Consider the following 57,671-nt stretch of genomic DNA (forward strand, 5'->3'; position numbering starts at 1 on the left):
TATTTGAATACATTTGTCCCTCCGGAGCGGCTTTAACTGCTGATGCTGCTGCGTATAGGATGCTATGGATGTAACTGCCTTTAAAGAAAGTCTTTCTGCCGCCCAGCCACCAGCCGGCGTTTCGGTGTACATGCAGGCGCTTTGGTTCGATGCCAAAGGCAACTGGGAAAAAGCCCATGTGCTGATACAGGACCTCCCGGATAAAAACGCCGCCTGGATACATGCTTACCTGCACCGCAAAGAAGGCGATATCTGGAATGCCGACTACTGGTACCGCCGGGCTGCCAAAACAAGGCCAGCTGTTTCTTTAGAAGAAGAGTGGGAGGGGCTGGTGCAGGCGCTTGAGTAATATCCTGAGTTTATGCAGAAGAAAAGATTTAATATTAATGCGATTGTTTGTTTCATTTTAGCGTTGGAATTCCTAGGGGCGGGTATTTACATGCTTATAAACAATCTTGTTGCTTATGGTGTCCGTAGCAGAACGCTTTCTTTGTATGGCTTTGGTGGGAGCTTGTTAATCTTAGTAAGCATTGTGTTTTTTTATGTAGCATATCATTCTTTGTCTCCTTTTGGAAAAATTAGAACATTTTTAGAAGATAGTAACAAAATGCCGAGAAGAAGAAAAACCAACCACATTAAGAAAAGAATACAAACAAAGGAGTAGACCTATTAAAACACGAGTTACTTTGTTTGACAAGCTTACATAAGGATAATAAATCTACAATAATAGTGTCATTTGGCCTTGACGGTACCCTTACTACCTTCCAGATTGGAGATTTCTCTACAGATAAGAGAAATACTTTTTAATGGACAAAAGGAGTAGTATCGATCAGGAAGGGGACTACATTCTTATTCAAAGAACTAAGTCGTAGGGGACACAAAGTCGGAATTTACACAACATCTTATCGCAACATTACCTGGATCCATTTTCAGTTCCTGACCTATAGCATCAAAAACGACTTCATTATTAATGAAGCACTTAACCGTACAGAGTTACACAATAGAAGCCTTTGTTGCTCTAAAAATCCTCCAGCATTTAATATTGATTTACATTTAGACGATGCAGCAGGTGTTGCGGTAGAAGGGGAAAAATTAAATTTTAAAACCATCCTAATATTAAAGAATGATATTGATTAGTTGGATAAAATATTAAGTACATATAATGATGCCCTGAGTGCTTCAGTTTATGTTCACCTATTCATAAATTCTTAACAAATGCCTTCCCAATTTCCTTAGCAACTATAAATCTCAACATCGTATATTTAACCTCTAATGAGAGAGGAAACCAAAATCACGCCCAAGCCGGAGAAAAAGATTATCGGGAGACGCGAGCGCGTGTCGTTTCCGGAGCTGGACCTGGAGGAGATCGAGGCCAAGATAGATACGGGGGCCTACACCTCCGCCATCCATTGTTCCGACATACACGAAGAATCGCTGCCAGACGGATCCCGGGTTATTAGTTTTGACCTGCTGGACCCTTCGCACCCCCAGTACAATCACCGGCGGTTCACCTTTACCGACTATACCTTTCGCGACATCAAAAGCTCGAACGGAGAGGTGCAGCAGCGGTATGTGATCAGGACCCGTATCAAGTTTTTTGAGGAAGAAATAGAAGCGGAGTTTTCCCTCTCAGACCGTAGCGACATGAAATACCCCGTGCTCATAGGCCGGACATTGTTGCGAGGCCGGTTCATAGTAGATGTTTCCCGTAAAAACGTCGCCAGAAAAACGAACATCAAACAGAAAAAAAAACATTTATGAAAATAGCCATTCTCTCCCGCAACCCGAAACTGTACTCTACCAAGCGTCTGGTGGAGGCAGCAGAGCAGCGGGGGCACGAGGCCGTAGTGCTCGACCATTTGCGCTGCGACCTTATAGTGGAGCAGGGCAACCCGCATATCCTGTACAAAGGCGAGCGCCTGACTGGGTTCGATGCCGTTATTCCGCGCATCGGGGCCTCTGTTACTTTTTACGGCACGGCCGTGGTGCGCCAGTTCGAGATGATGAAAGTGAAAAGCATTGTGGCCTCGCAATCTATTGTGCGCTCCCGCGATAAATTGCGCAGCCTCCAGATTCTGGCCCGCGCCGGGCTGGGCATGCCCAAAACCGCCTTTACCAACTACTCCAAAGAAACCTCCGAGCTGGTGAAAGAGGTAGGAGGGGCGCCGCTCGTCATTAAACTCCTGGAAGGTACGCAAGGCCTGGGCGTAGTGCTGGCCGAAACTAAAAAAGCTGCCGAATCGGTGATTGAGGCTTTCCATAACCTGCAGGCGCGTATTATTGTGCAGGAGTTTGTGGCAGAGGCAGGCGGAGCCGACATACGGGCTTTTGTAGTGAACGGCGAGGTAGTGGGCGCCATGAAGCGACAGGGCAAGGAGGGCGAGTTTCGCTCTAACCTGCACCGTGGGGGCAAGGCAACCCTCATCAAACTCTCGCGCCAGGAGAAAGCCGCTGCCCTGCTTGCCGCCAAATCGCTTGGCCTGAATGTGGCCGGGGTAGATATGCTGCAGTCGAAGCGGGGGCCGCTGATACTGGAAGTAAACTCATCGCCGGGGCTGGAAGGCATCGAGAAGGCCACCCAAAAAGACATAGCTGGCAAAATCATAGAATTTACAGAAGTGCTGGTAAAGAAAAAGCTCACCAAAAAGAAAGACGTTAGCGAGTAGCATGCCAGAAACCATAACGATAAACGGAAGGTCTATAGACAGAGGTGAGAAAGTGCTCACCAAACTGGTGATTTCGAAGCTGCCGAGCGGCACCATTATAGAAATCCCGGTATATGTGTTCAGGTCGGTGCACGATGGGCCGGTGGTGCTGCTTATGGCCGGCATGCACGGCGACGAAGTAAACGGCATCGAGATCATCAGGCGCATGCTGGGCAAAAAAATGCTCTATCCACTAAAAGGCACCATTATAGCCGTGCCCATCCTGAACATCTATGGTTTCCTGAACTTCTCGCGCGATGTGCCCGATGGCAAAGACGTGAACCGCAGCTTTCCGGGGAGTAAAGACGGTTCCCTGGCCAGCCGTGTGGCGTACCGGTTTATGAAGGAGGTAATGCCGTATATAGACTATGGCATCGATTTCCACACCGGCGGTGCGAGCCGGTCCAACTATCCGCAGATACGCTGTGTGCTCGACCACCCGAAGAATGTGGAGCTGTCGCAGGCCTTTGGAGCGCCTTTTATTCTGGATGCCTCTTTCAGAACCGGCTCGCTCCGGAAGGAAGCCTGGAAACAGGGCAAGTCTATTTTGGTGTATGAGTCGGGCGAATCGCTGCGTTTTGATGAGGTGGGAATCTGTACCGGCATAGAGGGCACCTGCCGGCTGCTGCACCACCTCGGCATGATGGCCGGTGCCCCGGCGGCCGCACAGGAGCCTGTGGTATGCCGAAAGGATGTGTGGGTGCGGGCCAAGAACGCGGGGCTTTTCAGGAGCATCGTGAAGTCGGGCGAGTATGTGAAAAAGAACCAGGCACTGGGTACCATTACCGACCCTTACGGCGAAATGGAAGTAAAAATTGCAGCCTCCTCGGCAGGGTATATTATTGGCCTCAACAACATGCCGGTTGTAAACCAGGGCGATGCGCTGGTGCACATCGCGTTTTGACTTATCCTGTTCTTACCTGCTCCGCTTTGTGTACACCATTCATCACCTGAAGCTTTTTCGGACTGCTTATTGTTGTTTGGTAAATGGTTAATTGGGAGATATGAAGTGGAGAAGATGTGGATATGAGATACTTGACTTTCAACGCTTCACGAATCAAAAGTTTAGTATCTCACTGGAAGGCCTTTTTCATTCAAATAATTTGCTTCTGACCCAATAGGTTGGAGTTTATATTACATGATGTACTTACAGGATTTGGCGCAGCACCAGATGATCGCGTACCAGGATTTATTTCAGCTACAAAAGTTGCCAAGCAGTTCCTTCCGGGAACCTTCCGCCTCTGAGTTCTACCAGGTTTTGCTAATGGAAGGAAGCGGCAAAATCAGCATCGACTTTGTGGAGTATGAGTTTGCCGGAAAAATCGCTTTGTTTACCACACCCTACCAGCATCTAAGTATTACCGGAACCACTGACTTCCTCATCGAGCGGCTTGCCTTCCACGGCGATTTTTACTGCATTGAGTATCATAAAAAAGAAGTTGCCTGCAACGGCTTGCTGTTCAACAATATCTACAGACACCCTTTTATTCCGTTAGATGACGACGAACTGCATGCCATCTTCGAGAAGATCCGGGTTGAAATAGAGAAGGAGGAACCGCATTCGGAGCCTATTCTGCGCACCTACCTGCAACTGATCCTGGCTATCTCGAGCAAAATTAAAATAGTGGCGCAACAGGTGGTGGCACAGGGCACTCCAATACCGCTGGTAAAGTTTAAGGAGCTTTTGGAAGCAAATTTTCTGACGCAACGCAACATAACCTTCTATGCCGACGAGTTGGCCCTTTCGCCGAATACGCTCACCCGGAAATGTAAGCAGTACTTCGGGAAGTCGCCATCGCAACTGATACAGGAGAGGGTGGTGCTGGAGGCTAAAAAGCAACTTCACCTTACCTACAAAAGCATTAAGGAGGTGGCAGCCGCCCTGAATTTTGACGATGAACATTATTTCAGCCGCTTTTTTAAGAAGCACACAGGTGTGTCACCTACCAGTTACCGGGAGAAGGTCGGTATCTCTATTGTGGCAGATTTGTCCATGAAATAGAAATATCTGTCCATTTACCCGCGCCTGGTTTTGGATTAGTTTTGTAGCATGAAAGATACGATACAAAACCTGATCGAAATAGTAGCCAATTCACAGCGCTATTTTATTCATTTCACCAGGATAGCCATTTTTGTCGTGATGGCCTGGATCGGTGGATTGAAAGCCTTTCAGTATGAGGCAGACGGGATTGTGCCCTTTGTAGCCAACAGCCCTGTGATGAGCTTTTTTTACAGCAAGGAGGCACCGGAGTACATGCAATACAAAAACAGGGAAGGCGAGTTTATTCCTAAGAACATAGCCTGGCACCAGGAGAACAACACCTACACCTTCTCATACGCACTCGGCACTGTGATCGTAATTATCGGGCTGCTGACCTTAGCCGGTATTTTTAATGCCAGGGCCGGGCTGCTGGGCGGCCTGCTAACGGTGGGGATGTCGGTGGTGACGCTCTCGTTCCTGATCACAACCCCGGAAGTGTACGTGCCCGATCTGGGCGGGCCTGACCACGGGTTTCCTTACCTGTCCGGGGCTGGCAGGCTTGTTATAAAAGACATCATCATGATGGCTGCCGGGCTTGTGGTGGCATCAGATGCTGCCAAAACGCTGCTGAAAGGAAACACATCCCGGTCTGTAGCGGCTGAAAGCATCCGGTACCGGGAGTCCGCTTAGGCATTTGCCAGGATAGCCTGGGAAGCAACAAAAAAGGAGGGCTCTGGTGAGAGTCCTCCTTTTTTGTTGTCGTATTTAAGTGTGCTAAAACACGTAGCGCACATGCAGGGCAGAGTCCCAGAAGCCGCCGCCGCTTGGTATGTTGATATAAGGCTTTATGTCGGCACCGATCGTAAACGGAATATCGCGGATAAAGTATTCGAGGCCCAGGATACCATCTACGCCCAGGCCGAGCACGTGCTTGTCGTGGTAATGCTTGTGATGACGATCGTAGTAGTAGCTGCCCTCGTAGAAGCCCACGTGGCCTCCCAGGCCGTAGTACCATTGCAGGCCGCTCACGTTAAAGGCCTGTGCGTGTTTTTCGTATAGCAGTGTAAGGGTGGTGCCTCTGTGGCGGAACCTGGTGCTGATGATGCCCTCTATAGCGGCATCGCTTTTAATAAAGTGTTTAATAGTCAGGCCTGATGCTACCCCACCCCGGAAGCCGATACCGGTAGAATAGCCACTTTGTGCCTGTGCTCCCACTGCACAAGCGATTACAATCATAAAGGTGAATGATAATCTGATAATAGTTTTCATGTTTATTTTATAAATTTGACTAAAAGCGGCACCAAACTGGCCATGTGGCTGCAAAGTTAAAATTTCTGGCGTAGCAAAGGCCACAATTCATACCTGATAATTATTTTTTGGGCGAAGCTTTATAGGACTGGAGATAGGCAGTTTTTTGGGTGCGCCTGCCTATTAGCTTAAAAAAAGTGATAAAGCCTTCGTTATCAAGTTGTAAGGCTTTGGCGAAGGGGTCTGGCTTTTTTTCTTCGGCATAATCGCGGATGTACTCGTTGCGCACCAGGGCTGCCTCTGCCAGCTGGCAGGCTTCCTGTATCTGCACCAGGCCGGTTTTTTCCCACAGTTTCCGCCACCAGTCTATGGCATGAATAAAGTACCAATAGTTTTGGTAGTCTTCTTTCAGGAACTCCGGCACCTGCTCCAGCGTCTCGATCTCTTTTGTGAAGCAGACATCCACCAGCGCAATATGGCCGTCGGGCTTCAGGAAGCGGGCAATGTAAGGAAGGTACTTTTCGTCGGTGCCGAAGTAGGTGTAGGAGTCTACCACAATAATGGCATCAAAATACTCGTCGGCAAAAGGGAGCGACCGGGCGTCGGCCTCGATCGGGATTACCTTGTCTTCGCAGCCTTCCTGCAGAATGCGCTCGTAGTTGGCACTGGCCGAAATGGCTTCGTCTACGGCCCAGACGGTAACGCCGAATTCCTTAGCCAGGAAAATGGAACTGATGGCCTTGCCGCAGCCCAGGTCCAGCACGCGCATGCCGGGCTTCAGGTGGAGCGACTTGGTCAGGCTTTCGAGGTTGAGGAGCACGTTTTCGCCCATCGAGTGTTTCCGCACCCAGGCCGGGTCGTAGCGCGAGGCCTTCGGAAACACATGTTGCAAGTGTTTGTCTGTCATAGAAAATCTTAGGAATAATTTAAAACATTTGTTATAGTAGCCTCACCGACTTTTGTGGGCGGAAGCATTTTCTCGGAAAAGAATCCAGGGCAGGCGAAAAGTGCCCTGTGCAGGCACCCACATGAGCAGCAGCAGCAGAGTCTCCGGAGGGCTGTTTTTATTGGAATAATTGCTGGTTGATTGTTAGTTGTTGATTGCTAGTTGCTGATTGTTAAATTGTTGATCTGGGAATATATAGATGACCAGTTAAACACAATTCAGTTCATAACTCTTAATTCATAAAAAGTCTAGCATCTAACATCTAGCTTCTAGTATCTACATAGAAGGCCATTTTCATTCAAATAATTCAGGAAAGTGAGGGCCATGGCAGGCCAAGGAGGCTCAACCAGCAGATCTGGCTAAATCTTCGATGTCGTCGGATGGGTAGATGTGCACGCCTTTTTTATCTTGTGCGGCAGCATGCAGCATGGCTTTGGCAACCGTTTCGCCTTGAATAGGCTTGTACTTTTCGAGCGGGCCGATAAGCAGGTTGCTGAGGGGGCGCATCACCTTGCTGGCCAGTTCTTCGCCGGTACGCTGCTCTTCGCGCTCACCTAGCAGCAACGAGGGCCTGAATATGTGCACCGAATCGTACCCCATGCCGGTAACTTCCTTCTCCATAGTGCCTTTTACGCGGTTATAGAAAAACAGCGCCCTATCGTCGGCGCCCATGGCCGATACCACCAGAAACTGGCTCGCCCCTTGGCTGAGCGCCAGCTCTGCCAGCTGCTTCACATAGGCAAGGTCTACTTTCTGAAAGGCATCTTTTGAGCCCGCTTTGCGGATGGTGGTACCCAGGCAGCAATACACATCATCGGCTGCGAGGTTGGCTTTGTACTTTGGGAGCTCATCGAAGTCAATAACCTTCTGATCGAGCTTGGGGTGGATAACGGGTACATCGCGACGGCCAATAGACACAACCTGGTCGTAGCGATCGGAGTTCAGGAGCAGCTGCAGGCAGTGGCCCCCGACCAGCCCGCTGGTACCGGCAATAAGTGCGGTTCTTGTTTTTTGCATAGCATTAAGGCAGGCTTTTTAGCAGACCTTACGCGATGTACCGGTTTTTGGGGCGAAATGTTGTGCTCTAAACTACAAAGTTGGAGAAAGAAAAGAATTTACAGCACCAGCCTGATGTGATCTGGCTCTATCACAATACGCCCCGCCTTGTACAGGCTGCCAATGGCGCGTTTAAAATTCTTCTTGCTCATGGCCAGCTTCTCGTAAATCTCTTCGGGGCTACTTTTGTCAGATAGGTACAGCTGGCCGCCCTGCTGCCGGAGCAGTTCCAGAATCTGTTCTGTGGCATCGCTTACCTCGTTAAAGCCACCGCCGGTTCTGCGCAGCGTCACGTCTATTTTGTTGTCGGGCCGGATGGTTTTTACAAAGCCTGTGAGCTTGTCGCCAATCTCTACTGTCTGGAACACCTCGTTCTTATAGAGAATGCCCATGTACAGGTTGTCGATGAGCACTTTGTAGCCGATGTCGGTGGAGCCGATCACCATCAGGCTCACTTCCTGGTTTTCAACAAGCCGGATGTCGTCGTTTTGCAGGTACTTGCCGAGCTTGGCGGTGGCTACCACGCGGTCTGAGGTTTCGTCTACGTAGAGGTACACGCAGTATTTGCGGCCGGGCAGCATCTTCTCTTTCTGGTTGTGCAGCGGCACGAGCAGGTCTTTCTCCAGGCCCCAGTCCAAAAAAGCGCCGAAGGGCGTGCTGTCTTTCACGGTGAGGCAGGCAAACTCGCCCACCGTGGCCTTGGGCGTCAGGTTGGTGGCGATCACGCGGTCTTCGGAGTCGCGGTACACGAATACGTGCACCATGTCGCCAATCTTAGCGCCTTCCGGAATGTATTTGGTTGGCAGCAGGATATCGCCGTCTTCTGAGGTGAGGTACACTCCAAAATCTACTGCTCTGCTTATTTCTAAGGTATTATAGTTGCCAAGGTCTACCATCTTTTGTTCGCCGTTTAGTTCTAGCTGCGTATGCTGCTTTAGCGCAAAGCTACAGAAATACTGCCTGGTGTAAAAGCAGAATCTGCTGCACGCACCTGTTTTGCTACATACGCAGGTAATATAGTGGAGGCCAAACTCAAGCGAGCCAATATTTTGAATTATTTAAATGAAAATGGCCTTCCAGAGCCTGTTTAGACACAAGGCACAGGACTCTCCTAAAGTTATGAGTTATGAGTTAAGAGTTGAATGGTGTTTTGCTGGTCATCTTCAAAATTTAAATCAACCATTTAACAATTTAACCATTTAACAATCAACAACCAGCAACCGAATTATTCCAATAAAAACAGCCCTTCGGAGGCGAAGCACTGCCTTACCGGAACTCCGTAACGCCGGGTTGCGTGAAGCGGAAGTCGGCAAAGTCGTAGAAGGGGCGCGTGGAGTCGTAGATCCTGAAATTGTTGAAGTTCTGCAGCGGCGGTCCTTTCGGGTAATAGTTGAGCAGAATCTGGATGGTGCTGAAAGAGAGGTACTCGTTGCGGAACCTGAACCCGATGCCAAAACCCGTATACGGCTTTGATTTGAGCGGAGAGCTCTTGTTGCCGGTAGACAGCCAGGCCATATCGGCAAAGGCCACCGTAGCCAGTCTGAAGCCGAACAGCGAGAAAGGCGTGTACAGGTTTGCCTCATAATTGATGGCGATGCGCTTGCTGCCCCGCACAAAATCGGATCGGAAGCCTCTCAGGCCGTTTTCGTTGTTGATGGTCAGGAGCTCCTCCGGAAACCGGTTCACGCCAAACGTGCCCCGCCCGATAATATAGTGCCGCAGTTTCCAGTTGCCCCACTCCGACAGCCTGGTAAAGTACATGGTCTCCAGGTCCAGCACGCCCTGCTCCAGCTGGTTGTTCCTGACAAAAGACCCGTAGGCTGCTCTGGCAAAGATGTATCCGAAAGTGGGATTATATTTGGCAACAGAGCCTTCGGTGCTGAAGTAGGCCCTGTTTGCAAGGTCTCCTTTCTGATAACCGTAGGTAAAAGCGAAAAGGCTGCCCGCCGGAACGTCTTCTGTGCGGCCAAAACCAAACAGAAAGCGGTCTTTGTAGTAGCGCCGCACGCTGTAGCCGATACTGCCCAGCACCAGGGTGTTGCTCTGGAAGCTGGGAGAGGGGGAGGTGCTGTAGTCGGTGTTGATCAGGCGCATGGCCAGAATGGTGCGCGCCCTCGGCTCAAAGCCCAGGTTGTAAGTCTTAAATTTAAAGGCCCTGCCCAACCAGACATCGTGGCGGGTATACACCACATTTTTATGGTAAGGCAGCGAGTCGGCTGCCACGGGCGGAAACAGAACCAGCTCATCGGCCCATTTCGTGCCAATGGCCCCTGCATATTTGGTGTTGGTGGAGAAGAAGTCGCGCCGCAGGTAGGCGCTTCGCTCTTTAAAGTAATTCTCGTTGGCATAAATAATATCGGCCGAGATATAAGAGTTGCTGATGTTTTCGATCGTGTAGGCGGCGGTTGCTTCCCAGGGGCGGGGCCGGTCCATGTTAAAGCGGTAGGAGGTGCGCAGCTGATGGCCCAGGCCCAGAAAATTAAGCTCTCGCACAGCCACTCTGCCGGCTCCCGAAGAGGGCGAGTAGGAGCCGGAGCCCCCAAGGCTAAACACATCTTTTGTTATAACGAACACATCCACACTGTCTTCGGTGGTGGTAGCCTCGTTCACGATAATGCGGGCATCGAGCAGGTAGCTGGTCTGGCGCAGCAAACGTTCCGACTCCACGAGTGCCAGCGGCTCCAGGTACTCGAAGCTCCGGAAGAGCAGTTTGTTCCGGATCAGCCGCTGCCTGGTTTTCATGTGAAGCGAGTTACCTGCCTTCTCGAAGAAGTTCTGCGGTACCCGGGAAGTGTCGTTGATAGAATAGCCAAAGGCGTTCAGGTTCCTGATTTCGATGTTCCGCACCACCTTGTAATTGTGCCGCTCATACTCCCGCTCTATCAGTTCCGCGTCCAGGCCATACACTTCCTCCTCCCGGCGGTCGAACACGAGTATGGCCTTCAACAACTTGCCCATAATGGTTTTTCGCTGCGAAATCTGCCGGAGGTTGCTCATCATACGCTCGTCGAACTTGGGCTTCAGCGTGTCGGACTCAATTGTGCTCAAGCTATCTTTTTTACCGGCACCAACTTCCTGCCCATGGCATACTCCTGCCAGCAGCAAAATGCTGGTAAGGCATAAGAAAGTAGTCCGGGTTAAAAAGAAATGCAGTAAAAGCATGTTGGTGTCAGTGGTTATCCGGCTTTGGTTCAGCCTCCGAATTTAACGTTTTCTTTAGCGATATATGTTATAATACTAGGCAGTAATTAATCAGAATACATAACAAAGTTCTGGTAAAAATAGGTTTAGGCACAGGCAAAAATAATGGCGGGGCAGGAAAACTGCTTTATTGGCGCAGTGGATTTTTCCCGGCCATCGGAGGTTCTTGCAAATTATATAACCAGCAGGTTGGGTGCCGGCAGGTGTAGCACCAGGAGCCCCATTCCGATGGGGAAAATTACCTGCTGCGCAACGACACTTCTCCCCCTGGCGTGGCCAGGTTAGAGCCGATTTGGGAAATATGGATCCAGAATAGCACTTGTGTCAGGCTATGATCGTCTCTTCTTTCTAATACAATGCTATTTTTTGGGCTGATTATCAGGTGTTTATGAGGTATAAGGCAAGTGCGGTTTTTGTACGAGGCCTGGCACGGTTTTTTAGCATGTAGTTTACCAATCTGGCACAGCCCTACAATAAAAGAAGCTACAGGAAGGCACAAGACTTACAAGAGGAGGCTGGTCTATAAGTGATCCTATGAAGCTTTTAGCAGTAGCAGCAGGCAATATTATCTCCGGAGGGTCAATTTCATTTGAAAAATTGCTTTATCAGATTTTCAGGGCAGGAGGCCAGCTAAAGCTTCTTCTGTTGCTAAAAAAGTTAGTTTTGAGTGGTATGTGGAAAACATTGTTTATAACTTTTGCTAATTTTAATAGTTTAATCTGGCACATCCTGCTATCTTTAAAACATCAAAGCAGGAGATAAGCGCTAGATGGACAGTAAGATAACCGATAAACTAAGAATATTAGCAGACGCCGCCAAGTACGACGTTTCCTGCTCTTCGAGCGGTGGCAAGCGGAAGAACGAGAACAAGGGCTTAGGAAATGCGGAAGGCGTGGGCATCTGCCACAGCTATACCGAGGACGGCCGGTGTGTGTCGTTGCTCAAGATTCTGCTTACCAATTTCTGCATCTACGATTGCGCCTACTGTGTTACCCGAAAAAGCAACGACGTGCAGCGGGCAGCATTCACAGTGCAGGAGGTAGTGGACCTGACCATTAATTTTTACCGCCGCAACTACATAGAGGGGCTGTTCCTGAGCTCCGGCATTTTTAAAGATGCCGACTATACCATGGAGCGGCTGGTGCGGGTGGCCAGAAAGCTGCGGCAGGAGGAGAAGTTTAACGGCTACATCCACCTGAAGACCATACCGGGAGCCAGCGAGGAGCTTATAAAGGAGGCAGGCCGCTATGCCGACAGGCTGAGCGTGAACATAGAGCTGCCATCGGAGCAGAGCCTGCAGCAACTGGCACCCGAAAAGAGTTATGCAGAGGTGTTGGTGCCGATGGAATCCATCAGCAAGCAGTTGGTACAGGCAAAAGAGGAGCAGAAGCTCTTTAAGTCTGCCCCTTCGTTTGCGCCGGCCGGGCAGAGCACGCAGCTTATTGTGGGTGCCTCCGCCGAAAGCGACCGCCAGATTCTGCAGCTCTCAGACCAGCTCTACAAGGGCTATAACCTGAAGCGGGTGTACTACTCAGGCTATGTGCCGGTTAGCAGCGATGTGCGCCTGCCACTGGTGACAGAGCCGCCCATTATCCGCGAAAACCGCATCTACCAGGCCGATTGGCTGATGCGCTTTTATGGCTTTGATGTGCAGGAGATTGTAGATGAGCAGCACCCCGACCTGGACCTGGACATAGATCCGAAGCTGGCCTGGGCCTTGCGCAACAGGCATGCTTTTCCGGTGGAGCTCAACACAGCCGATTATGCGCTGATACTGCGGGTGCCGGGCATTGGTGTAAAGTCGGCGAAGAAGATCGTGTCGGCCAGGCGGTTTGCGCCGCTGCATTTCGACCATCTGCGGAAAATGGGGGTGGTGCTGAAGCGGGCAAAATATTTTATCACCTGCCAGACCAAAAGCCTGCAACGGCAGGAGTTTGACTCTCTCTACATTCGCCGCAAGATACTTTTCGGCGATGGCTCCGTGCGGAGCGCTTTACTGACACAGCAGCTCGACTTGTTTCAGCAGGCCAGTTAGAGCTGCCTCATAATGCAAGCAAGGCTTTAGCTGCTCTAAAAATGATTCGTGGTACAGACAGTTCAGAAACTAAAATTTGTAAAGTTCAAAAAGATAAGATCATGAGAAATAACACAAAAGTTGCCCGCGTTACCTGCTACTGCAAACTCAACATGTTGGTTCCTCACCTGCAACGCCTTACCTCCGGCCTGGCATCCGATCCTAAAAACCAGAAATCGAAGGCAAACTGAGCCCGCAGCTGCGCTCCTGCTTGCCGTTCGGGCAATTATTTACCTTAAAAGGTTGCCAGCTTGCCTTGTGCCAACGTGGCAGCAGACGGATAATGGACAGTGGCTGTCCTGTCTGCAATTGCTGTGGGGCCGGAACTGAGGCTTCGGCAGCGGTTGGCCGAATTATTCTAACCAAAATGCCCATCCGAAGACGGCGGGTTCTGTTGCTGCAGCTGTAGCCAGTTTCAGATAACAGCCTTTACTCACGGCAAAAGGATCTGGAGAGGGCTTTCAGTAGAAATTATTGGAATGAAAAACCCCCTCCAGACAGGTTCTTTCCTACAACTGCACTGGTTTGGCGCCGGTTCTGCCTGCTATAATATGATTTTATGGTGCTTTATACCTACGATGGCTCTTTTGAGGGGCTGCTTACCGTTGTATTCGAGGCGTATGAGCGCAAAGCGTGGCCACATGGCATCGCTCAGGAGCACCTGGCGCAGCCTTTACTCCTGGGCCAGACCGTTGCCGTAACAACAGACGAGGCAAAGGCAGCCAGGGTGTGGCAGGGGCTGGAGAAGCGCCTGTCGGCAGGGGCCTTGCGCTCGCTTTACCATACCTACCTGTGGGAGCAGCCGGGCTTCGAGATGCTGGTGTTCAACTATGCGCGCCTGGTATTCAGCAGCCCGGAGAACATAGAAGGCAACTTTACAGCCGACTGTGTGCTGCAGGTGCAGCAGGCCAGCAAGCAGGTGCACCGCGAAAAGCACCGTATGGAAGCATTTGTGCGGTTCCAGAAAACACAGGACAGTATGTTTTATGCCTCCATCACACCCGATTATAATGTACTGCCGCTTATCATCGACCACTTCCGGAGAAGGTACGCTGATCAGCAGTGGGTGATCTACGACCTGCGCCGCCGCTACGGAACCTTTTACAACCTCCAGACTGTTAACTTTATACGCTTGGAGAAAACGGATCTGCTTAGGCGTAGACAAGGAGTACTTCAAAAAAAATCGTTTGATGTCGAAGAAGCTAAGTACCAGCAGCTCTGGCAGGTTTACTTCGACCATGTAAATATTCCGGAGCGAAAAAACCTCAAACTGCACCTCCGGCATGTGCCAAAGCGCTACTGGAAATACTTGTCAGAAAAGCAACCAAGGCATATTTTTGACTAGAATAGAGCTTGCACAGGCGTCACCTGCACCGGCTAACAACAGTTATAGGATGGCACTATTGTATAACCAAAGCTGTAGCAGATGCGTATAAAGCTATATATGTTTTTTGAAATTTATAGCAGCCAGGCATCCTGCCCCCGTTTTGCACGCCTTAGTGCCTTCTGCTAAAACCTTAAACTTTTCAATATGAATAACCGCGTACGGAAGAAACTCATACAAGTAGCCCGTGGAAGAGCCCACCTGATGTCTTTTCAAAATTTAGTGATCGAAGCTGAGCTTGGCCTGAACCTGGATAACTCTTACGAGAAGTGTCAGCTGAACGAGGTGATCGATGAAATTTCTGAGGAAGAGTATGCAGCCGGAAGACCATTGTTAAGTGCCTTAGTACAAGTTAGAGGAAACCGCAACCAGGGAGACAGCTTTTTCAGGCTGTGCGAGCGCCTCGGCCTTGGCGACTGGAAGAGCCTGAAGAAGGACCGCGAGTTCCTGGAGCAACAACGAGAAGCCTGCCGGGATTTCTGGCAGAATAACACCAACTTTTCATCTTATTTATAACACAAGCCGGAGAAACCGCTTTTTTAGGCGGTAGGATTTTCTGCTATTCTACCCTTTTTCACCTTTACCATAAAAAAGGCCAGTGTGCACGTTAGCAGTGCACACTGGCCTTTTTTGATTTACTTTCTATGCAGGTTACGGGACTTAAAAACAGCGCCTTTGGCTACCGGGAAGCAGTATGGCTGTACTCAGCCAAGACAAGCGCGCCACCTGCAAAACCTCTTAAACATCTTAATTGTAGAATAACCTCCTGTAGTGAATGCCTGCAACACACCTCAGCCCCTGCTACTGCTCCAGGCAACCATGAGGGTAGGGCAGACTTATTTATAGGATATTATTTTAAAATAAATAGGGTGTTATATAGATGATCTGGGCATTTATATATTAATTTATGAATCAGTTTTGTAATTCCATCATCTTTCTATAGGTCTTTTTTTAAGAATCTATAAATCAGCCACTTGATTAAATATTAAAAAATATAAATATTAATAGTAATCTTGCCGCCTATGAGAACTCATATGTTTACAAAACTGTATTCGGTATTTTTCCTGTGTATCTTTTATGGCCTGCCTGTTGCCGTTGCGCAGGAAGAAGCCGCCAAGTTTGGCAAGGTTAGCGAGGCTGAGCTGCGAATGAAGTCCTATGAGAAAGACACAAGTGCTGCTGCCGTTGTGCTTTCGGACTTTGGCTATTCTTATTTTACCACAAATGGCACGCTTAAGCTGATGTTTGAGCGCCACACCCGTATCAAGATCCTGAAGAAATCGGGCTATGACTGGGCAAATGTGGAGCTGCCCTATTACCGAAGAAATGCAGACAAGGAAGTGATCACCTCCATCAAAGGGTTTACCTATAACCTGGAAAATGGCAAAATAACAAAGGATAAGCTGGAGTCGAAAGCCGTTTTCGACGAAAAAATCAACGAGAACCTCTCTCAGAAGAAGTTTACCTTGCCAAACGTAAAAGAGGGCTCTGTTATTGAGTTCTCCTACACCGTTACTTCTGACTTTATTTACACGCTGAACAGCTGGGAGTTTCAGACCACCATCCCGACTATGTGGAGCGAGTACCGCGCCCGGATACCAGAGTACTTCGATTACAAGTTTCTCCAAAACGGTTATCATAACTTCTATACCACCAAGAAAGACGCGGCCGCATCGGCCAATGCGGAGTTACGCAACGAGGCCTATGTGTGGGCAATGAAAGATGTGCCGGCCCTGCAGGAAGAGAAATATATAACCACACTGAAAGACTACCAGGCCAGACTCGATTTCGAATTGCAGCTTTTAAAGGTGCCTGGCGAGTTCCCCAAGGTTATGACCGGCAACTGGGATGAGGTTATCAAGAAACTGATGGAAGAGGAACGCTTTGGGACGCAGCTAAAGCGCAGCGGCTTCTTTAAAAATGAAATTGCAGCCATCAAAGCGAAGCATACAAGCCCGCAGGCACAGGTGGAGGCTATTTATGAACTGGTGAAGAGCGCCGTGAAATGGAACGGCAAGCAAAGCATTTATACAACCAGCACTACCCGCAAAGCCTTCGATAACAGAACCGGCAACTCAGCAGATGTGAACATGCTTTTGACGGCCATGCTGCTGGAGGCCGATATCGATGCCTCGCCCGTGCTGCTCAGTACCAGGCGCAATGGCCGTGTTACGAAAGGCTCTCCTTTGATCACACAGTTTAATTATGTGATCGCCTATGTAAAAGTGGACGAAAAAGAGTACCTGCTCGATGCCACCGACCCGATGCTGCCAGCGGGCATGTTGCCATACCGCTGCCTCAATGGCGACGGATACCTCATTAACCGGACTTCGCACCGGTGGGTGCCCCTGAAACCTACGGGCAACTACACCACCTTTTGTATGGGCGAGCTTGCCATAGATGCGAAAGGCGAAATAAAGGGAAAGATCAGTGAATCGAACACGGGGTACAGCGCCCTGAGCTTGCGTGAAAGTATAAAAGAAGAGGGCAAGGAGAAGTTTGCAGAGAAACGGAACAAGGAAATTGGCGACATGAAGTACGGTGAGCCTACCATCACGAACCTTGAGGAGCTAGACAAAGCCCTGAACCTGGTGTACGAAATTACAGGCAGTGGCAATGGCCAGGCTAACGATCTGCTTTACCTGAACCCCATGCTGAACAAAGGCGAAAAAGAGAATCCGTTTAAATTAGCGGAGCGAATGTACCCGGTAGACTTCGGTTATCCTTATGATGAGACGTTTATGTGCAAAATCGCTATTCCGGAAGGCTATGAGGTAGATGAGACTCCAAAGAGCATTGCTGTTTCGTTACCGAACAACGGCGGAAAGTTTACTTACATCGTGGAGCGTAGAGACGCTGAAATACAGGTAATGAGCAAGATCAACATAAGCAAGCCGCTCTATTTTGCCGAAGAGTATCCGTACCTCAAGGAGTTTTACAACCAGATTGTGGCAAAGCACGCCGAGCAGATTGTGCTGAAGAAAAAGTATGAATAAGGAGTGTCTTTCTGCTGGTAGCTGAAATTGCAGTGTGAGTGGCAGCCTCCTGAAGTAATGTAGAGGTAAAGAGGATAGTTAAAAGTCTACGAGCCAAATCGGTGCCCTCACTCATTCAATTTTTCTGTTATTGTAATGATTACGTATATGCATAAAATTTACTTTCTAGCTCTTCTTTTCATCGCGGTGTCCGGGCGCCTGCAGGAGGCAGGGGCTACAGCGGGCAAAACAGTGCCGGAAGCCGACCTGAACAAAGGAGCCAACGTGGTGGTGCGCTCAGAAGAAACTTACTTTACCGTAAACTCCGCAGGCAGCGGCACCAAACGCATAAAAGCCACCATCAAAATCCTGAACAGTAACGGGGAGCACGAGGCCAGGTTGTATGTACCCTACGACAAACTTACGAAAGTCGACTTTATAAAAGGGACGACCTATGACATGCTCGGCAAAAAGATCAAGACTATTAAAAAGAGTGATATAAAGGATGTAAGTGCCATTTCTGATATCTCGCTCTTCGATGATAACCGGGTAAAAGTAGTAGATCTTACGCACAGTGCTTTCCCATATACTGTGGAGTACGAGTACCAGTATACCACCAGCAATATGCTGGTAGGTTACCCCCGGTGGGTGCCGCAGGACCAGACAAAGCTATCGGTTGAGTCGGCCATGTTTCAGGTAACGATGCCCAAGGGAATGAAACTGCGCTACCTGGAGTCGAACCTGGAAAAGAAAGTAACGAAAGAGTCTACGGCAACACACGATGTATATACCTGGCGTGTGCAGAACCTGGCACCGCTTGCTGATCCGGAACCTTACGGCCCTTCAGCCCTGGAACGCCTGCGTTCGGTGCGCACAGCTCCTGCCGATTTCGAAGTACAGGGCTATGCCGGCAACATGGAGACTTGGGAAGACTTCGGGCACTGGATTAATAAGCTCAATGCAGGCCGCGATGTACTGCCAGAGGCTACCAGGCAGCAGATGCAGGCCTTGGTAGCCAATGCTCAAAGCCCGGAGGAAAAGGTGCAGAAAGTTTACGAGTTTTTGCAATCAAAGACCCGCTACATTAATGTGTCGCTAGGCATAGGAGGCTGGCAACCCTTTGAGGCCGGTTATGTAGATGCCAAAGGCTATGGCGATTGCAAAGGCCTCTCTAACTACACCAAAGCCTTGCTCAGTGCGGTAGGCGTTGAGTCGTACTACACACTCATAAATGCCGGGCGTAACATGCCAGCCATGATACAGGATTTCCCGAGTTCGCAGTTTAACCATGCTATACTTTGTGTGCCGATGCCACAAGATACCATCTGGCTCGAGTGCACCGACCAGACAGAAGCCAGTGGTTACGCAGGAAGCTGGACAGGCGATCGGCATGCCCTCTTAATCACTCCTGAAGGAGGTAAAGTAGTTAAAACGCCGACATACGGCGCTGCCGATAATCTGCAAAAGCGCAGCATTCTGGTAAAGCTGGATGAAAAAGGAAATGGTTTAGCCAACGTTACAACCCTCTACACAGGCACTCAGCATGAGTCCATAAAAGATGTGATTTACAAGGCTAAACCCGAGGAGCAGCGTAAATGGCTGTATGATCAGATAGGTTTACCTGCCTTTGAAATTAATAATTTCTCCCTCGACATCAAAAAAAGCAAATTGCCGGAAGTAACTGAAAAATTAGATCTTAGCGTGGCCAAATGTGTGACTATTAGCGGCAAGCGCCTGTTCCTGACACCTAATCTAATGAACAAGTGGGGGCATGTGCCCAATTCTGTCGAAGACCGAAAATCGGAGGTGGTGAGTAATTGGTCGTTTCTGGATGTAGACACCGTTTTATACCAGTTGCCTCCCGGCTATGCCCTGGAATCTAAGCCACAGAATATTGAATTTAAATCTGAGTTTGGCGAGTACAAAGCGCAAACCATAGTCGATGGGCTGCAGGTAACGTATATCCGGACGCTGCAGATGGAAAAAGGAAGGTTTGCTCCTGACAAATATCCGGCCCTGATCGAGTTTATGAACAGCCTGATAAAAGCCGACAAACAACAAGTCGTATTCGTGAAGAACGTGCCCTAGCAGAAGCCTTGAGAAGCCTCCGGAAGACGAATTATTCTAATGAAAATCGCCCTACGGAGGCTTTTCTGCATTTGCTCGTACCTCATTAGGCGAGCTGCTGATTATTCTGAAAAATATTTGACAAAAGCTGCGTCTTTTCAGAAGTGCCGGCGTCTTCAGGGTGTAAATCAGAACAAAACACCTAGAAGACCATAGCCATGAAAAGATTCCATGTAAACGTGAGAGTAAAGAATTTAGAAGAATCAATAGCTTTTTATAAAGCCTTGTTTGCCGCAGCGCCCACTGTTCAGAAACCGGACTATGCTAAATGGATGCTTGAAGACCCTAAAATTAACTTCGCTATTTCGCTGCACCCCGAGAACGCCGGCATTGAGCACTTAGGCATACAGGTCGAGAGCGACGAGGAACTGAAAGAGGTGTATGGCCGCATGAAGGAGGCCAAAGGAGCGATCCGGGAAGAAGGCAAATGCACCTGCTGCTATGCCAAATCAGAAAAATCGTGGATTACCGACCCACAGGGAGTAGACTGGGAGACGTTCTTTACCTTCGGCACCTCCACCCTCTACGGCGAGGGTGCCAATGCCCGACCCCTGGCAGCAGCACCTGCTATTTAGTGCAAGATAAACGAAGCAAGTCAGGAACCTGTCTGTTGAACAGCCTCCTGGCTTGCTTTTTAAGCCTGGCACCACTATAACAGGGCTGCTGTACAAGTAGCGAAATATTATTACATTTATATCTTAGAAGGAATTCATACTACAGTGCATATGTCTGATCGTTGCCATGCCCTAGAACAACCCAGTGGTCCTGCTGCGGATACCTGCCGCGCAGTGGCGCCTGTCTTTTTAGCCTATGAAGCACAACTGAAAGGTTTTGTGCAGAAACGAGTGTCAGATAAAGACGAAGCAGCCGATATTCTGCAGCAACTTTACCTCAAGCTATACAAAAACTGCGAGCAACTGCAGGAGGTGCAGCATATAAAAGGCTGGCTATACCAGATTACACGCAACGCTGTCTATGATTTTTTCCGTGAAAGTGGCCGAAGCGAAAGCCTGGAATCTCAGGTCGAGCTAGCTGATGATGACTTCGTAGACCAGAGCCAGCAGGAAATAGAAGCCCTGGTAGCACCACTGATTAATTTGCTGCCTGAAGAATATGCTGTACCACTCCGCCTGAGCGAATTAGAAGGTATCAGCCAGAAGGAGATAGCAGTGCGCTTAGGCATGTCTTATTCAGGAGCCAAATCGAGGGTGCAGCGGGGGCGGGAGTTGCTGAAGAAAAAGTTTGCAGCATGCTGCCATTTAGAGTTCAGCCACGACGGGCAATTAACGGGAGCACAGGTGAAAGCCGGTTGCACGCCACTGCAGGGATTATAGGAACAATTTTTACACGTCCTTCCTCTCTTCCTCCCACTCGTCGTAGACGAGCGCGAGAACTTTTCATTCATTCAACTTTTTAAAATCGGTACCGCATCTGCACCCGCACATCAGATCTCCGGGGACCTTCTATGGTTTCCAAGCCGGAGCCGATGGTGTTTTGGTTGCGGTAGTGGGTGAGGCCGTATTTCGCCCAAAGGTCGAGGCGGCGCATGGGGCGTAGCTGCACCAGGGCGTAGAAGCGGGTGCCTCTGCCAAAGAAGGCTGGTATGGCAAAAGCAGAGAGCACATCGCGCTCGAACACATACTGGCGGGTGTCGTAGCTGTCGGTGTCGAAAATGGCGTAGCGGGTGCTGAGGCGGATGGAGCGGAAGTTGAAGTTAATATCTTGTGCGATCATATAGCCCGTAGTTTTCGGCGACTCTTGCGCATAGCTGCTGAATTGCACCCGCGACCGCAAAGAAACCCGATGAGCGGGAGAGAAATCGTAGTACAGCAGGTAATTCCGTCGTTCCGCCTGCGCCACGTAATCGATGCTGGTGGTGTTGTTGGCCATGTTCAGTCCCTTTTGCTCCGCCCTGACCTGCGCATACAAGGTCGATTGGCGTGTAGGCCGGAAGAGCAGCCGGACCAGGTATTCATCCCCGTGCGAAGGGGCATCTACCCGGTAGCGCAGCCACGGAAACCGGAAGCGATCGTAATAGGCAGTGAGCTCCCACTTCGGAAAAGGTTTTAGTTTGATGCCTGTGTAGAAACCGCTCTCGTTGATGTTACGGGTGCTCTCGCCAAAGGCATTGCCATAAAACGAATGAAAGTCGCGGGCATAGTAGCGTTGCAGCATGGCTAGTTCCACCTTGTTCGATAAGTTGGCAATCAACCCGTTTACGGTGCCCACGCCGCCACTTTGTGAATAGGCAGTTTCTCCGAACAGGTACACATTCTGCCATACATAGCTGTAGTGGGTGCTGAGGTTCAGGTTGTGCGTGCCGCCAAACTCGAAGCGCTGGTAAGCGGCATCGGCTTTTTGAACGGAGGCACTAAAGGAGGTGCTGACGGCTGTAATGCCGGCCGAAAAAGCTCTGTCGCTGCTCTGGAAACTGAGGTTGCCGCCCACGATCTGCTCCCGCACCTGCTGCCTGTTGGCCAGTTCGGTGGGGGTGCGGTGGAAGCCGGAGACTTGTACGCCAGTGAAAAAAGAGAAGTCCTCCAGGGTATCCACCTGTGTTGTCTGCAGGTTGGCGTCAATTCTTTTGCTGGAGAGGAAAGAAGTGAAATTAAGATGTTTGGTAACAGCATACGTAGCAGCTGCCCCTCTAAAAAAATTGTTTTCCAGTATTGAGTTATAAGGCCTGATGCCCAGGTTTGCCCGGCTTACGGTGGTAATGGTTTCGCTGCCTTTGCCCACACTGTAGCCGGAGGAGAGTAGCAGGCCCTGCCCGAATTGCAGCTGGTAATCGCCTAAGGCAATAGCTTTGAACTTGCCTTTGTTGTAGAGTTGCAGGTGCGCCGAGTAAAAATCGAAGCCGTAGCGACGGGTGCTGCTGTCCCAGGTTATTTGTTCTCCGGCGTCTTTCTCGGCGGTAAAGCCTAAGCTGTAGTCGCGGGTGTGGCTTACGCGGTAGCGCAGCAGGAGCTTATCGGGGGAGCCAAGGTAGCGGGTGGTGGAGCGGCTGGTGCTGTCGAGTGGTGAATAGCCTCTTCGCTGTTGCAAGGTGCGGTCGTAGCGCATGATCAGGGCGTTGTTGTCTTCGCCCACAATGCGTTGCCAGAGTGGCCGCTGATCTGCGTTGAGTCCTGCATCCTCTACCCGCACAAAATACACCAGCTGGTAAATTGTTAGCAGGTCGAAGCCGGCGATAGATTGCAACTCGTAAATGCTCAGAAGTTTGCCGTTCTTCTCAATATGATCAAAAAGCGCATTGATCTGCGGGCGCGACAGGATGTAAAGCGAAGCCAGTTCTTCGGGGGTGGTGTGGTTGAGGTCGATGGGGTGCTGGTAGTATTGGAATAAGGTTTCGTACATGTCCTCGTACGGCACATTTTCATCTTCCTGCTGCGCAAAGAGCTCCTGCACAAACAGGTCGAAATCGAAGGTGTTGCGACGGAAATCCTGGGCCTGCGATGGCAGCTTGCTGAGTAGCAACAGTAGTAGCAAAGTGCAGATCCGCTGTGCCATATAGGTCAGTTATGCTTGTACGAAATGGAGAGGTGGTGGCTGAGGCCCAGCAAGGTGGTGGTGCCGAGGGCATAATCGACCTGCAGGTGCCGTGCCAGAAAGCCAGCGCCAAAGGTGGTGGTGCTGGTTTGGGCAGAAAAGCCGGTGCGCAGCGCAAACTTTTCGATTAGCTTATATTCGATGCCTGCTTTCAGATCGGCAGGGTAGTTGATGTCTTTCTCGGTTTCGGCGCTCAGCAGCAGCTTCTGGTACGGGCGGTAAGCCAGTCCCGCTTTCATGATCGTAGGCAGGCGCTCATCCTCAAAAGTAGCTACTTTGGCCTGGTTGAGGTTATAGGCATAGGCCCCGAAAAACAGATCGGGAATTACCTCTGCCTGCACCCCCACAGAAAACGTAAAAGCCTTCCTGCTTCCAAGCCCCTGCGCCGCCACCTGCCATACATCTGCCTTGGCTCCCAAACTGAACTGCCCGATCTGGTGCCCAAAGCCCAGTCCCAGCGACTGACGGCTAAACAAGTCATCGCCGAACCGGCTCATGCTCAACCCAAAGGTGCCAATATCTTTTACCGGGAGAGCGCCCAGAAAGGCAACGGTAGTGAAAGCGCTCAGGCCGAATCTGTTTTCGGCGTAAACGCCCACCATCGGTTTTTCTATTTTCCCGATGCCTGCTACATTGTTTTGCAGCGCCCAAAGCCCCGGAAAGGTAACCGCCGCATTACCCATGGCAGCAGCACGGGCACCGCCTGGTATTTCGGCCTGGGCCTTAGCCAGGTGGGGGAGTAGCAGGCAAATAAATAGTGTTGTGTGAAGTAGTATAGTTATCCCATCCTTCTAAAATTTTACACTGTTTTTACCCGCTTTCTACGTGCAGGCGCGAAAAAGTATTAGCAGTTTTATGAAATAAATTCTACTTTAAAGAAAAAAACGCTGTTATAGCTTTTGAAAGGCAGAAATAGATGTGCTAACTACGCCCATAGTGCAGATAAGCGTAGGTTGGGGAGTTATTACGTTTATCTGGGAGTTGGCAGGAATTTGAACGATGAAAGAAATCAAGTGGGTGTTTAATATAATAGCCGTTTTTTTAATCCTGTTCTGTACAAAGAACAGTTTGGCCAGTCCACAATTACCTGATTACATTATTTACAAAGCTGACACCATTCCTATCTACAATTTGCTCCTTGAACAATACCTGCAAAAGATAGATAAAAACAGTCAGGGCAGCCTTTTTGGCTTAGAGTTTAGAAGTGGTGCTTCGCTTAATTGCTGGCGGGGATACCAAGCCATTTACACAATTGAAAATGACAGCCTTTTCTTAAAGGAGATAATCGGCTGTGGAGAGCTCCAAAGTGGTAATTCAATAGACCAGGAAGCTTCTCAGCAAAGATTAATTGACATTTTTGGTGAGCAAGTAATAAAAGGTAAAGTGTTTTTAGACTGGTACTCTGGTGAGTTCAGCTTGTCGAAGGAAAATCTGCTGAGATGGGATGGCGTTTTTCATAAAACTTTTGAAAAAGAGACCTTGGTGCAAGTAGAAGGTGGGAAAGTCAAGAGCATAACGGCAATCACAAATTACGAAGACGCTCCAGACAGAATAGACAGGAGATATGATGATAAAATAGCTGACATTCTTTTCAAGGAACTTGAGAAGATAAAATGGAAGAGCATTGATAAGTTCGATTGCTCAGAGAAGTTTCTTATAACCATCGGCACAGACGGCAGAATAAGCAGGGTGACTATGGCTGATTATCAGACAAGAGAAGATGTCAAAGATTATTGGGATATGAATGAATATAACTATTGCATAAGGACTATCAGAAAAGGGCTCAAAGGTTTAAAGTTTGACATCCTGAAAATCAATGGTAAACCTATCGAAGAAACTATTCTGGTTGAGATATGGCTGGAAGATGACGGCAAACTTGAAAACTGGACAAATTAAAAGAACAACCTTCTGCCAACAAAGTGCAGCCTTTAAGCTCAGCTACGCCTCGTCCATCGGCTGCACGAGTAACGTTAGGTGGTATAAAAAAAGAATGAAGACTCTATTGTTACATATCCTGTTGCTCTTTAGCTCATGTGCCTACGGACAAAAATCTGTGCTTCAGTCTGACTCAAAGCAACCAAATGAATCGACCATTCAGATGACTTTTGAAGGGCAGTATGATTTCTTAGTTGCATACACAGAAGAAAGCTATTGGTGGAGCGACAGACAGTTCTACCAAATTTTAGCGCTCAAAGACGGAAAGTGGAGCTTGATAACATTAGTATCGAAAAGAAAGAAGAATGGTGATTTTAGGAAACCAACCATCAGAGTTAGCTCATTTGAAAAGGACAAAGCACAATTGCTGTTAAACCAGTTAGACCAATTAAGCTTTTGGACATTAAATTCAGACTCTCTTAACATAACTCGAAGAGAAAACCCTGACTCTACTGTCACGACATACACAATATCTGACGCTGTAAACTATAAGTTCGAAGTAATGACGAAGGAAGGTTACAAAGTGATAGAAGCATATGCACCAGAACACTTTCTTGAAAAACTTCCTGAAATTAAGAGCAGGCAGAAGTTTATAATTGGCAGGGACATATTCAAAACAGCGTTGAAAAATTAAATCACCTAACAAAGTTCAGCCTTTATGCTTTGTCCGCCTCGCCCATCGGCTGCACAATGACCGTTCAACACAAACACCGCCCAACCTCGCCCCAAAGTCAAACAACTGATTCCGAGAGCATGATGCCAAGACTTGCCAGCGGAAAATTATTCAAATGAAAATGGCCTTCCAGGGCCTTTATAACGGCAAAAGCGGCTGCCCCATCTGGAGCAGCCGCTTTTGTTATTGAACAGGCAAAACTTAGTTTCTTACCTCAACGGTAACGCGTTTTTTGCCTTCTTTCTTCTTCACCTTCACTTTGTTTTCTCCACTGGAGAGTTTGGCTTTGGCTTCCTCTACCGCTTCATTTAGCAGGTCTGTCTGCTGAGTGCCTGATGCTGTAGTTTTGTCGGTGTCGTCTGGGCCTGGGTTTCCGTTGTCTACGATCTTCATTTCGCTGATCAGGTTGCTGGCTCCGGCATATTTGTCGATAATGAACAGCACGTAGCGAATGTCTACGTTGATGCAGCGTTTGTACTCGGGGTCGTATACCAGGTCGCCGGTCATGGCTTCCCAGTTGCCATCGAAGGCCAGCCCGATGAGCTCACCGTTGCCGTTTATAACCGGCGAGCCGGAGTTACCGCCCGTAATGTCGTTGTCGGTGATGAAGTTCACCACCAGTTCACCGTCCTTGTTGGCGTAGCGGCCGTAGTCTTTGGCCTCGTAGAGCTGCTTTAGTTTGGCAGGTACGATAAACTCCTCGTTGTTAGGGTCTTCTTTTGCCATCATGCCTTCCATGGTTGTGTAGTAGCTGTAGCGCACTGCATCCTGCGGGCTGTAGTCTTTTACGGCACCGTAGCTAAGGCGCAGGGTAGAGTTGGCATCAGGGTAGTACACCTTGTCGGGGTTCATCTGGCGCAGCGCGGCTACATAATGGCGGTTGGCAGTGGCCAGTTTGGCGTTGCTTTCGGCCAGGTGCGGCATAATATTGCTTCGGTAGTTGTCGATAATGCTGCTCACGAGCTGGTAGGCCGGGTCGTTTTCGAGTTGCTTTAGCGTCGGGTTTTTCAGGAAGGCCTCTGTCTGCTGCGCCGACACCAGGAAGGATTTGCTGTACACTTCATCAGCCAGTTTCTGGAAGTTGCCCTTGTGCTTCTGCACCAGCTTTTTGAACGACTCGGGCTGCTGCTCTTTGGCAATATCCTGGTGGTAAAACTGCAGCAGGGCTGCAAACACTTTTTTATCGGTGGCGGCATTGTAATCCTTGAAATGTGCTTCTACCCGTGGCCGGACATCCTCCACCGCCTGTTTTACGTTTGCGTCGTTCCCCGCCTTCAGCGCAGCGTGCAGTGCCGACATGCGGTAGGCGAGCAACAGCGACTCGGTGCCCAGAATGGCCTCGTTGAGGTAGATGTTGCCCAGGTTGTATTTCTCTATGTTGGCGTACGCATCCCGGATCTGGTTGAGCACATCGCCGTACTGCGCTTTCCGTTTCGGGTCGGCATTTACCCAGTTCTGGAAGGCGGCTTCGTCAGCTTCTTTTCCCTCCACGGTTTTCATGCGCTTAATACCCTCGTTCTGGCCAATAGAGTATTTGTAGTAGTTCGCGGTGGAGGCATGCTTAGAGGCATATTTAATGCGGGTCGCCGGATCTTTGTCCATGTCTTCTTTCCACAGCGCCAGTTTCTCCTCACGCAGCTTTATGCGCGTTTTATTAAGCTGGTTCAGCTCCAGTTTCAGGCCATGTGAGGTCATGAAGCGTTGTGTGCGGCCCGGAAAGCCGAACACCATGGCAAAGTCGCCCTGGTCTTTGCTGCTGATAGAAAGCGGCAGGAAGTGCTTTGGCTTGTAAGGCACGTTGTTCTGGCTGTAAGCGGCCGGCTTGCCGTCGGGGGCCATGTACACGCGGAACAGGGCAAAGTCGCCGGTGTGGCGGGGCCACATCCAGTTGTCGGTGTCGCCGCCGTATTTACCAACCGAAGAGGGCGGAGCACCTACCAGGCGCACATCCGTAAAGCGCTCGTACACGAACATGTAATATTCGTTGCCATTGAAAAAATCGCGCACATAGCTGATGTACTGGCCGTTGTTGCTGGCCTCGCGGGCGATGGCCTGCACACGCTGCCCCACTTTCTGGGCGCGCTCCTGCTCCGGCGTGTTGTTGTCGATGCCTTCTAATACCTGGCTGGTAACGTCTTCCATACGCACAAGTATGTCTACGAACAGGCTCGGGTTAGAAAGTTCCTGCTCTTTGGACTTGGCCCAGAAACCGTCGGTCAGGTAGTCGTTCTCGGTGCTGGAGTGCGACTGTATGGCGCTGTAACCACAATGGTGGTTGGTAAGCAGCAGGCCCTCCGGCGATACGAACTCGCCGGTACAGAAACCGCCGAACTGCACAATGGCGTCTTTGAGGCTGGCATTGTTCACGCTGTAAATTTCTTCGGCTGTGAGCTGCAGGCCCTGCTTCTGCATATCCACGTGGTTAAGGCGCTTGATGAGCAGCGGCAGCCACATGCCCTCGTCGGCCCTGGCCCCGAAAGGCAGGCTCAGCGAGACAAGGATCAGGAGTGAAAGGATTTTTCTGAACATATTGTTTTTTCGATGTAGTTTATAGATGCAAAAATAACAAAAACTGTGCATTATTGGTTAGATTAAAGAAGCCACACGTGTATACGTTCCCAAACTCTTCCTTGCCAGCTGCTGTTATATTTGCTGAAGCATGGAGGCGCAGGCTGCAGTACGTTGCTTCCTGAGGAGTGAGGCAAGGACGCAAAATTAAATTATTCTAATGAAAACAGCCCTCCAGAGCGTTTAGGCTCCTGGTGCCCGGTTGAAGAAATGTATAAAGATTCCTACATGACCTGGATTTTGCAGAAGCTATTCCTGGGGATTATTTGGGTGTACCAGCACCTGATTTCGCCCATAACGCCGGCCAGTTGCCGCTATACGCCTACCTGCTCCAACTACGCCATAGAGGCCATCAAAAAGTATGGTCCGTTTAAAGGCGGCTGGATGGGGCTGAAGCGCATTGGCCGCTGCCACCCCTGGGGCGGCAGCGGCTATGACCCGGTGCCGTAAGTTATTGCCAGGAATCACCCTTTGAAGCGTTTATGCTCTCTCTGAGTTTTGTTAAAGTCAATGCAGCCTGTAGAGAAAGGGTGGCATAGCATACCATACCATTACCTGCCTTGACCAGGATCTTGCAGCAATTATTTGAATAAAAGTGGTCCTGCTTTACTGCTGTGGCTGCTGCTCTGTGGTGGCTATGCCTACTAATTTTTTACATACTGTTGCCTGTTATCAGATGAAAGGAGTAGCGAAATTCGCTTCTTTCATCTTACCTGGCTTGCAAATTAAGCACAGGCAGGTGTCTGGTTCTCAGGCTTGGCTGTTTAGCTTCTTTTCTTTTTTCGACTCCATATACGAGTACGTTACCGGAACTAGCACCAGTATGGCGATTATTGCAATCAGCAGGACTTGCCGGACCATGCTGTCATCTACCAGTGCCAGGAGCGCGATCAGCAGGCCGCCGGCAAACCAGATGGGGCCGCTGAGCCGGTGCGTCTTTCGCCAGACGGTTTCGCTCTCCAGTGTCCAGGGGGTGCGTATGCCGATAAAATAGTTGGGTTTGAGGCTTTGCAGGTAGTTGCCCAGCGCCGCAACAAGCACACCGATGGAGATTAAGATAAGATTTAGGTTTACGGCTTGCTGGCCTGAAGCACTATATATACTATACACACCCAGGGCTGCCATAAACAGCACCAGCACAACCCGGATTCTGGCATAAACAGGGCTGGTATGTTCTATTTTTCGTTTCGGATCTATTTTGGGCAGCAGGAGCAGGAGCAGGTATAATCCAACGGTGATGAAGAGCAAAAGGCCAATTAGTATTGATTTATCTGCCCAGCCATCGGCCTCGCCCTGCAGGTTAAAATGTATGGGAACGCGTGCCGGAAGTTCCTGCCAGCTTAGCCACAGGTATACGAACGGCACCAGCATAACAAGCCACAAAAAAAATTCGGTTCTCAGGTTTACTTTTTTCATTGAGTTGATCATTAGTCTTTTAGTGTCACAAGCCAGTTCAGAATATCGTCGAGAACGGTGGTGCTGAGAGAGTAGATTACAAACTGGCCCTGCTTCTCCGATGTCACCAGTTCTGCCTGACTCAGGATGTCGAGGTGGTGTGAGATGCTGGGTTTTGTAATGTTGAAGGCCTCTGCGATCTCGCCAGCCGTCATGTCTTTTTCCTTGAGGAGCCTGAGGATGTCGCGCCTGGTCTGATCGTTGAGTGCCTTGAAGACCTTGTTCATGTAATTAGGTATTTAGACAAATGTCTAAATAAGTTTCGAAAAATAAAATAGTGCCGTAAATTTTTTTCTGGGTCAGTGCCTCGTCCGGCAAAGTCTAAAGGCCATTTGCGGATAATCCCGGAGGAGGTGCTGGCTGTGCCGGACGGTTTAGAAAAGCGCGACGCACAGATTATTCTAATAAAAACGGCCCTCCCAAACAACTCCTCCTGCTGCTGCTGTGCCCCGCAATACCCGAAAATTGCCTAGCTTTGTGCCATTAAAAGAGCATATGGCAGAAAAGACTTCCCGCGTTTACGGCTTGCAATTCGGATTACTTTGTCTGAGCTCCTTTCTTTTCTTTGCCAGCTTTAACATGCTTATCCCGGAGTTGCCCAACTACCTCACGAGCCTGGGCGGGGCAGAATATAAAGGACTGATTATCTCGTTGTTTACCCTCACAGCCGGCCTCTCGCGGCCCTTCAGCGGGAAACTGGCGGATAAGATCGGTCGCATTCCGGTAATGGTGGTGGGTGGGGCTGTGTGCCTGGCCTGCGGATTTTTGTACCCCCTTACCGGCTCGGTGGCCGCTTTTCTGCTGCTGCGGTTTGTGCATGGCTTTTCTACGGGTTTTACGCCTACCGGCATTGGCGCCTATGTGGCCGATATTATACCGGTGCACCGCAGGGGAGAGGCTACCGGCCTGCTGGGGCTGGCGGGCAGCCTGGGCATGGCGGCAGGTCCTGCCATGGGCGGCACCATTGCCAACCACTTCTCGCTGGATATTATGTTCTATGCCTCCTCTGCGCTGGCCTTTCTGGCCGTGGCCGTGGTGGCACGTATGCCCGAAACCCTGGATGAAACCCAGAAATTCAGGGTGGGGATGTTGAAAATAACCAGGAAAGAGATTTTTGAGCCCCGGGTGTTTCATCCCTCGCTGGTCATGTTTTTTACGATCTTCTCGTTTGGGGCGATCTTAACCGTAGTGCCCGATTTTAGTGAGCACCTGGGCATTCAGAACAAGGGCCTCTTTTTTACAAGTTTCACGCTCTCTTCGCTGGCCGTCAGGTTCCTGGCTGGCCGCCTATCCGATAAATACGGGCGCATTACCATCCTGAGACTGAGCGCTGCGGTGCTGGTGCTGGCGCTGGTGTGGCTGGGCATGGCCAAGTCGGCGGTAGATCTGCTCACGGCAGCCGCTATTTTTGGCCTTGCCTCGGGCATGAATTCCCCCACCATTTTTGCCTGGACCATAGACCTGAGTCACGAGGCGCACCGCGGCAGAGCCATGGCCACCATGTATATTGCCTTGGAGGCGGGCATCGGCATTGGTGCCCTCTCCTCCAGCTGGATCTACAACAACCAGTCAGCCAATTTCCCGCTGGTGTTCTTCACCTGTGCCGGCACTGCCCTGCTGGCTTTCTTGTACCTGATGCTCCTCGTGAAAAAGGAATAGCACTGTTAGCACGATTGCTATTGGGGTATCGGGGCAATTATTCTAATCAAAAATGCCCTCCGGAGGCTTTTCCGTTACTGCTATAGGTCCTGCTGTTGATCTTGTAGGTGGCTGCCATAATGCAGTTTGCTGCTGGCGTGTTGCAAAGGTTCTGGCGTTCCGCCTGATCATTTGCAGCTATGTGCTGCCAAAGATCAGGCGGATTAGTCTATTTGCAAGTATATTATCATATCATGATGTTGTAATTGTCCAAAAAAACATGGAGTATATTCAGCTTCTTTCGCAATATCTGCGTACTAGGGCAAAGCTGTTTTAGAGTGCCGGTTCTTCTGTCATGGCACAGATTTCAATAAGTTATAAGAAGAATTAGCAAAGCCGAAAGGTGGTGCAAGAGAAACAGCAGGAGTCTTTTTATTTATCAGTAAAAGTTAATGGCGAATGATTTTCAACAACCCGGTTCTTCTTGGGCTTGCAGGCATGTTGGTGTTGGGTAAAACGGAGAGCCCGACACGGCCTGAGCCAATTGCAATAAGTCAGGAAAAGTTTTTTGGCGTAGACCCCTCCACCTGCGAGGTTATAGAGTTTATGGAAGATGGCCTGAAGCAGGGAAACATAAGCGAGATTTTGAGCGAAGGAACTCCTGTCAGGATAACAGCCCAAAGGCGGCTGTCAGGCGGGCAATACGAGAGCGAAAATGCGGCCAGCCTGTTTGATACCAGCTATCCGGTTGCGGAAACCTCTGATTTTGAGACGCCTAACCCGAATGCGCTGCGGGCCATGGGCAAAGTGCTGACGGTAAATGGAAGCGAGGCCGGCGCGCCTACCCTTAACAAAAGCGGCGGCAAACTGGAGCTCGACTTCTCTGCCATGAATTCGATTACCCTCAAAGCCGTGCACGTGCTCGACATCACCAAATCAGACGCTGGCTCTAAATTGGAGTTGATTAATAAAAATGGTGAAATAATCAGAACCTTTCCCCTCCCGATTACGAATACTCATGGAGCGGTCAGACTAAACACTGGCGACGTAAAAGGAGTAGCTAAAATGAGAGTCGTGTTTGGAGATGAAAAGCATTCAACTGGCGGAGGCGCCATAGATGTCATCGAGTTTTGCCGCGATTAAATCAATTATTAACACTAACCATACCATTACCATGTATCCTAAAGTATTTATGATTTTCAGATCTTTAATATGCTTCATCAGTCAGGATGGAGTGTAGCGCTATATAAAATAGTTTTAAACTATTGCCTGAAACGCCTCACAACCTTTTAGTTGTGAGGCGTTTCTCTTTAAAGGCATACGGGCCTCCCAAAGCTGCTGAGCCCAACAACTGGCAACCAGACCAGCACGGGCAGATAAAAAAGCGAAAAGCCGATTTATAGCTGGTAAGCTGCTCTGCTCTAATTTCGCGGTTTTAAGTGCTCAAGCGCCTCCAGCTTGTGGTTTATGGCTTGCACCCGTATAACAGGAGCAGGTAAGCAGGTATGGCGGAAGATATAAACCAGAGCAGCCGGCAGTAACCTGCCCGATTTAAGAGAGCGCTTCTCTGGGAGTTCACTTTTTTGTATCTTTCAAGCTTAAATTCAGATTGGCGAAAGCCAGTACGATACTACCATGGATACTGCTTTTCTTGACTATTTATACCAGGAGCATCAAAAGGCACAACATCAGGTGTCTGACGCCGCTATTTGCGAGTTGATAGAGGGGGTGGTGCAGCTGCTTTTTCCTACCTTGTCAGATCGGCAGTTCAAGAGCCCGGAAGAGCTGAAAGCCTACGCGAAGGGGCTCAAAAAAGAGCTGCACAGGCTACTGAAGAGGATGCAGCCCGAGCTGCCTGCACCGGCAAAAGAACTCACCAACGGCTTGATGGAGCGTTTGCCCCACATACACCGGCTCCTGATGGAAGACGCCATGGCCATACTGGAGGGCGACCCGGCTGCCCGCCACCTGGATGAGGTGATCAGAACGTACCCCGGGTTCAAGGCAGTCGTGATCTACAGGCTGGCAAATGTGCTGTATCGTTTGCAGATACCGCTACTGCCGCGTGTGCTGTCGGAGTACGCGCATGCCAAAACGGGTATCGATGTGCATCCGGGCGCAGTTATAGGCACGCATTTCTGCATCGACCACGGCACGGGCGTGGTTATTGGCGAAACGGCCGTGATCGGGAACAACGTCAAAATATACCAGGGGGTTACTCTTGGCGCCCTGAGCGTAGATAAAGCCATGGCCTTTACCAAGCGGCATCCTACCATCGAAAATAATGTCGTGATTTATGCTGGCGCCACTATTCTGGGCGGTAATACCGTGGTTGGGGCGAACAGTATTATCGGAGGTAACGTATGGCTTACAGAGAGTGTGCCGCCTTACTCACGGGTATACCATCGTTCGCAGATACATGTCAGCCGCTCAGCCGGCCCTACAGAAGCATTAAATTATTCAATTTAAACTACATAAGAAATGAAAGCTACGAGCATTCTGGCAACAATAGGCAATACGCCTGTAGTACGAATTAATAAGCTGTTTAAGAACAAAGAGGTAGAGGTGTGGGTGAAAATGGAGCGCAGCAACCCTGGTGGCAGCATAAAAGACCGGATTGCGCTCTCTATGATAGAAGATGCCGAACAAAAGGGGCTGCTGCACAAGAATAGCATCATTATAGAACCCACTTCCGGTAACACCGGCGTAGGGCTGGCCATGGTGGCCGCCGTAAAGGGCTATGAGCTGATTCTGGTTATGCCGGAGTCTATGTCGATAGAGCGCAGGCGACAAATGGCAGCCTATGGAGCCAAAATGGAGCTGACACCACGCGAGAAAGGCATGAAAGGGGCCATTGAGCGGGCCAGGGAGCTGGCTGAGGAGAATGAGAACAGCTGGATGCCCATGCAGTTCGATAACGAGGCGAACACACGCATTCATATTGAGGGCACTGCCAAAGAGATTCTGGAAGATTTTCCGGAAGGGTTCGATTACTTTATTACAGGCGTTGGCACCGGAGGGCATATTACAGGAGTGGCCAAAGTGCTGAAAGCAAAATTTCCGCACATAAAAGTATATGCTGTGGAGCCGTCTGCATCGCCGGTGCTCAGCGGCGGACAGCCAGGGCCGCACCCATTACAGGGCATAGGTGCCGGGTTTATTCCTTCGATAATGGACACGAAGCTGCTGGACGGGGTGATTCAGGTAAAGCCGGAAGAGGCTTTTGACTATACCCGCCGGGCAGCAGCCGAAGAAGGCATTTTCTTGGGCATCTCCTCTGGGTCGTCGCTGGCGGCAGTGGCCCAGAAGCTGGAAGGCGAAATTCCCGCAGGCTCCCGCATCCTGACCTTCTGCTACGACACAGGCGAGCGCTACCTGTCGGTAGAGGGGCTGTTTGTGTAATTTATAGAGAGATTAAGGGCGCCTCCCTTAGCTGTTGCCTGGTGCTGCAGTTGGGGGAGGCGCTGTTGTTTTACTACGGGTATTTTTCAGCAGCACCCGGAGCAGCAAAGCCTTTGGAGGGGCGTTTTCATTGGAATAATTTGGCCTTAATAGCTGTATTGCCCGGCAGCAGCTATAGCTTTGTTAGTAACTGAAGGAAGTCTGCTTTTTTGCGGGTTGATACCTCAATTTCGGAGTTGTCGAGAAGTGTGACGTAGCCTCCTTTGCCCTTATTGTAGCTCCTGATGTAGGCAATGTTGAAGAGATGAGAATTGGGCACTTTGAAAAAGTTGTAATTTGCCAGTAGTTCTTCAAACTCTTTTAATGCTCTGAATATCAGCAGGTTTTGATTGTTGGCCAGGTAGATGTTGGTATAATTGGCTCCGGCATGGCACCTGATACTATCTTTGATGTTTACAAAGGTGTAGCTGTTCAGGGTGGGTAATACAATTCTTTTGGAAGAGCCTTTTAAATCGCTGAGGTTGTGCATGAGTACTTCCAGTTTACCTGACAACTGACTTTCCGAGATTTTTTCAGGCATTTTTCTACAGCCTGTCCCAGGTCATCGGCATCTATGGGTTTAAGCAGATAATCAAGCGCACTGCACTTTATGGCCTTTAGTGCAAACTTTTCGTAGGCCGTAGTGAAAACAAGTTCGAAGTTATGGTGATCCAGTTGCTGCAACAGCTCAAATCCGGTGTACATCAGAACCAAAACTGTGGCTGGCAAGTGGTCTTTGGTTAACCAGGAAGTTTTTTATTTGCCGGAGCAGTAGGAAGCCATTAACATACTACGGTTGGAGTATTTCTTTAAAGTTGGAGAAGGAAACCTGACGAACCCCCAAGCCTATACAGATTTTACCCCGGCTCCGGCTCTGGAACTGCAAGGCACCGATTTTGTAGCCAATACCTCCGACCTGGCAGCGGGCGAGAATTTCACGATCTATGTTAGAGCCTTCACCGAGAATGGCACTCCCAGCTTATACAGCAGCACCACCTTCGCTCTCAGAACCGTTACCGCTATTCTTGTAACCAGCATAGAGGCAACCGAGATAGACTGTGGCGAACCAGCAACCGGATCAATGACTGTTAATGCCACAGGTGGTGAGGGTACGCTGCAATATAGTATCGATGGGGAAAACTATTCCGCAGCCAATAATTTTGAAGGACTTGCTGCCGATGAGTATATATTAAAGGCAATATGTAGGGCTACGTGGAAAGCAGAGAAGTGGGGGTAACAGCCAAAGAAATGCCTGAAACACCCGTGCTGCAGGTTCAGGATGAGGAGGGAGGAATTCTGCTATCTGTCAGTGAGCCTGGCGGAGACCTGCAGTGGTACAGAGATGGCGCACCAGTAAAAAGTGCCACTGCCAACACCTTAGCTGTAGAGGAAGCCGGATCATATTATGTTACAGTTACCAGCGAAGATGGCTGTACCGCTGCATCAGAGCCGTTTAGTGTTACCAGCCTGGGGAACAATTATTTGTCACAGGCCACTTTGGTTTATCCAAACCCTGCCACCTCAGAACTGTTTATCCAATTGCCAAGCCAGGTTCAATCCGGCAAAGAAGTACAGTTGCACCTCTATAATTTGCAGGGGACCCCGGTGGCAGCATCAGAGTTTAACCATGTGGTGGATCAGCCTGTAAACGTAGAGCTGTCAGTGCTAAGCGAGAGCATGTATTTGCTTCGGCTGTTAGGTGAAGATCTGGTAATCGTAAAACGAGTCCAGGTATGGGGGCATTAAGTAGCGGTATATTTAAGACAACTTGTGTACAGATTGGTGGGTGCATAAAAAAAGCACTTACCAGTTTTACCTCGTAAGTGCTTGATTATCAGTGGAGAATATCGGAGTCGAACCGATGACCTCTTGCATGCCATGCAAGCGCTCTAGCCAGCTGAGCTAATCCCCCTTGTTTGTGATGCAAAAATAGAACAAATTTCTTGATTCCAAAATACCTGCAGCAAATTTCTTGAAAATAAAAAAGGCGGGGTGTTTTCCCCGCCTTTTCTGTGTGAGCTGGTATACCTCTTAGTTAAAGATATAGCGAAGACCGATCTGGCCTACCCATCTTGATCCACTGAGGGGATCGTCAGAGATGGTATAAGGTTTCGCGTCTGCAGGAAGCGAATATTTGTAAACAGGGGTGTTGCCTTCAAAGGTTAACAGATCCAGTACGGCAAAGTTGTTGTCCCAGTAAGATCCACCGAATCCGCTTCTTTCGCCCCAGTTTTTGTTCAGCAGGTTGCCTACATTGAGAATATCGACAGAAAGCTGCAGCGTATTGCGTTTGCCGGCTACATCCGTAAAGATGTCCTGAATAATTTTCAGGTCGAACTGATGCGTAAAGGGTGTTCTGGCGGCATTTCTTTCGGTATATTGTCCTCTGCGGTCTCTTAAGTAATCCCGCGATTCGATAAAAGAGTTAAGCTGGCTCCATTGTGCAGCCTGCTCAGCTTCTGTACCTGTAAAGGTGATTTCGCTGGCGTCTCTTGGCACATACATCAGGCTGAAGTGGTTGCTGTTCGACGTGGAGAAGGTAGACCGGTTCAGGTCGCCGCGCACGATGTAGGAATAAGCCGGGCCAGACTGACCTGTGTAAAACAGCGTAACAGAGGTGCCTAAGAAGTTCAGATATTCTTTTCTGTAAGAAACAGCGCCAACTATTCTGGAACCAACATTGTATGGAGAGAAGCCAACATCCACGTTATTGGAGCCATTTACAGAGGCCACCCTGTAGTAATTGGAGTGGTTCTGCGATGAGGTGCCCGGGAACAGATCCTTAGACTCAGTGTAGGAGTAGGCTATCGAACCGTAAAAACCGCTGTCGAAGGTTTTCTGAAGCTGCGCGGTGGCAGTCCAGGAGTAGCCTTTGTTCACGTTGTCGATATACACCACCTCTGTGTATTGAGAGAGTCTTCTTCTGGCATTGATGTCGGCTGGGTACACGAGCCTGTTGTCTGCTCCTGCCAAGGTTCCTTCGGGCTGCACGAGGTTGAGGTTGGTAAACCGGAAAGAGTTCAGGTTCCTGGAGTACATAAACTCTGCCGTACCGATCAGGCCAAAGGGCAGCTGCTGATCAATGGCAATGTTGGTTCTGGCAATTTGCGGCAATCTGAAGTTCTCGTCCAGTACCGTAATATTACCACCAGGGCCGGATGCTGCTGCTCTTTTGGGCTGGTTGTTGGGGTCAGCTACAAAGTTTACGTTGGCAGGAGCTCCCTGCGGGGTATTGATGCGGTTCTGGTCTAACAGCACACCAGACTGGGTGAAGGCGCCGCCCGCCCAGACAAACGGGAACCTGGAGGTGAAGATCCCGGTACCGCCTCTTACCTGTGTGGTTCTGTCGCCTTTTACATCCCAGTTAAAACCAACGCGCGGAGACCACATAAAGGCTGGCTTCGGCATTTTATTCGTCTGCACATTATACTGTTTGGCCAGTACAGAATTGTTGAAATCCTGGTTCTCCATGGGTTCATCCAGATAAACCGGTATGTCCATGCGGATACCGCCAGTAACTTTCAGGTTGTCCGTAACCTGGTACTCATCCTGGGCATAGAAACCAAGCTGCAGGGCCTTAAACTTAGCGCCTTCTCTTGGGTCGTCGGTTCTGCTGTACTGGTAGGTAAGGCTGTTGGCTAAGCCCAGCTGCCAGTTTTCGATAGCTGTTCTGGCCGGAATAGCGCCATTGGCAGATGCCGGTGACTGGTTAAATTCATAATCTCCAAACGCCTGGCCAATAAAGGCATTGTACATGTTGTAGAACTCGTTATGAGTGCCAAATGTGAACGTATGTTTGCCGGCAAAAATGTTCAGGTTATCGGTTAAGGTGAAGATATCCTGGTCGAGCTGGTTCACAGCGGAGAATGCCTCTGTGCCTAGGCTAACCGTTCTGCTGCCCGGCAACCGGAGCGTAACCCGCGGGAAAGGAGCGCCAGGAGCAGATCTTGGCTCTCTTACCCTGGTATAGCCCGCCACCAGGTTGTTGGAGATCCGGTCTGAGAAGCGGCTGTTGAGTTCTATTACGGCAGAAGAAGTGTTGCTTTCTCTCAGAATTGCGCCATTGGAAAATGTAATGGCCCTGGGCGTTCTGTTCAGTTGGGTTGTCTCTCCGAACGTGTAGCTGTAGCGGGTAGTCAGTTTGTGCCTGTTGGAAATGTTCCAGTCCAGCCTGCCGAAAATTTTCTGTGAGGAGTTTGTCTCTTCCTGGTCCATGAAGCTGCCTGGGTCGTAGCCCAATTCTCTGGCACGGGCAGCGATAGACTCCAACTCAGCTACGGCAAACTCTGATCCTGCCTGACCTGGGGCAAAGCTAAGTGGTGTTACTCTGTCGGTCTTTTCAGCATTCAGAAAGAAAAACAGCTTGTCTTTAATAATAGGGCCGCCTACACGGAAGCCATATTGCTTGTCCGTAAAGTTGGCAAAGCGGGTTCCTTCCTGTCCTTCGGCTAACAAGCCGCCAGGAGTTTTGCCGGCTAATTTCTCGTTTCTAAAATAATAGTAGGCTGAGCCTGAAAAGTCGTTGGTACCGGAGCGGGTAACGGCAGAGATACCGCCACCGGCAAAGCCGCCTAAGCGAACATCGAAGGGGGCAATCTGCACGTTGAACTGCTCAATGGCATCAAGCGAAATAGGAGAGGTGCCGGTGCTACCGCCGTTGGTACCCGTGTCAGAAAGGCCGAAAACATCGTTGCTCACGGCACCGTCTATGGTAAGCTGGTTAAATCTGTTGTTGATACCGGCAATAGAAATAGAGCTTCCTTTAATATCAGCCTGGGGTGTTAAGCGGGCGAAATCGTTGATGCCCCGCGTAACAGTAGGAAGCGTAGCGATTTGCTCCGTTCTGATGGTGGTGGAGGCACCGGTTCTGTCGCCGTTTATCACATTGTCGCGGTTGCTCACAACTTCTACCTGGCCCAGCGACAGGCTGTTGGGGCTGAGCGTAAAGTTCAGGTTAAGCGTCTGGCCAAGCGTTAGAGAGATATTTTCGGTTACTTTATCCTGAAAGCCTACAAACGAAACCGTAATGGTGTAGGGGCCACCTACCCGCATGTTCTGTATGCTAAATCTGCCTTGGGTATTGGTAGGGGCTGCATATTGGGTGTTGGTGGGGGTATGTACTGCCACAACCGTTGCACCAGGTAGTTCGGCACCACTGTCGTCCCGTACCACGCCACTCATAGAGGCGGTAGTGCTACCCTGTGACCAGGCAAGCTCTACAGGTAAAACAAGTGCCAGTATTAAGGCAATCTTAAAATAAAAGTTCTTCATGAAGTAGTTTTTTTTACAAAGTTAGCAAGTGTTGGTTTGGGTAAAGTTAAGATTGTGTTAAGAGTTGTAGGTTGCGTGTAAAGGTGATGGACATGCTACATAGGCAGAAGGAATTAGATTATAAGATGCGCGGGGTAGCCTGGCTTAAAGTGGCGGCCTGACTGCCTTGATGAATATTTTCTGATAGTGGTCTGAGAATAAGTTGTTTTCGATAACGCCAAGGCTGGTGGAGGCATGAATGAATTTGATCTCCTGGCTGCTGATAACCTCCGTAACCATGCCCACATGCGTTACTTCGCGGCTGTTTCTGGAGGCCCCGAAAAATACAAGATCACCCTCTCTGAGTTCTCTTACCCTGACAGTTTTGCCAAAGCGGCTCTGCTCCTCTGAGGTGCGGGGGAGTTTTACATTGATGCTCTCGAACGAGGTGCAGAGCAGGCCGGAGCAATCCATGCCCACCCGTGAGGTGCCGCCCCATCGGTAGGGGGTGCCGGTATAGGAGCGCGCCGTCTGGATAACGGTGGCAATGTTGTGGTCGATGTTCCGGCTGGGCATCCGGGTGCGGCTCGTGCGGTCTTTAGAGCCTTCCGGCGGGGTTTTCTTATTTCTGCCGGCAAATTTACCGGCCCTGCGGGCCTCTTTTTTTTCCTGGGCTATCTGACGTGCCGACTTGTAGTTTTCGCCCCGTTTGCTGAAAGTTGGCCCTGATGACTGGCAGGAGGCCACAAAAATCAGTAAGGATAAAAGAAGGCCGGAAGCTGTGAAGAATTTTCTCAATGTGTTCATCCAACAAGAATTGATGCAAAATTATAAAAGAAGTATAAACTTAAAGAATACGGCTCATTAAAAAAATGAAATTTTTTGAGACTGCTGCGGCATCGGTCGCAGGAGGCGTTTTAAAGCCCTTTTTAGACCTGTAAAACTGGACTCCCTCACTACTGCGGACCTGTGCCGGCGCTATCTCCCCGGAGTAGTAACGGAATGAAAACTGTTCCTATTATGTGGTTTCAATATAGCGTATATCTTATATTATGAAGCTAGCCAGCAGGTGTCCTCAGGCCCGGATTATTCTAATAAAAAAGCCCCTCCGGAGGTTCTGCTGCTCCGCAGCCACAAAAACACGAGAACCGTGCAGGTGTCGGGCTGCACGGTTCTCGTGTGTAGATTCGGTGGGTAATAGATCGTAAGGTACGGTATTGGCTTTTTGCGGCTTTACAGGCTGCCAGTTCGTCTGTTCCTGGTCAGGAGCTCGCTGTCCATTCCCCGCAGGTTGTGCCATGATTGCATCAGGTTGATGTGAGATTCGTTTACGGGCACCTTGGCCCGGTACTGAAAGTCCTGCTCCGGGCTGGCCATTTCAAAGAGGTGCTCCTGCTGTTGCGTTTCCTGGGCTGTGCTGAGGTTTGCTCTTAATACGGCTTCTTCCAGCATTTTATCTTTTCTCATAATGTGTGTCTTTTTATGTTCTACAATGTTTTAAGAAGACAGCGGCATCGTTTCGCGCTTTTTTCTCTCCTCCACCATAAAGTTGTTTAAGTAGTCTGAGATGTCATCCATGCCGCCGCCTTCTATAGAGTACGTACTGTTGTCGAGATGGATGACATAACACTCGTGAAAAAATTGTTTCCATTTCTGCAGCGATTTCATGGCAGATAGTTTGTCGTACTCCCCCCATAGCAATAACGTGGCGATATTCTGTATGGCGCTTCGCTTTTGCCATTGCTCGTTGTACCAGGCCGTGATTTCGGCCAGCTCCCGGGCTTCTGGCAGCACTCGTTTTGATGGTGTCTGCGCGGCGGCATCTGCCGCCTCCAGGCTGCTGGCCAGTTTTTTGACCAGCGTGGGCCTGAAAGCATGAAGCCGGGCATAGAGCAGCTTGCCCAGGTGCAAAACAGGCCGGTTGCCAGCTCCGGCCTGCCGGGCGCTCTTGGTAAAGGAGCAGCTGGAGGTGTTTAACAGCATCAGGCTTCTGATATTGCCGGCATGCTGAATGGCATAGGCCAGCCCTGCAGGCGTGCCCGCATCGTGCAGGAGCATATGTATGTCTTGCAGCTGCAGGTGTGCCAGCAGCTGCTCTACCAAGTAGGCATGGGTCTTGGGGTTGTAGGTCCAGTCTGCGGGCTCTCCGGTTTGTGTTGGCACAAAGGCCTCTATGGCAATGCACCGGTGCTGGCTACTGAGCTTATTCAGCAGTGGACGGTAATGTGTAGGCCACAAGGGCGTGCCATGCACGATTACGACAGGGGTGCCTTCGCCTTCGTCAATGTAGGTTAATCTGCCCGAGGGCAGATCCAGGAAACCGGACCTGAAAGATTTGGCACCTGTATCCTTGCTGTGTGATTTCATATGCTAGCAATTGTTGTCCTTAGTGATATACTTTATAGCGGATGGGAGGTTGTTGTTTTTGAGCGAAAAGAACTACCTTCAGGCCTTAAAAAGTGGTGCTGCTGTAGCAAATGCAGCAGATCAGCACTGTTGTAAAACGATAGGTAAGCATAAATGTGTGGGATAGCAGGTGTTTTTGCGTTTTCGGAGCCGGGAGTAGCGGCAATTGCCAGGCTGGAGGCCGCCGCCGCAACGCTGGCCCACCGCGGCCCCGATGGCGCAGGCATGCTCGTAAAGGGCAGGGCCGGGCTGGCTAGCCGCCGGCTGGCAGTGATCGCGCCCGGACGGGAAGCTGACCAGCCGATGAGCGATGCCTCAGGGCGCTATACGATGGTGTACAACGGCGAAGTGTTTAACTACCAGGCCCTCCGCAGAGACCTGCAGGCAGCAGGGTGTGAGTTCAGGACCGCTTCCGATACGGAGGTGCTGCTGCAGCTCTACCAGAAAGATGGCCCCGACTGCCTGAAGAAACTAAAAGGATTTTTTGCTTTCGCCATTTACGATGCCTCCGAAGAAACCCTGTTTTTAGCACGTGACCGATACGGCGAAAAACCGTTGTATTTCTACAAAGATGCCGACAAGTTCCTGTTCGCCTCCGAACTTTCTGCACTTATGGCCCTGGGCGTTCCACGTGAAGTAGACGCTGCCTCCCTTTACCAGTACCTGCAGCTAACCTATGTGCCTGCCCCGGCTTCTATGCTGCAAGGGGTGAAGAAACTGTTGCCCGGGCACTCGCTCCACCTCAAGGGCAGTCGGGTGCAGGAGCAGGTGTGGCACCGGTCTCCTTTCAACAGCGACAAGGCGGCCGTCAACCCCTTGCCTTATCCGCAGCAGCAGGCCAAGCTAAAGCGGCTGCTGGACCAGGCCGTGCAGCAGCGCCTGACCGCCGATGTGCCGGTAGGGGCCTTCCTGAGCGGTGGCACAGACTCGTCGGTGGTAGTGGCGTTGGCAGCCAGGCACACGCCCCGGCTCAGGACTTTTTCCCTGGGCTTTACCGACAGCCCTTATTTCGACGAAACAAATTATGCGCGGCTTGTCGCCCAAAAGCTGGGCACCGACCATACCGAGCTGCGCCTGAGTACAGCGCAGTTGCGGGAGTATCTGCTGCCCATGCTAAACTCCCTCAGCGAACCCTTTGCCGATTCCTCTGCCCTGGCCGTGTATGCCCTCAGCCAGCATGCCAGCCAACAGGTAAAGGTGGTGCTCTCCGGCGATGGTGCCGACGAGCTATTTGGCGGCTATAACAAGCACCTGGCCGAATACAGGCTCCTGCAGGGCGGAGTAGAGGCAGGGGCTGTAAAAGCCCTCGACTTTTTGTGGAGCAGGCTGCCTTCGTCCCGAAACTCCTTTTTCGCCAACAAGGTCCGGCAGTTTCACCGGTTTGCCACAGGGGCGCGGCTCACGGCGCAGGAGCGGTACTGGCTCTGGGCAACCTGGCAGAGTGAGCAGGAAGCCCTGGCACTGCTGCGCCCGGAGCAGCGGCTCGCTGCCTCCGGCAGGCTCTACAGGGCCAGAAAAGGCCGTTTAACTTCCTGTATCGACAATGCCCGCCCTGATCTGAACAGCGTGCTCTGTGCCGACACACAACTGGTGCTGAGCAACGACATGCTGGTGAAAATCGACCTGATGGGCATGGCCAACGGACTGGAGATCAGGAGCCCGTTCCTGGATCACAAAATCGTGAAATTTGCGGCCTCGCTGCCGGTAGCCTCTAAAGTCAATATGACCCTCCAGAAAAAGATCCTGAAAGAGACATTCCGGCAGGAACTGCCGGAGGAGCTGTTCAGGCGTCCGAAAAAAGGATTCGAAGTGCCATTGGCTGCTCTATGGCGCGGGGAGGTACAGGAGCAGCTGCGAGAGCTTCTTTCGGACGACTTTATTTCTGGCCAGGCCATTTTTGATTTGCAGGAAATCAGGCAGCTGCGAAAGCAGGTGTCCGCTGCCGGCCCTGGCGGAAGCCACGCCGCCACCCGCCTGTGGACTATACTTGTATTCCAGTTCTGGTGGAGGAAATGGATAGTGGGTACTGTCTAAAAACCGGAAAATGTGTTGTGTGGCAGCAGCAGAGCCTCCGGAGGGCTGATTTCATTGGAATAATTTGCTTGCTGATTGTTAAATGGCTGCATGGTTATATGGTTGATGTGGAGATGAATAACCGGAAAAAGCTGTTATAAAATGATCCACTCTTCAAGCATAACTTTTAAAGAAGGTCCTGTGTCCTTTTCTAATAGCAGCAGAGCCTCTGGAGGGCACTTTTTATTTCAATAATTCATAACCCGCCTGTGTAACCTTGATCAGAGAAGTTAGTAAGTGCAGGGGGCGGGCAGCCACACGAAAGGCTACAGCCTGATAAAACAAAACGAACTGCTAAGCCTGCTCCAATATCCATTTAATCCAATCAAAACATTTTGATTAAAAAAGTGAGCAGCAGGTGTAGTTAGTTTGCCATATTTTGATTATTATAGTGCAATAAAAAAGGATTTAACTTCTATTTTTATATTTGAATGCTTTATTTTTTCACATACAGAACATAAATCCATATAAATTTGCAATCTTAACTAAATGAAACTGATATGAAAATTGCTGTAGTTGGCACCGGATATGTGGGCTTGGTTACCGGAACCTGCTTTGCTGAGGTAGGTATTGATGTAACATGTATCGATATAGATACCAAAAAAATCGAGAATCTAAGGCAGGGCATACTTCCTATTTACGAGCCCGGGCTGGAAGAAATGGTGCTGCGCAATGCGCAGAAAGAGCGCCTGACTTTTTCCACTGATCTGGCCGCGAGCGTGCAGGGCTGCGACGTAGCCTTTATCGCCGTGGGAACCCCTCCGGGAGAAGACGGCAGCGCCGACCTGAAATATGTGCTGGCCGTAGCACGCAGCATCGGGCAGAACATAACCGACTACACCGTGGTAGTTACCAAGAGCACCGTGCCGGTGGGAACAGCCAAAAAGGTGCGCCAGGCCATAGAGCAGGAACTGGAGGTGCGCGGGGTAGATATTCCTTTTGATGTGGCCTCCAACCCGGAGTTCCTGAAGGAGGGCGCCGCCATCGAAGACTTCCTGAAACCAGACCGGATCGTGGTGGGGGTTTCTTCAGAAAGAGCAGAAGACATGATGACCAAGCTCTACAAGCCATTCCTGATGAACGGCCACCCGCTCATTTTCATGGATGTGCCCTCTGCCGAAATGACCAAATATGCCGCCAATGCCATGCTGGCCACCAAGATCAGTTTCATGAACGACATCGCCAACCTGTGCGAAATTATGGGTGCCGATGTAAACATGGTGCGCAAAGGCATTGGCAGCGATGCCCGCATCGGCAATAAGTTCATATATCCGGGTATCGGCTACGGCGGCTCCTGCTTCCCTAAGGATGTAAAGGCACTGGTAAAGACTGCTGCTGAGAACGGATATGAGATGCAGGTGCTGAAGGCGGTGGAGCAGGTGAACGAGAACCAGAAGTCGGTGCTGTTCAATAAAATCAACAAACACTTTGATGGCAACCTGGCCGGTAAGATATTTGCTATCTGGGGGCTCTCCTTTAAGCCGAAAACAGACGACATGCGCGAGGCGCCCTCGCTGGTGATTATTGAGAAGCTGCTGGAGCAGGGTGCCAGCGTGCGCGCCTACGACCCTGTAGCCATGAAAGAGGCCGAGCACACCCTCGGCGACAGCATTTACTATGGAAAAGACGAGTATGAGGCCCTGATTGATGCCGATGCCCTGTTGCTGGTAACAGAGTGGCCTGAGTTCAGAGCGCCTAATTTTAATGTGGTAGGCAAATTAATGAAAGATAAAGTAGTGTTTGATGGCCGTAATATTTACGATGCCTCCGAATTGCGTGAGAAGGGCTTCGTATATTATGGTATCGGTGTTAAACAGAACGTAGAGCAGGAAAACGCAGCAGTATAAATAGATATGTCAAGAAAACGTGTATTAGTTACAGGGGGCGCAGGCTTCCTGGGGTCCCACCTTTGCGACCGGTTGATTAAAGAAGATTACCATGTGATCGCCATGGATAACCTGATTACCGGGAATCTCAGCAACATAGAACATCTTTTTAAGCTCGAGAACTTCGAGTTTTATCACCACGATGTTTCCAAGTTTGTGCATGTTCCCGGAAAGCTGGATTACATTTTGCATTTTGCATCTCCGGCCAGCCCGATAGATTACCTCAAAATTCCGATCCAGACCCTGAAAGTAGGCTCTTTGGGTACACATAACCTGCTGGGCCTGGCCAGAAACAAAGGAGCCCGGATGCTAATTGCCTCTACGTCTGAGGTGTACGGCGACCCGCTGGTGCACCCACAGACAGAAGATTATTGGGGTAACGTAAACCCGGTTGGTCCACGCGGTTGCTACGACGAAGCCAAGCGCTTCCAGGAAGCCATGACCATGGCTTACCACATGCACCATGGCATCGAGACACGGATTGTGCGCATCTTTAACACCTATGGCCCCCGCATGCGCCTGAACGACGGCCGTGTATTGCCAGCCTTCCTGAGCCAGGCACTCAGAGGCGAGCCACTAAGCATTTTTGGAGACGGTTCACAGACCAGGTCGTTCTGCTATGTAGATGACCTGATTGAGGGCATATACCGCCTCTTGCTGAGTGACTACGTTTATCCGGTAAATATCGGTAACCCTTCGGAGATAACGATTAAGCAATTTGCTGAGGAAATCTGCAAGCTTACCGGTGTAGAACTAAAGTTAGAATACCAGCCCTTGCCAAAAGACGATCCGCAGAAGCGCCAGCCAGATATTACCAAAGCCAGAGAAATTCTGGGCTGGGAACCACAGGTGGGGCGTGCTGAAGGACTTAGGAGAACCCTGGAATATTTTAAAGAAAATATTCATGTTGCACCTAAAGAGGCGCGCAGCTTTTAATGATTTGAAACTTTGAAAAGGGGCTCAGAATTTAAATTCTGAGCCCCTTTTTATTATAATTCATCCTGCAGCAATATATCACGCAGGCGTTCGCCACTCTTCCCGTCAAATTTGTACAGCCAGTCTTCTGTGAATTTTGCCTTGTGGGGGAGTTGCTGCTGGTGGAGTTCGTCTATATGCTGCAGTGCCCACTCCAGATCCTGCATATTATAAAGAGGATAGGCCACACCTGCGTCTATAAAAGATTTTGATACGTCTAGCCTGCCTGCGGGGTGGTTTTCCAAGGTAAGTACCGTTGTATGTTTCATCGCGACTAAAGGCAAGAGGTAGGTTGAGAAAAAACCCATGACCAAACTAACTTTCGGGAGGAGCTTTAGCAGGTGATCATTATCAATAACTGTTGTGTTATAATACGAGGGCCAGAGGCCTTGCTCCCAAGGTGACTGTTCAGGATGGGGCTTTAGGTAAATGTGGTAATCTAGTCTAGCTGCCTGTTCTATAACTTGTTGTACCAGTTGTTTATAATAATGCCTGTTCCATCCAAATAGCTCACGATGTGCTAGTCCCTGATCTACAAAAAGGAGAGACTTTACTTCGGGTTGAGGGGCTGCGGTAACTGTAGCAAGCCTATCGAAATAAGGAATGCCTGTAAAGTATACTTTTTGCTGAGCTAACAGGTAATCGTAATGCTCGTGCACACTATGTGTTTTAGGACAAAAAGAAATATAAAAATCTGCAGTTCGGAGTGGGGTCTTTAGTTTCTTGAAAGTATCCAGATAGCTGTATTGACTTCTTATCTTGATAAATTCTCGTAAAAAGTCTGAAAATGGCTCCGGTAGCTCTCGTGCCGTGTTTCGTAGAAATATGTGGGCTCTTAACCTGGCAGAAAATTGCGAAAGTTTGTTCAGGAGTAAAGACATGCGAGCCGGCTTTTTCTGGTTTAGTATATGTTGTTCCAGCCTCACATTAATATTAATATCTCTGATGCCGTGGTCTAAATGATAAGTAGGTATTTTTAGTACCTTGCAGGTAAGTAAAAGCGCTAGCTGAAAGTATGACTCAATATAGAAGAAAATTACTTTAGATGGCGCTATTTGTTCGATCAACTGGAAAGTGTGCTTATAATTTCCCCAGAAAATGGCTTCTCCATAAGTTTGATAGTAATTATTGGTTATTTCTTTTGGGGATGCAAATTCTGCGAAATAAAACCTGAAATGACTTTTACATACCTGAAACAAGTCTAGATAATCAGCTCTATTAAAATTGCCAACAATCAGTAAAGTCGGTTTCTTCCCCATTTCTCAGATCAAAATTTTCAAGGTTGCCAGAAAAGCATGGACTTAAAGAAAAACAACGTTGCTATTATTGCACCAGCTATAGCTCGCGAAGGAATAACGATGCAAGTTACTACTCAACTAAATGCTTTACAACTTAACCACATTCATGTTTTCCTGATCATACTAGGCCCAGTTGATGAAAAAGTAATAGAAGAGCTTGAAATTCAGATACCCAATGAACGAAAGCTACTCCTAAACCTATCAACGTCATATCTGTCGGCAAGGGCTTTTTTTAATTCTTATAGCATTGTTTCTCCTATACTAAGGTTCATCAGGAAAAATAATATTGAAGCAGTAGTAGCACATGCGCCCTATGCTCATTTTATAATGAGGTTGGTAAAACTTGTTTCGTTACTTTCTGGAGTGAAATTTAAATTACTACAGTACTTTCATGGCATACAATATGTAGAGCATCCGGTAAACTCTGTTGCACGCTTTGGCATGAACAGCCTAAATCAAGTACTGGCACTTTGGCTTGATGATGCCCACATATCGGTGTCATACGCCGTAAAGCATGATATTGAGTCAAACCTGATCCGTCTCCGCAGGCATGAAGTTATCTATAATTCAGTATATGGAAGTAGTAAGCTATCATCAGAAAACCAAGTTGTTTGGGAAAGGATAAGTGCTCTTCTACAGAGCAAGCCAAATAGCTATAGGATAGTTTTGCCGAATAGGTTGCACCATAATAAGGGGCAGCGGTTTTTTATAGAAGTCTTGGCATTGTTTATTCAAGAAAACAAAGTTCTTCCTGCTGAACTGGCTGTATATATGGTTGGGGAAGGTCCTGGAAGAGCAGAAATAGAGGCTGCTATAGCCAATCATATACTACTACAGCCTTTTGTTACGCTTACTGGGGCATTGCCAAACCCGGTCCTAAGAAGAATGATAGAAGTTGCTGATTTGGTGGTAGTTCCTTCCTTTTTTGAAGGATTTTCTTTCTCAGCATTAGAAGCTTTACAAGCTGGCGCAGTCCTACTTACTTCTGATACAGGAGGGCTAAAAGAGGTCGTTCAGAATAAAGTTACAGGGTTTACCTTTAAAAATAAGTCTAGAAAAGATTGCTTGAAAGTTCTTTCTTTTATCTATTCGAACAAGAAGGCTGTTCTTATAGACAGAAATAAGATTATGAAAGACTTAAAAAACAGGTTTTCAGCAGAGACGCATGTTAGGCAATTGCTAGATTTGATAAACAGTTAAGGTATGTCGAAGCGACTTTTAGTATTATGCTATTGGGGCATGAATGATCCACTTACCCATGGTTCTATTCTTCCGCACCTCCGGATTATAGCTCAGTTGCCTAGTGTTGATATTGTGCTTTTCGCTACTATAGAGCGTGACCGGAAGCACGAGCTAGATGAGCGTGTACTTGACGGAATACGAAACGTGCGGCATATACCCTTGTTCAGTCAAAACATACCCATAAACCTGCTCAATAAGATTTATGACTTTTTACTATTTCCAAAGCTGTTGAAACAGGTGGTCCTAGATCATAATATTACTGATATTATAGCCTTTAGTACACCTGCAGCATCTTTGGTGCATTTGCTTACAAAACAGCTGAACCTTACCTACTATGTGGCTTTTTATGAACCTCATGCAGCTTATATGTTGGAAACAGGTATTTGGGGGAGATATGATCCAAGGTATATCTATCAGAAGAAGTGGGAAAAGGAGCAGGCAAGAGATGCAAAAGGTTTGTTAGCTGTTTCGGAGGCATTCAGGCAGGAAATAAGTAGCAATAGTTTGGCCCCTGCTAGCAAAATCAGAGTAGTTCGTAATGCAGTGGACATGACCAAATTTTTGTCCAATCCGGCTAAGAGAAGTAAGGTTAAATATAACTTAGGAATAGCTGCCGAAACTACAGTTGGTGTGTATGTGGGGAAATTTGGAGGGCTCTATTTTGAAGAGGATGCGTTTGCGATTTATCAGTCTTGCTTTGAACTGATATCTAACTTTAGTCTGCTAATTTTGACACCGCAGGAGCATGTGGTAATTTGTGAAAACACTCGAAGGACGAATTTAGATGAAAAGAAAATATTTGTGCTTACAGTGCCACATCAAGAAGTGCCGGATTACCTATCTGCCGCAGATTTTGCATTCGCCACCATAAAATCTTATCCCTCTGCCAGATACTGCTCCCCCGTCAAAATAGGCGAGTACTGGGCCAGCGGCCTGCCCGTGTTGCTGACAGAAGGCGTAGGCGATGACAGTGATATTATCAAAAATGAGGGAGGAGGAGCACTCTTTAACGTAGCAGTACCCGGAAGTGTGGAAAAGGCTATCCTCCAGATACAGGAAATTATAAATCAGCCCGGGCATCGGGAAGAGATAAGGAAGCTAGCCATCAAGTACCGGTCGCCGGACCGAATCAAAGAAGCGTATGAGTATTTCTTTGGTGCAAACAGGGAAGTGTCGTGAAGGTACTCTTTGTAGTGCCCTACCCTTTAGGCCAGGCCGCTTCCCAGCGCTTCCGGTTTGAGCAGTACCTGCCGCAGTTGGAGCAGAAGGGCGTTTTAATTCAAGTAATCCCGTTCTGGAGCAGCAGCAGCTGGCGTGTGCTTTACCAGAGGGGCAAAATCATTCAAAAAATTGGTGGGCTGCTGCAGGGCTTTCTCAAGAGGGGGCTGCTCATAACCCGTCTCCACCAGTACGATATTGTATTCATTCACCGCGAAGCCACCCCTGTAGGCCCGCCCTGGTTTGAGTGGCTGGTGGCAAAGGTGTGGAAAAAGAGAATCATATTCGATTTTGACGATGCCATCTGGCTACCTGACGCATCAGTTGGCAACACAATAGCTGCCCGGCTGAAGTGGCACCACAAAACGGCTGCTATCTGCAGTTGGAGCTATAGAGTGAGTTGTGGCAACAGCTATCTGCAGCAATACGCGCTGGCGTTCAATAAAGCTTCCGTGCTGATGCCCACCACCATCGATACCCGGCAGCAACACAAACGGCAGAAGCAACAAAGCAGCCAAACTGTTACAGTAGGCTGGACTGGCTCGCACTCCACGCTGCCTTACCTCCGGCTGGTGGAACCTGTGTTGCAGCAGCTGCAGCAGCAGTACCAGTTTGAGTTTGTTGTAATTGCCGATAAAGCTCCGGAGTTAAACCTGATCTCCTGCACGTATGTGCCCTGGCGTAAAGAAACGGAGGTAGAAGACCTGCTCCGGCTCAACATCGGCATTATGCCGCTCCCTGATACCGAGTGGGCGAAAGGGAAATGCGCTTTTAAAGCACTGCAATACATGGCGTTGGGCATCCCGGCTGTTGTGTCGGCGGTGGGGGCTAACAAGTCTGCTGTGGTGGATGGTATTACCGGTTTTTGTTGCAGCACGCCTGAGGAGTGGTACAAGCGGCTGGAGCAGCTAATACTTGATCCTGAGCTAAGGGCAAAGATGGGTGCGGCCGGACGGGCGCAGGTAGAGGAGCATTATTCGGTAACAGCCAATACCACCACCTTTCTGAGCCTGTTCTCCTAGATTTTTTTGTTCTCCTTTAGGAACGTGCGGGCCTCCTTGAAATTGGCAGACTTCTTTTCGCTGTTGTTGATCACGATCGTGTAGTAGCGCTTGGCCTCTTTCATGTCTTTCTCCTCTTTCGCAATTCTGGCCAGGTTTAAGAAAGAGCTTAGGTAGTAGCCAGAGTTCTTTTCGCCGGTTTGCTCCGTATATTTAATGACCTGGCGGTAATGCTGCTTCGCTTTGCTGAAGTCGCGGTACTTGTTATGATTTATGTAGGCAAGCACATAAGCGGCATAGCGACCGCTGATAGCCTCGTAACCAGGCATCTGGTTGTTCAACTTGTCAAGAATGTCAAGCGACACGCGCTCAGCCATTGTAAAGTGGCCCTGCACAAACAACAGGCGGGCATAGGTTCTGTGGAAGTAGGCATTGTCGGGGTATCGGGTAATCAGGTCCTGCGAAACCCGCAGCGCATCTGCCAGATTGCCTTCTTCGTTGGCATAAATCCGCATCAGAAAGAACTTGGCCTCTGTGGCCGTGTAAAAGCCGTTGTTGGCCACGTGGCTGAGCTGCTTCACCCCCAGGCGCTTGTCGCCACTCGGGAAAAAGGCGAGCACCGGGCGCAGCAGCTTGTAGTTTTCATGAATCCAGATGGAGTAGTAATTAAAGAGCGCCTCACCGAACAGGAACTCAGGGCTCAGGCCGTTGCCGGACTTGGCTTTTTCCATGAACTCCAGCGCGCGTTTGCTGGCCACGGTTGCTTTGCGCCAGTTGCTGCGCTCCGAATGGAGGCGTGCCTCAAAGCCATGGGCCGCTGCCAGAAAAAAGGCCGCCTCAAAATTTTTGTTGTCCTGGTTGTACAGCACATTTGCTTTCTGAACGGTGCTGTCCATGTAAGCAAAGAAAAGGTCATCATACTGGGTGGTCTGAATGTTGGTGGGCACGATCTTCCACCAGTTGCTTAGCCCCAACAGGAAGTACGCCATCGGGTGCTCCGGGTAGCGGCGGCGCAGCGACTTAAACTGCTTCTCGGCACGTTCATACTTAAAATTATACATGTTGTCCACTGCGCCTTCCAGCTCATACTGGATGTCCTTGTTTATCAGAAGCATCCCCTTTACATTTCCTTCCGGCAGCACCTCCACCTCCGAAAAATCGTATTCCGGCATGGCGACGGAGTCGGTCAGGGTCGTATCTGCTTGAGGCGCCTGCTCCTGGGCAGAGGCAAAAAGCGGGAAAAGGATGCTAGCAGCAACAATTAGAAATCTCTTCATGAAATAAGATACTATGCAGGGTTTTCAGCAAAACTGCCTCTCAGATACCGAAAGGATAAAAGTAACAACAATTATGCTAAATTTGAATGACAACTATCAGAAATTAAAATGAAACTCCTGGAACAACTGTGTAAAATACATGCGCCGGCAGGCAACGAAAGATTGCTGTCTGACTTCTTGTTTAACTATATAGAGAAACATAAAGTTCAGTGGAAAGCAAATCCTGTGGTGCTGAGCGGGCATGAATTTCAGGATTGTATCCTGCTGGTTTTCGGGGAGCCCCGAACAGCCATTTTTGCACACATGGATTCCATCGGCTTCACGGTGCGGTATGGCCACCAACTTGTGCCCATCGGCAGTCCTGACATCAAAAACGGCTATAAGCTGGTGGGGGAGGATGCGCTGGGACCCATTGCATGCACCCTTGCCTACGATGCCGAAGAAGGCGACCTGACCTACGAGTTTGAGCGGGAAATAGAACGCGGCACGGAGCTGACTTTTAAATGCGACTTCCGGGAGACAGAGGAGGCGGTGCAGTCCTGCTACCTCGATAACCGCCTGGGCATATGGAGTGCCCTGCAGGTAGCAGAGACCTTGGAGAATGGCATTATTGCCTTCAGTTGCTGGGAGGAGCATGGCGGTGGCTCTGTATCCTACCTCTCGCGTTATATTTATGAGCAGTACGGGGTGCGGCAGGGGCTGATATCAGACATTACCTGGGTAACGGAAGGGGTGCAGGCAGGCAAAGGTGTAGCCATCTCCTTGCGCGACAGCCTGATTCCCAGGAGGTCGTATGTGCAGCGGATTATTTCCATAGCCAAGGAGGCCGGCGTGCCTTATCAACTGGAGGTAGAGGGCGCCGGAGGCAGCGATGCCAAGGAGCTGCAGCGCAGCCACTACCCCTGGGATTGGTGCTTTGTGGGTGCCCCCGAAGACAATGTGCACACCCCCAACGAGATTGTGCATAAAGCCGACATAGCCAGCATGGTAGCCTTGTACAGGGCACTGATGGAGAAGCTGTAAGCAGCAGTAGTGCCTCTGAAGGACTGTTTTTATTCGAATAATTGCTGGTAACTGATTATTGGGTGTTGAATGGTTGATGAGGGAATTTGAACAGGAACCACAAAACACATTGCAATACTCAACTCTTAATTTCAGAAGCGCTCTGTGTGCTGCATCCTGTGTTCATTTCACCAGCAGCTGAAAGCTCTGGAGGGGCATTTTCATTAGAATAATTTGGGGAGCAGCGGCAATAGCAACGGGTTGCTGTGTTTTATTCGTCCATTAAAATTCAGTTCGGAGTAGCATGCAGTAAAAAATTTGATATTGTCTATATAAACTATTGTGCATCAGAGGATAATGACTTAAATTGTGCAATTGATAAATACTGGCTTTGAGTTGGAATCTAAAATAAGTTATACTTCTGAGGTGCTTCAGAATATGCTTTCCCTGATCCTGCTGTGCAATCTCGCAACGCCCTTTTCCAGAACAGATTGCAGGAAATAAATTGGTAAAGATTAATGCTAATATTCGTTAGGATATTTCAGTACAAAACCTTTTCTTTAAAGAGTGCATTTTACAATACTAAACCCTACACTTTTTATATGGAAAATATCCTTTACGCAATTCCCGGTTTCGGATTAGCTGCTCTATTATACACCTGGTTCAGGTCGGCCTGGGTCACGAAACAACCTGCCGGCAACGAGCGCATGAGCACTATTGCCAGGCACATCGCTGATGGCGCCATGGCTTTTCTCAGGGCAGAATATAAAGTGATGTTCTACTTTGCTGTTATAGCATCGCTCTTCCTTTTCTATTTGGGTTATTCCAGCGAGCGCTCGCATTGGCTGATTGTGGTGTCCTTCCTGATCGGGGCATTCCTGTCGGCGCTGGCCGGTTTTATAGGCATGCGCATTGCCACCAAAGCCAACGTGCGTACCGCCGAGGCTGCCCGTACCAGCCTTTCGAAAGCACTGGAAGTTTCGTTTGCAGGCGGAACCGTCATGGGAATGGGCGTGGCTGGTCTGGCAGTGCTGGGACTGGGTTCCCTGTTTATCGTGTTTTACTACCTGTTTGTGCACAGCATCGGAGCCGATGTAAACGGTCTGGAAATGGAACGGGCCCTAGAGGTGCTGACCGGTTTCTCGCTTGGCGCTGAAAGTATTGCCCTTTTTGCCCGTGTAGGCGGCGGTATTTATACCAAAGCAGCCGATGTGGGCGCTGACCTGGTAGGTAAGGTAGAGGCAGGCATCCCCGAAGACGATCCGCGTAACCCCGCCACTATCGCCGACAATGTGGGCGATAACGTGGGGGACGTGGCCGGTATGGGAGCCGACTTATTCGGTTCTTATGTGGCCACTATTCTGGCAACCATGGTGCTGGGGCGTGAAGTGGAGGTAGCGGATAACTTCGGAGGGTTGTCGCCGGTAATTCTCCCTATGCTCATCGCAGGCCTGGGTATTATTTTCTCCCTTATCGGGATGGCCTTTGTGCGGGTAAAAGAAGGCGGTAACGTACAGGCTGCCCTTAACTTAGGCAACTGGATATCTGTTGTCCTGACGGCCATCGGATCCTATGTGGCCATACACTGGCTCCTACCAGAGAACCTGTCGCTCCGCAATTTCGAGTTTACAGCCAACGGTGTGTTTCTGGCCGTGTTGGTGGGGCTGGTGGTTGGGTCGCTTATGAGTATCATCACCGAGTATTATACGGCAATGGGCAAAGGCCCGGTAAACTCTATTGTGCAGCAGTCCTCTACGGGACATGCCACGAACATTATTGCCGGCCTGGCCGTGGGCATGCACTCTACCGTGTTGCCCATTATTGTGCTGGCAGCTGGCATCGTGCTTTCTTATGCCGCTGCCGGATTGTATGGCGTGGCAATTGCGGCAGCCGGCATGATGGCGACCACCGCCATGCAGCTGGCCATAGATGCCTTCGGGCCGATAGCCGACAATGCCGGAGGTATAGCCGAGATGAGCGAACTGCCGAAAGAAGTGCGCGGCCGCACCGATATCCTGGATGCGGTGGGCAATACCACCGCCGCCACCGGAAAGGGCTTCGCCATTGCCTCTGCGGCTCTTACCTCGCTGGCCTTGTTTGCCGCCTTTGTGGGCATAGCCGGTATTTCCAGCATAGACCTGTACAAGGCGCCTGTTTTGGCCGGCTTGTTTATAGGAGCCATGATTCCGTTTATTTTCTCAGCACTTGCCATAGCGGCCGTAGGTAGAGCGGCCATGGCCATGGTACATGAGGTGCGCCGGCAGTTCCGCGAAATTCCGGGCATTATGGAAGGAACAGGCATGCCGGAGTACGATAAATGTGTGGCCATCTCCACCAAGGCAGCCATCCGCGAAATGATGTTGCCGGGAGCCATTGCCCTGATCGTGCCGGTCATAGTTGGCTTTGGCTTCAAGGGCGTATTTGAAGACACCTCCTCTCCTGAAATACTGGGCGGACTGCTGGCCGGTGTAACGGTGTCGGGAGTGCTGATGGCTATGTTCCAGTCTAATGCCGGGGGAGCCTGGGACAATGCCAAAAAATCGTTTGAGCAGGGCGTGGAGATAAACGGCAAAATGGAGTACAAAGGCTCCGATGCACATAAAGCTTCTGTAACCGGCGATACCGTGGGCGATCCTTTCAAAGATACCTCCGGCCCATCTATGAATATCCTAATCAAGCTCATGTCCATTGTCTCGCTGGTAATCGCCCCGCATATCGCGCTTGAGCAGGCGCCGCCAGTGCCGGAGCGCCCCATCGAGATAAACATGGACACCAAACAGGAGGCGCCTCTTACAACAGCTGATCAGGTGCGGACTGCCAACACAGTACTTGCCTACAGCCAGTCGGCACAGTAAGCATACCTTTTGAGTAATAATAAGCCTGACTTTTAAGTTGGGCTTATTTTTTATTTATACTTACCTTTGTTCAGTCTAATAATTTCATGCCCATGGAGCCCCGTAAAGTAACCTTACACGATTGCCAGTTCAGCACTTATATTTTTGAGGAGGAGATAATTGCCCGGATACAGATGCTGGCCGATCAGATTAATCAGGATTATGAAGGGAAGAACCCGCTGTTCCTGGCCGT

The 57,671-nt window shown here is 49.6% G+C and carries 51 protein-coding genes and 1 tRNA gene (1 of these 52 running past the window's edge); 34 read left to right on the plus strand and 18 right to left on the minus strand.

Annotation, left to right across the window (positions count from 1 at the left end; translation table 11 throughout):
- The first annotated feature begins 64 nt into the window (after positions 1 to 64).
- The 7 genes from FJM74_RS13540 to rclC all read left to right on the plus strand — a co-directional run bounded on the left by FJM74_RS13540 (position 65) and on the right by rclC (position 5,376).
- Entirely contained in the window at positions 65 to 349 is a 285-nt protein-coding gene (locus FJM74_RS13540; RefSeq protein WP_187263155.1) for a hypothetical protein, read from the plus strand.
- 12 nt (positions 350 to 361) lie between these two features.
- On the plus strand, positions 362 to 664 hold the full coding sequence (locus FJM74_RS13545) for a hypothetical protein (protein WP_187263156.1): 303 nt from the start codon (positions 362 to 364) through the stop codon (positions 662 to 664).
- A 608-nt stretch (positions 665 to 1,272) separates the two neighbouring features.
- Positions 1,273 to 1,761: an ATP-dependent zinc protease family protein gene (locus FJM74_RS13550; RefSeq protein WP_187263157.1), complete on the plus strand. Its 489-nt coding sequence runs from the start codon at positions 1,273 to 1,275 to the stop codon at positions 1,759 to 1,761.
- Positions 1,758 to 2,666, plus strand: a complete 909-nt coding sequence (gene rimK, locus FJM74_RS13555; RefSeq protein ID WP_187263158.1) for a 30S ribosomal protein S6--L-glutamate ligase — start codon at positions 1,758 to 1,760, stop codon at positions 2,664 to 2,666. The genes FJM74_RS13550 and rimK overlap by 4 nt, the downstream gene beginning before the upstream one ends.
- 1 nt (position 2,667) lies before the next feature.
- Entirely contained in the window at positions 2,668 to 3,609 is a 942-nt protein-coding gene (locus tag FJM74_RS13560) for a succinylglutamate desuccinylase/aspartoacylase family protein (protein ID WP_187263159.1), read from the plus strand.
- Between the two features lie 234 nt (positions 3,610 to 3,843).
- The gene (locus tag FJM74_RS13565; protein ID WP_241739153.1) at positions 3,844 to 4,707 is read left to right on the plus strand and encodes an AraC family transcriptional regulator; all 864 of its coding nucleotides are present in this window, start codon (positions 3,844 to 3,846) and stop codon (positions 4,705 to 4,707) included.
- Between the two features lie 48 nt (positions 4,708 to 4,755).
- Entirely contained in the window at positions 4,756 to 5,376 is a 621-nt protein-coding gene (gene rclC, locus FJM74_RS13570; RefSeq protein ID WP_187263160.1) for a reactive chlorine resistance membrane protein RclC, read from the plus strand.
- 84 nt (positions 5,377 to 5,460) lie between these two features.
- On the opposite strand, the gene FJM74_RS13575 is transcribed toward rclC, so the two are convergent.
- The 5 genes from FJM74_RS13575 to FJM74_RS13595 all read right to left on the minus strand — a co-directional run bounded on the left by FJM74_RS13575 (position 5,461) and on the right by FJM74_RS13595 (position 11,098).
- Positions 5,461 to 5,955, minus strand: a complete 495-nt coding sequence (locus FJM74_RS13575; RefSeq protein WP_187263161.1) for a hypothetical protein — start codon at positions 5,953 to 5,955, stop codon at positions 5,461 to 5,463.
- Between the two features lie 100 nt (positions 5,956 to 6,055).
- The gene (locus FJM74_RS13580; protein ID WP_187263162.1) at positions 6,056 to 6,841 is read right to left on the minus strand and encodes an SAM-dependent methyltransferase; all 786 of its coding nucleotides are present in this window, start codon (positions 6,839 to 6,841) and stop codon (positions 6,056 to 6,058) included.
- 381 nt (positions 6,842 to 7,222) lie between these two features.
- Positions 7,223 to 7,897 (minus strand): oxidoreductase, encoded by a 675-nt coding sequence (locus FJM74_RS13585; protein WP_187263163.1) that lies wholly within the window; start codon positions 7,895 to 7,897, stop codon positions 7,223 to 7,225.
- Positions 7,898 to 7,995: 98 nt separating this feature from the next.
- On the minus strand, positions 7,996 to 8,832 hold the full coding sequence (locus FJM74_RS13590) for a CvfB family protein (RefSeq protein WP_187263164.1): 837 nt from the start codon (positions 8,830 to 8,832) through the stop codon (positions 7,996 to 7,998).
- A 370-nt stretch (positions 8,833 to 9,202) separates the two neighbouring features.
- Complete coding sequence (locus FJM74_RS13595) at positions 9,203 to 11,098, minus strand: BamA/TamA family outer membrane protein (protein ID WP_187263165.1); 1,896 nt, start codon at positions 11,096 to 11,098, stop codon at positions 9,203 to 9,205.
- Positions 11,099 to 11,671: 573 nt separating this feature from the next.
- On the opposite strand from FJM74_RS13595, the gene FJM74_RS13600 reads away from it, so the two are divergent.
- From FJM74_RS13600 to sigZ, 9 genes are all read left to right on the plus strand, one after another.
- Positions 11,672 to 11,899, plus strand: coding sequence for a hypothetical protein (locus tag FJM74_RS13600; protein ID WP_187263166.1), 228 nt, complete (start codon positions 11,672 to 11,674; stop codon positions 11,897 to 11,899).
- 7 nt (positions 11,900 to 11,906) lie between these two features.
- Complete coding sequence (locus tag FJM74_RS13605) at positions 11,907 to 13,172, plus strand: putative DNA modification/repair radical SAM protein (protein ID WP_187263167.1); 1,266 nt, start codon at positions 11,907 to 11,909, stop codon at positions 13,170 to 13,172.
- 101 nt (positions 13,173 to 13,273) lie between these two features.
- Positions 13,274 to 13,402, plus strand: a complete 129-nt coding sequence (locus tag FJM74_RS22580; protein WP_262890439.1) for a hypothetical protein — start codon at positions 13,274 to 13,276, stop codon at positions 13,400 to 13,402.
- Between the two features lie 368 nt (positions 13,403 to 13,770).
- Complete coding sequence (locus FJM74_RS13610) at positions 13,771 to 14,556, plus strand: TIGR03915 family putative DNA repair protein (RefSeq protein ID WP_187263168.1); 786 nt, start codon at positions 13,771 to 13,773, stop codon at positions 14,554 to 14,556.
- Between the two features lie 186 nt (positions 14,557 to 14,742).
- On the plus strand, positions 14,743 to 15,111 hold the full coding sequence (locus FJM74_RS13615) for a hypothetical protein (protein ID WP_241739154.1): 369 nt from the start codon (positions 14,743 to 14,745) through the stop codon (positions 15,109 to 15,111).
- A gap of 518 nt (positions 15,112 to 15,629) precedes the next feature.
- Positions 15,630 to 17,591 (plus strand): DUF3857 domain-containing protein, encoded by a 1,962-nt coding sequence (locus tag FJM74_RS13620; RefSeq protein ID WP_187263169.1) that lies wholly within the window; start codon positions 15,630 to 15,632, stop codon positions 17,589 to 17,591.
- Positions 17,592 to 17,738: 147 nt separating this feature from the next.
- On the plus strand, positions 17,739 to 19,658 hold the full coding sequence (locus FJM74_RS13625; protein ID WP_187263170.1) for a DUF3857 domain-containing protein: 1,920 nt from the start codon (positions 17,739 to 17,741) through the stop codon (positions 19,656 to 19,658).
- Between the two features lie 197 nt (positions 19,659 to 19,855).
- The gene (locus FJM74_RS13630; protein ID WP_187263171.1) at positions 19,856 to 20,272 is read left to right on the plus strand and encodes an ArsI/CadI family heavy metal resistance metalloenzyme; all 417 of its coding nucleotides are present in this window, start codon (positions 19,856 to 19,858) and stop codon (positions 20,270 to 20,272) included.
- 150 nt (positions 20,273 to 20,422) lie between these two features.
- Complete coding sequence (sigZ, locus tag FJM74_RS13635) at positions 20,423 to 21,031, plus strand: RNA polymerase sigma factor SigZ (protein ID WP_187263172.1); 609 nt, start codon at positions 20,423 to 20,425, stop codon at positions 21,029 to 21,031.
- A gap of 79 nt (positions 21,032 to 21,110) precedes the next feature.
- Here the strand turns inward: sigZ and FJM74_RS13640 are convergent, their stop codons facing one another.
- Together FJM74_RS13640 and FJM74_RS13645 are read right to left on the minus strand one after the other, a co-directional pair.
- The gene (locus FJM74_RS13640) at positions 21,111 to 23,207 is read right to left on the minus strand and encodes a helix-hairpin-helix domain-containing protein (RefSeq protein WP_187263173.1); all 2,097 of its coding nucleotides are present in this window, start codon (positions 23,205 to 23,207) and stop codon (positions 21,111 to 21,113) included.
- Positions 23,208 to 23,212: 5 nt separating this feature from the next.
- Positions 23,213 to 23,929, minus strand: coding sequence for a PorV/PorQ family protein (locus FJM74_RS13645; protein ID WP_187263174.1), 717 nt, complete (start codon positions 23,927 to 23,929; stop codon positions 23,213 to 23,215).
- Positions 23,930 to 24,245: 316 nt separating this feature from the next.
- Between FJM74_RS13645 and FJM74_RS13650 the strand changes: the two genes are divergently transcribed.
- Together FJM74_RS13650 and FJM74_RS13655 are read left to right on the plus strand one after the other, a co-directional pair.
- Complete coding sequence (locus tag FJM74_RS13650; protein ID WP_187263175.1) at positions 24,246 to 25,142, plus strand: hypothetical protein; 897 nt, start codon at positions 24,246 to 24,248, stop codon at positions 25,140 to 25,142.
- A gap of 94 nt (positions 25,143 to 25,236) precedes the next feature.
- Positions 25,237 to 25,815, plus strand: a complete 579-nt coding sequence (locus FJM74_RS13655; protein WP_206684043.1) for a hypothetical protein — start codon at positions 25,237 to 25,239, stop codon at positions 25,813 to 25,815.
- A 240-nt stretch (positions 25,816 to 26,055) separates the two neighbouring features.
- Here the strand turns inward: FJM74_RS13655 and FJM74_RS13660 are convergent, their stop codons facing one another.
- A complete protein-coding gene (locus FJM74_RS13660) occupies positions 26,056 to 28,383 on the minus strand; it encodes a S46 family peptidase (protein ID WP_187263177.1) in 2,328 nt (775 codons plus the stop codon).
- Positions 28,384 to 28,650: 267 nt separating this feature from the next.
- On the opposite strand from FJM74_RS13660, the gene yidD reads away from it, so the two are divergent.
- Complete coding sequence (gene yidD, locus FJM74_RS13665; protein ID WP_187263178.1) at positions 28,651 to 28,872, plus strand: membrane protein insertion efficiency factor YidD; 222 nt, start codon at positions 28,651 to 28,653, stop codon at positions 28,870 to 28,872.
- A 300-nt stretch (positions 28,873 to 29,172) separates the two neighbouring features.
- Here yidD and FJM74_RS13670 read toward each other — a convergent pair whose 3' ends face one another.
- Positions 29,173 to 29,838 (minus strand): SdpI family protein, encoded by a 666-nt coding sequence (locus FJM74_RS13670; RefSeq protein ID WP_187263179.1) that lies wholly within the window; start codon positions 29,836 to 29,838, stop codon positions 29,173 to 29,175.
- An 11-nt stretch (positions 29,839 to 29,849) separates the two neighbouring features.
- Positions 29,850 to 30,104 carry an autorepressor SdpR family transcription factor gene (locus tag FJM74_RS13675; protein ID WP_187263180.1) on the minus strand — a complete coding sequence of 85 codons (255 nt, stop codon included), beginning with the start codon at positions 30,102 to 30,104 and terminating at the stop codon, positions 29,850 to 29,852.
- A gap of 268 nt (positions 30,105 to 30,372) precedes the next feature.
- Here FJM74_RS13675 and FJM74_RS13680 point away from each other — a divergent pair, with 268 nt between their 5' ends.
- The 4 genes from FJM74_RS13680 (at position 30,373) to cysK (ending at position 34,917) form a co-directional block, all read left to right on the plus strand.
- Positions 30,373 to 31,536: an MFS transporter gene (locus FJM74_RS13680; protein ID WP_187263181.1), complete on the plus strand. Its 1,164-nt coding sequence runs from the start codon at positions 30,373 to 30,375 to the stop codon at positions 31,534 to 31,536.
- Positions 31,537 to 31,974: 438 nt separating this feature from the next.
- Positions 31,975 to 32,658, plus strand: coding sequence for a hypothetical protein (locus FJM74_RS13685; protein WP_187263182.1), 684 nt, complete (start codon positions 31,975 to 31,977; stop codon positions 32,656 to 32,658).
- Between the two features lie 492 nt (positions 32,659 to 33,150).
- Complete coding sequence (epsC, locus tag FJM74_RS13690) at positions 33,151 to 33,984, plus strand: serine O-acetyltransferase EpsC (RefSeq protein ID WP_187263183.1); 834 nt, start codon at positions 33,151 to 33,153, stop codon at positions 33,982 to 33,984.
- A 12-nt stretch (positions 33,985 to 33,996) separates the two neighbouring features.
- On the plus strand, positions 33,997 to 34,917 hold the full coding sequence (gene cysK, locus FJM74_RS13695) for a cysteine synthase A (RefSeq protein WP_187263184.1): 921 nt from the start codon (positions 33,997 to 33,999) through the stop codon (positions 34,915 to 34,917).
- A 172-nt stretch (positions 34,918 to 35,089) separates the two neighbouring features.
- On the opposite strand, the gene FJM74_RS13700 is transcribed toward cysK, so the two are convergent.
- Positions 35,090 to 35,497, minus strand: a complete 408-nt coding sequence (locus tag FJM74_RS13700; RefSeq protein WP_187263185.1) for a LytR/AlgR family response regulator transcription factor — start codon at positions 35,495 to 35,497, stop codon at positions 35,090 to 35,092.
- Between the two features lie 255 nt (positions 35,498 to 35,752).
- On the opposite strand from FJM74_RS13700, the gene FJM74_RS13705 reads away from it, so the two are divergent.
- Positions 35,753 to 36,193 carry a hypothetical protein gene (locus FJM74_RS13705; protein WP_187263186.1) on the plus strand — a complete coding sequence of 147 codons (441 nt, stop codon included), beginning with the start codon at positions 35,753 to 35,755 and terminating at the stop codon, positions 36,191 to 36,193.
- A complete protein-coding gene (locus FJM74_RS13710) occupies positions 36,169 to 36,702 on the plus strand; it encodes a T9SS type A sorting domain-containing protein (protein ID WP_187263187.1) in 534 nt (177 codons plus the stop codon). The genes FJM74_RS13705 and FJM74_RS13710 overlap by 25 nt, the downstream gene beginning before the upstream one ends.
- 92 nt (positions 36,703 to 36,794) lie before the next feature.
- Here FJM74_RS13710 and FJM74_RS13715 read toward each other — a convergent pair.
- From FJM74_RS13715 to FJM74_RS13735, 5 genes are all read right to left on the minus strand, one after another.
- Positions 36,795 to 36,868: transfer RNA gene (locus FJM74_RS13715), tRNA-Ala, on the minus strand.
- Positions 36,869 to 36,987: 119 nt separating this feature from the next.
- A complete protein-coding gene (locus FJM74_RS13720) occupies positions 36,988 to 40,227 on the minus strand; it encodes a TonB-dependent receptor (RefSeq protein WP_187263188.1) in 3,240 nt (1,079 codons plus the stop codon).
- 144 nt (positions 40,228 to 40,371) lie between these two features.
- Entirely contained in the window at positions 40,372 to 41,013 is a 642-nt protein-coding gene (locus FJM74_RS13725; protein ID WP_194350007.1) for a C40 family peptidase, read from the minus strand.
- Between the two features lie 426 nt (positions 41,014 to 41,439).
- Positions 41,440 to 41,673, minus strand: a complete 234-nt coding sequence (locus tag FJM74_RS13730; RefSeq protein WP_187263189.1) for a hypothetical protein — start codon at positions 41,671 to 41,673, stop codon at positions 41,440 to 41,442.
- Between the two features lie 30 nt (positions 41,674 to 41,703).
- A complete protein-coding gene (locus FJM74_RS13735; RefSeq protein ID WP_187263190.1) occupies positions 41,704 to 42,573 on the minus strand; it encodes an alpha/beta fold hydrolase in 870 nt (289 codons plus the stop codon).
- 153 nt (positions 42,574 to 42,726) lie between these two features.
- Between FJM74_RS13735 and asnB the strand changes: the two genes are divergently transcribed.
- From asnB to FJM74_RS13750, 3 genes are all read left to right on the plus strand, one after another.
- Positions 42,727 to 44,646 carry an asparagine synthase (glutamine-hydrolyzing) gene (gene asnB / locus FJM74_RS13740; RefSeq protein WP_187263191.1) on the plus strand — a complete coding sequence of 640 codons (1,920 nt, stop codon included), beginning with the start codon at positions 42,727 to 42,729 and terminating at the stop codon, positions 44,644 to 44,646.
- A 539-nt stretch (positions 44,647 to 45,185) separates the two neighbouring features.
- Positions 45,186 to 46,532: a UDP-glucose dehydrogenase family protein gene (locus FJM74_RS13745; protein WP_187263192.1), complete on the plus strand. Its 1,347-nt coding sequence runs from the start codon at positions 45,186 to 45,188 to the stop codon at positions 46,530 to 46,532.
- Positions 46,533 to 46,538: 6 nt separating this feature from the next.
- Positions 46,539 to 47,507 carry a UDP-glucuronic acid decarboxylase family protein gene (locus FJM74_RS13750; protein ID WP_187263193.1) on the plus strand — a complete coding sequence of 323 codons (969 nt, stop codon included), beginning with the start codon at positions 46,539 to 46,541 and terminating at the stop codon, positions 47,505 to 47,507.
- Between the two features lie 53 nt (positions 47,508 to 47,560).
- Here the strand turns inward: FJM74_RS13750 and FJM74_RS13755 are convergent, their stop codons facing one another.
- Positions 47,561 to 48,805, minus strand: a complete 1,245-nt coding sequence (locus FJM74_RS13755) for a polysialyltransferase family glycosyltransferase (RefSeq protein WP_187263194.1) — start codon at positions 48,803 to 48,805, stop codon at positions 47,561 to 47,563.
- Positions 48,806 to 48,841: 36 nt separating this feature from the next.
- Here FJM74_RS13755 and FJM74_RS13760 point away from each other — a divergent pair, with 36 nt between their 5' ends.
- From FJM74_RS13760 to FJM74_RS22680, 3 genes are read left to right on the plus strand one after another with little or no spacing between them, the layout of a single operon-like run.
- Positions 48,842 to 50,044, plus strand: coding sequence for a glycosyltransferase family 4 protein (locus tag FJM74_RS13760; protein ID WP_187263195.1), 1,203 nt, complete (start codon positions 48,842 to 48,844; stop codon positions 50,042 to 50,044).
- 3 nt (positions 50,045 to 50,047) lie between these two features.
- Positions 50,048 to 51,265, plus strand: a complete 1,218-nt coding sequence (locus tag FJM74_RS13765) for a glycosyltransferase (RefSeq protein WP_187263196.1) — start codon at positions 50,048 to 50,050, stop codon at positions 51,263 to 51,265.
- Complete coding sequence (locus FJM74_RS22680; protein ID WP_187263197.1) at positions 51,262 to 52,326, plus strand: glycosyltransferase family 4 protein; 1,065 nt, start codon at positions 51,262 to 51,264, stop codon at positions 52,324 to 52,326. Before FJM74_RS13765 ends, FJM74_RS22680 begins: the two co-directional genes overlap by 4 nt.
- Here the strand turns inward: FJM74_RS22680 and FJM74_RS13775 are convergent.
- A complete protein-coding gene (locus tag FJM74_RS13775; RefSeq protein WP_187263198.1) occupies positions 52,323 to 53,582 on the minus strand; it encodes a tetratricopeptide repeat protein in 1,260 nt (419 codons plus the stop codon). The genes FJM74_RS22680 and FJM74_RS13775 overlap by 4 nt on opposite strands.
- Before the next feature lie 108 nt (positions 53,583 to 53,690).
- Here FJM74_RS13775 and FJM74_RS13780 point away from each other — a divergent pair, with 108 nt between their 5' ends.
- The 3 genes from FJM74_RS13780 to hpt all read left to right on the plus strand — a co-directional run.
- Positions 53,691 to 54,605: a M20/M25/M40 family metallo-hydrolase gene (locus tag FJM74_RS13780; RefSeq protein WP_187263199.1), complete on the plus strand. Its 915-nt coding sequence runs from the start codon at positions 53,691 to 53,693 to the stop codon at positions 54,603 to 54,605.
- Positions 54,606 to 55,186: 581 nt separating this feature from the next.
- A complete protein-coding gene (locus FJM74_RS13785; RefSeq protein WP_187263200.1) occupies positions 55,187 to 57,439 on the plus strand; it encodes a sodium-translocating pyrophosphatase in 2,253 nt (750 codons plus the stop codon).
- Positions 57,440 to 57,531: 92 nt separating this feature from the next.
- Positions 57,532 to 57,671, plus strand: partial view of a hypoxanthine phosphoribosyltransferase gene (gene hpt / locus FJM74_RS13790; RefSeq protein ID WP_187263201.1) — the 5' end (the start) only. It continues 403 nt past the right edge of the window; the window shows 140 of its 543 coding nt (coding positions 1-140); it begins with the start codon at positions 57,532 to 57,534; its stop codon lies off the right edge, out of view.

Origin of the sequence: Pontibacter beigongshangensis (genome assembly GCF_014332515.1) — a bacterium.
In the GTDB taxonomy this organism is placed as follows: Bacteria; Bacteroidota; Bacteroidia; order Cytophagales; family Hymenobacteraceae; genus Pontibacter; species Pontibacter beigongshangensis.

Bases quoted from the DNA above. Each gene is read 5' to 3' on its own strand.
- FJM74_RS13550 (WP_187263157.1), top strand. From the start codon at position 1,273: ATGAGAGAGGAAACCAAAATCACGCCCAAGCCGGAGAAAAAGATTATC.
- FJM74_RS13760 (WP_187263195.1), top strand. From the start codon at position 48,842: ATGGACTTAAAGAAAAACAACGTTGCTATTATTGCACCAGCTATAGCT.
- FJM74_RS13750 (WP_187263193.1), top strand. From the start codon at position 46,539: ATGTCAAGAAAACGTGTATTAGTTACAGGGGGCGCAGGCTTCCTGGGG.
- yidD (WP_187263178.1), top strand. From the start codon at position 28,651: ATGACCTGGATTTTGCAGAAGCTATTCCTGGGGATTATTTGGGTGTAC.
- FJM74_RS13685 (WP_187263182.1), top strand. From the start codon at position 31,975: ATGATTTTCAACAACCCGGTTCTTCTTGGGCTTGCAGGCATGTTGGTG.
- FJM74_RS13670 (WP_187263179.1), bottom strand. From the start codon at position 29,838: ATGAAAAAAGTAAACCTGAGAACCGAATTTTTTTTGTGGCTTGTTATG.
- FJM74_RS13610 (WP_187263168.1), top strand. From the start codon at position 13,771: ATGGTGCTTTATACCTACGATGGCTCTTTTGAGGGGCTGCTTACCGTT.
- FJM74_RS13600 (WP_187263166.1), top strand. From the start codon at position 11,672: ATGAAGCTTTTAGCAGTAGCAGCAGGCAATATTATCTCCGGAGGGTCA.
- FJM74_RS13580 (WP_187263162.1), bottom strand. From the start codon at position 6,841: ATGACAGACAAACACTTGCAACATGTGTTTCCGAAGGCCTCGCGCTAC.
- FJM74_RS13650 (WP_187263175.1), top strand. From the start codon at position 24,246: ATGAAAGAAATCAAGTGGGTGTTTAATATAATAGCCGTTTTTTTAATC.
- epsC (WP_187263183.1), top strand. From the start codon at position 33,151: ATGGATACTGCTTTTCTTGACTATTTATACCAGGAGCATCAAAAGGCA.
- FJM74_RS13585 (WP_187263163.1), bottom strand. From the start codon at position 7,897: ATGCAAAAAACAAGAACCGCACTTATTGCCGGTACCAGCGGGCTGGTC.
- FJM74_RS13730 (WP_187263189.1), bottom strand. From the start codon at position 41,673: ATGAGAAAAGATAAAATGCTGGAAGAAGCCGTATTAAGAGCAAACCTC.
- FJM74_RS13755 (WP_187263194.1), bottom strand. From the start codon at position 48,805: ATGGGGAAGAAACCGACTTTACTGATTGTTGGCAATTTTAATAGAGCT.
- asnB (WP_187263191.1), top strand. From the start codon at position 42,727: ATGTGTGGGATAGCAGGTGTTTTTGCGTTTTCGGAGCCGGGAGTAGCG.
- FJM74_RS13590 (WP_187263164.1), bottom strand. From the start codon at position 8,832: ATGGTAGACCTTGGCAACTATAATACCTTAGAAATAAGCAGAGCAGTA.
- FJM74_RS13540 (WP_187263155.1), top strand. From the start codon at position 65: ATGGATGTAACTGCCTTTAAAGAAAGTCTTTCTGCCGCCCAGCCACCA.
- FJM74_RS13675 (WP_187263180.1), bottom strand. From the start codon at position 30,104: ATGAACAAGGTCTTCAAGGCACTCAACGATCAGACCAGGCGCGACATC.
- FJM74_RS13680 (WP_187263181.1), top strand. From the start codon at position 30,373: ATGGCAGAAAAGACTTCCCGCGTTTACGGCTTGCAATTCGGATTACTT.
- FJM74_RS13620 (WP_187263169.1), top strand. From the start codon at position 15,630: ATGTTTACAAAACTGTATTCGGTATTTTTCCTGTGTATCTTTTATGGC.
- cysK (WP_187263184.1), top strand. From the start codon at position 33,997: ATGAAAGCTACGAGCATTCTGGCAACAATAGGCAATACGCCTGTAGTA.
- FJM74_RS13700 (WP_187263185.1), bottom strand. From the start codon at position 35,497: ATGCCTGAAAAAATCTCGGAAAGTCAGTTGTCAGGTAAACTGGAAGTA.
- rimK (WP_187263158.1), top strand. From the start codon at position 1,758: ATGAAAATAGCCATTCTCTCCCGCAACCCGAAACTGTACTCTACCAAG.
- FJM74_RS13645 (WP_187263174.1), bottom strand. From the start codon at position 23,929: ATGGGTAATGCGGCGGTTACCTTTCCGGGGCTTTGGGCGCTGCAAAAC.
- FJM74_RS13655 (WP_206684043.1), top strand. From the start codon at position 25,237: ATGAAGACTCTATTGTTACATATCCTGTTGCTCTTTAGCTCATGTGCC.
- FJM74_RS13640 (WP_187263173.1), bottom strand. From the start codon at position 23,207: ATGGCACAGCGGATCTGCACTTTGCTACTACTGTTGCTACTCAGCAAG.
- FJM74_RS13565 (WP_241739153.1), top strand. From the start codon at position 3,844: ATGATGTACTTACAGGATTTGGCGCAGCACCAGATGATCGCGTACCAG.
- FJM74_RS13605 (WP_187263167.1), top strand. From the start codon at position 11,907: ATGGACAGTAAGATAACCGATAAACTAAGAATATTAGCAGACGCCGCC.
- FJM74_RS13560 (WP_187263159.1), top strand. From the start codon at position 2,668: ATGCCAGAAACCATAACGATAAACGGAAGGTCTATAGACAGAGGTGAG.
- FJM74_RS13775 (WP_187263198.1), bottom strand. From the start codon at position 53,582: ATGAAGAGATTTCTAATTGTTGCTGCTAGCATCCTTTTCCCGCTTTTT.
- FJM74_RS13765 (WP_187263196.1), top strand. From the start codon at position 50,048: ATGTCGAAGCGACTTTTAGTATTATGCTATTGGGGCATGAATGATCCA.
- FJM74_RS13615 (WP_241739154.1), top strand. From the start codon at position 14,743: ATGAATAACCGCGTACGGAAGAAACTCATACAAGTAGCCCGTGGAAGA.
- FJM74_RS13545 (WP_187263156.1), top strand. From the start codon at position 362: ATGCAGAAGAAAAGATTTAATATTAATGCGATTGTTTGTTTCATTTTA.
- FJM74_RS13720 (WP_187263188.1), bottom strand. From the start codon at position 40,227: ATGAAGAACTTTTATTTTAAGATTGCCTTAATACTGGCACTTGTTTTA.
- FJM74_RS13745 (WP_187263192.1), top strand. From the start codon at position 45,186: ATGAAAATTGCTGTAGTTGGCACCGGATATGTGGGCTTGGTTACCGGA.
- FJM74_RS13735 (WP_187263190.1), bottom strand. From the start codon at position 42,573: ATGAAATCACACAGCAAGGATACAGGTGCCAAATCTTTCAGGTCCGGT.
- FJM74_RS13785 (WP_187263200.1), top strand. From the start codon at position 55,187: ATGGAAAATATCCTTTACGCAATTCCCGGTTTCGGATTAGCTGCTCTA.
- FJM74_RS13660 (WP_187263177.1), bottom strand. From the start codon at position 28,383: ATGTTCAGAAAAATCCTTTCACTCCTGATCCTTGTCTCGCTGAGCCTG.
- FJM74_RS13625 (WP_187263170.1), top strand. From the start codon at position 17,739: ATGCATAAAATTTACTTTCTAGCTCTTCTTTTCATCGCGGTGTCCGGG.
- FJM74_RS13575 (WP_187263161.1), bottom strand. From the start codon at position 5,955: ATGAAAACTATTATCAGATTATCATTCACCTTTATGATTGTAATCGCT.
- FJM74_RS13630 (WP_187263171.1), top strand. From the start codon at position 19,856: ATGAAAAGATTCCATGTAAACGTGAGAGTAAAGAATTTAGAAGAATCA.
- FJM74_RS22580 (WP_262890439.1), top strand. From the start codon at position 13,274: ATGAGAAATAACACAAAAGTTGCCCGCGTTACCTGCTACTGCAAACTC.
- FJM74_RS13725 (WP_194350007.1), bottom strand. From the start codon at position 41,013: ATGAACACATTGAGAAAATTCTTCACAGCTTCCGGCCTTCTTTTATCC.
- FJM74_RS13780 (WP_187263199.1), top strand. From the start codon at position 53,691: ATGAAACTCCTGGAACAACTGTGTAAAATACATGCGCCGGCAGGCAAC.
- rclC (WP_187263160.1), top strand. From the start codon at position 4,756: ATGAAAGATACGATACAAAACCTGATCGAAATAGTAGCCAATTCACAG.
- sigZ (WP_187263172.1), top strand. From the start codon at position 20,423: ATGTCTGATCGTTGCCATGCCCTAGAACAACCCAGTGGTCCTGCTGCG.
- FJM74_RS13595 (WP_187263165.1), bottom strand. From the start codon at position 11,098: ATGCTTTTACTGCATTTCTTTTTAACCCGGACTACTTTCTTATGCCTT.